Below are 40,636 nucleotides of genomic sequence, written 5' to 3'. Positions count from 1 at the left end.
AACCTACAAACATCATCTTGAATAATACGAGTGGGTCGAGCGAAGGTCGACCATTATCTTCAGAGTAATATGAACGAACTTTTTCTGGAATGAAAGAAAAGTCTATGTATCGATCTATTTTTCTTAATAAATGTTCATCAGGGACAAGCTCATCAATTGTAACCATTTCTATTTCCATTTGACGCTCTTTATTACTATTAAACATGGGAACACCGCCTTTTATTAATCTAACTATATTATAACAAATTAACGCGGTGAATTGTTAAAGTTTAGGCAAAAAATATAGGCTGTCGAGACTTTCTCGACAGCCTGAAGTTGCCTTTTATAGGCAACTTTTTCTATGTGAACAACTTTTATATGGGAATAGCAACCCTGCTTTTGATCCCCCTCAACTGACAAATTCAGTATTGAAATTATCCAAATTTTACAATATTATAGTTTATAAGTCTTAGGTGAAAATGAGGGGAGTATGTCGAAACGTAAAAAACTGTTGATTATTGTTGGATCCATTACGTTAGTGCTTCTATTGTCCGTTGGGAGTTATGCGCTCTATATGTACAATCAAGTGTCAGATACCGTTGCGAAGATGTATGAACCGCTTGAAACGGATGTACTACGTAAAGAATTGGTACAAGAAACAATGGAAAATAAAGAGCCAATCAATGTTCTACTTCTGGGAGTAGATGAACGGCCAAATGATAAAGGTCGTTCAGATACTATGATTTTTGCTTCACTTAATCCGAATACAAATAGAGTTTTAATGTTCAGTATTCCGCGTGATACATATGTAGAAATTCCTGGGAGAGGGAACGATAAGATCAATCATGCATATGCATTTGGTGGTACCGAATTAGCAGTCGAAACCGTTGAAAACCTCCTAGATACGACAGTACACTTCTACACTCGGGTCAACATGGAAGGATTTCGAGATGGGGTAGATGCTGTAGGAGGAGTCACGGTAAATAATGATTTTGAATTCAGTTCAGGCGGGCATATATTTCCAGCTGGTGAGGTTCATTTAAATGGGGAAGAAGCACTTCATTACACTAGAATGCGTAAACAAGACCCTGATAACGATTTTGGACGAACGGAACGTCAACGTGAAGTGTTACAAGCTGCTACGATATAAACAGCGAAATAGTTTTTATACCGAATTTTCTTGCATTATCTACAAAATTACAGTAGGCCAATTATAAAGTTTCAGCAAGATAAAGGTTAAAAAAAGCTGAGTTGTATTTGAAAACGTTTTATCGAAACGACATGGTTATTATTTAGAAGATTTATATTCTATTAAATTAGAAGGAATGGATGGCTCTAAACAGATTAACTCGATTATGGAGAGTTTCCGTATAAGGTCCATTGATCGAGTAGGGGAACTAACCGTTCAAGCTGTGGAAGACTATCAAATTGGTAAACGTACGATTATGGAAACAGGAAAGACGGAATCGATTGATTTACCAACTTCAAACGTTGTGAAGTTTATCTTAAGTGATGATTCTTGGTGTTGCTTACGTCCATCTGGAACGGAGCCAAAGATTAAATTTTATTTTGGGGTAAAGGGTGAGACGAGAGAAGAATCGGAAAAACGGTTAGATCAATTAAAGGAAGCGGTGTTAGACCGAATAAGTGTGATAAGTTAATCATTAACCTATCTTATTCGTGGGATCTTTATTTAAATTTGTAAATAAGAGTAATTTACTTTTTAGCAAAAAGGGAGAGCGTAAAGCTCTCCCAATATATTTATCATTTGGTTCTCAGTAAATGTTTTTGAATCTTACCAATTGACGTCCTTGGGAAATCCTCTACAAAATGAATTTTTTCTGGAATTTTAAATTCTGATAGTCTTTCTTTACAGAATTCAATAATATCATTTTCTGAAAGGTGGTCATTTTCCGTTTGTATATAAGCTACTACTTTTTCCTCTCTAATTTCATCTGGTTCACCTATAACAGCACAATGTAGAATGTCTGGATGGTCGTATAATTGGTTTTCAATTTCAACTGATGAAATGTTTTCTCCAGCCCTCTTAATTAAATCTTTGTTTCGGTCGACAAACCAAATGAATCCTTCTTCATTCATGTATCCGTAATCACCGGTATAAAGCCAACCGTTTTTGAGTGTTTTATCAGTTTCTAATTTGTTTTTATAGTACCCTTTCATTAATGAAGGGCTTTTGATTACTATTTCTCCCACTTGATTAAAGTCGCATTGATCCCCGTTTTCATCAATAATTTTAACCTCTTGACCGAGACCAGGTTTTCCAATTGATAATATGCCTGTGTTAGGGTCTACTGGCATTTCTTCATATAAAGGGGTTGTAATATTGGTTGTTATGGATTCTGTCATGCCATACCATTGAAATAGTTTGATATCAAATCTTTCTTGAAATTCTTCAATATCATTTTTATTAACGAATAGTCCATAACCAATCTGTCTAATATTATGTTGATTTTCATAAGGATGCTTTGGTAATCTTAATAAAATTTTTATGATGGTAGCGACGAAACTTGAGACAGTTGGATTATATTTCGATACAGTGTCCCAAAATGTATTGGCACTAAACCTCTCTAAAAGAATGATTGATCCGCCAACAGTTAACATGGCCATTGACGTGTAATATTGTGAATTAACATGAAATAATGGTAGAAAAATTAGGTAACGGTCTTCACTTGTTAATTGTTGATAAAGGACAGAAGAGTGTCCAGCGTATAAGTAGTTTTCATGTGTAATCAATACGCCTTTAGGTTTAGATGTTGTTCCTGAAGTATAGCATATAGAACAAACATCCATGCTATCCACTGGATCATTATGGTTTTCTTTACTATACAGGGATATTTCATTGCATAATTCTTTGTTATTTTCACGATAGTAACTTAAGTTTAACTTTTTCATAACTTCTTTATGATTAACATTGATTAAATCATTGTCATAAAAGACCCCTTTGCTCTCAGAGTGTTCTAAGAAATATTCCAATTCTCTAGGGGTGGATGCAGTATTTATGGGTAACATAATGGCTCCGATAGCAGCGCAACCAAACCATACGTCATAGAAAAACGGTTGGTTTTTGATCATAACAGCAATGACATCACCTTTATTAATCCCTTGTTGTTTTAACCAAGCTGCCATTTGATTCGCTCTTTCTAACATATTTGAGTATGATATGACTTGATCTTCATAATAAAGGAATGCTTTACCCCCGTATCGATTTACTTGTTTTTTTAAGTAATCATAGATTGATAAATTCCCATGTGTTAACATGATGAACTCCTCCTTAATCTTTTAGTAAAGAATGATTGGAAGAACAGTTACAATAATAGAAGTGACAATAAATAAAAGAATCATAGATACGAGACAATATCCCCATATATCTTTTAGTCCTAATTTGGCTAAACCTAAAGCTGGTAAGACAAAAAAAGGTTGTAATAAATTGGTCGTAACATCTCCAATAGAAACAGTATTTACAACTACTGTAGCGGGCAAGTTGAAAGATTCGAGTGCTTCTATTAATATGGGTCCTTGTATTTGCCATTGTCCTCCAGCAGATGGAACAAATATGTTTACAATGGCTGCGGACAAGAAGCTGAAAAATGGAAAGGTGATCTCATTTGCTATAGACGCAAAACTTTCAGCAATAACGGTAATTAATCCTGATCCTACCATCATCCCCATGATTCCAGCATAGAAAGGGAACTGTAATAAAATTCCTGAAGCTGAAGACATGCCATCAGTAATGGCATTCATGTAACTTGATGGGGTACCGTGTAAGGCTAACCCTAACATGATAAATGTAAAGTTCATGATATTGAGCTCTAAATTAAAACCATTGTTTGCGATGTATATACTTAGCCATAGTAAACCAAGTAAAACAATTGCGTAATTGATGATTCGACTGTTATTCATTTTTTCTGCAAATGTATGATTAGACATACTCGCTTTTTTAGTTGGTTCTTCTTGTTCCTCATCATGGTTATAAGGTATGACATCTTTTTTTTCTGGAGCCATTTTAATATAGGCGAATAATACAACAGCTAATCCTATAAAAGCCGTTAGTAACATGATGGGACTAAAAGTAGTTTGCGAGAGTGGGATTAGTCCGATTTTTTCTTCTAGTGAATGTTCTGGGGTGTTTACAAGTAATGGAGCCGTTAATGATATACTTGCTGGTAAAATGGCAATGGTACCTGTATAAGCTGCAGCAATCAGAATTCGAAAATCAGCTTCAGGCACACGCTTTGCCACTTCGATTGCAAATAATGTACCAAATACAAATCCTAAGCCCCAACTAAGATAACCTGTAGCTGCAGCACCTAGTATCACAGCTACAATTGCCGTTTTTTGAGATTTTGGTATGGAAGCTAATTTAATTAATAACCTGTGAACTAAAGGTGCCTTTACAAGAGCATAACCAGTTATTAAAATTAGAATCATCTGAGTAGTAAATGCTAAAAAGTCCCAAAAGCCACTATACCAGTGTGTTGTCATATTAAATAAGCTTTCATCAGTGATGGTCATGCCTAGTATTAATGTTAAAAATGTAAGTAGAATAGCAAATATAAATGCATTTGGTAAATAATTTTCAATCCCGACTTTAAATTTTTGTGAAACAGACCTTAACATAAAATTCTCCCCTTTCTTGTTAACGCTTACATTTTTGTTTATTAGTTTATATTTTACAGACCGTAGTCTCTTTGTCAATATTTAAATAATATTCTGAAAAAGGTGATATTATGAATAAACGTCAACATAAGGCCAGTTTAACTAAAAAGAAAATTTCTGATGCAGCTATCAAACTCTTTGAAGAAAAAGGCTTCCGTAATGTGACGGTAGATGAAATTGTCCAAATAACTGGAACATCTAAAGGTGCATTTTATACTCATTTTAAGAGCAAGCATGAGGTTTTCCTTAATAAGTTTAAGGAAATCGATCGGTATTATGAAGATGTTTTATTAGATATAATTGAACAAGAAGAAACGAGTTCAAATAAACTTAAAGTTTTCTTAAAACTACAAATGAAGTATATTCAGGAAGACTTAGGTTGGGACATTACTAGAACCATATATGAAAATGAGTTGGATCCATCTCGCGAAAGCTATTTTTTAATGGAAGATCGACCTTTGTATAGGATTTTGAACAATATTTTTGTAGAAGGGCAAAAGAATGGTGAATTCAGAAATGATATAACTGCTTCGGAAATGGTTACAGTGTGCTTAAGAGTTATGAGGGGACTTCTTTATGATTGGAGTATTAATGAGGGATCTTATTCTCTTGAGGAGGAACAAGAACTATTATTTTTTACTATGATTAGAGGGTTATCTTCTAATTAGTTATGATGGTTATATTAAAGGAGCATCTCTATGAAATCAATATCAATAGACAATATGATGAAACAAAAATGGATACAATGGGTGCTTATCCTACTCATAACCTTATTATGGGGTTACTCATGGGTCCTTATGAAAGATGCACTTCTTTATATGGGGCCGTTTACCTTTTCTGCTTTACGTTTTATGACGGGAGCGGCTGCAATGATGAGCATCGTTTGGCTTTTAAGAGTCGGGAGGCCACCTCGACATGCGATTCCACATTTAATTGTTGTGGGAATCTTACAAACTAGTATTGTGTTCATACTTGTTATGTACGCCTTAAAATTTATCGATGCTGGAAAATCATCGCTTTTATTATATTCCATGCCATTGTGGAGTGGATTACTAGCGGCTGTTTTTCTTAAAGAAAGAATATCTCCACTTCGGTGGGGAGGGGTTGGCCTTGGTGTAGCGGGTCTCTTGATTGTGATGGGATCGGATGCTCTTAGCCATCAATCTGCCGACGTGATTATTGGTGAGATACTCATTATCTTATCCGCCGTGTCATGGGGAGCTTCGAATGTGTATTACCGACTTAAATTAAGTGAGTTATCAAAACTTCAAGTTAATGCCTATCAGATGCTTTTCGGAACGGTTGGAATTGCTCTGGTCGCTTGGATGGCTGAAAATGGAGAGACAGTGGTTTGGACAGTTGAAAGTATTTACTATGTCTTGTTTACGGGCGTACTGGCGAGTGCTCTTTGTTTTACGATTTGGTTTATGTTGTTGGGTAATCTGGATATGATTGGGGCAACGATGCCATCGCTTTTAGTCCCTGTATTTGGGTTGTTCTTCGGGTGGTTATTACTCGGGGAAGTTTTGACTGTTAGTGTCATGATTGGCTCTGCATTAATTTTAAGTGGTGTGTTTTTATCTAGTATACGAAAGTAAGAAAGACTTCCAGCATTAATTGGAAGTCTTTCTTACTCTTAAAAGAATAGAGTTTTGAATCCTTTGCAAAAAAGTAATCTAGAATCCAATTACTTTTTGGGCTTCATCTTGTTGAGTTTTTTGAACGGTAAATACCATACTTCCGATAACGACAATAATAAGATTTATGGCTAGTCCCCAAAGCCCACTAATCACACCAAATGGGGTAAAGTTTGTAAATGTCATAGTCGCTGCAACAATGGTGCCTGCAAGCATTCCTACAAAAACGGAAGGTGTATGCAATTTATTGAAGTAAAGGCCTAGTATAAAAGCTGGTGCTATCTGAATGAGTAACTCAAATTTTAGTACAAAGATTTCGTATAACGTAGCTGGTGGGTACCATGCAATTATTAATAATAAAAAGACAGCTATAACACCTGTAACTTTACCAACTTTAATTTGTTTATGTTCAGATGCTTTAGAGTTGATAAATTTACCGTATAAATCTTTGGAAATAATAGAAGAAAAGGTCAACAACACTGAGTCTGCTGTGGATATGATTGCTGCTATAATCCCTCCAAAAAGTAATACCATAGCCCAATAGAAGAATAAATTTTGAGATGCTACCACATTTGCCATCATACCAACTAATTGTTCGGAACCCATTCGATCAAGGTCGGGGAAAGCATTAATCCCAATGATACCAATCAGTAGAACAACTCCCGTTGTTAAGAATGGCATCCATGACATTCCAATTAAAGAATTTTTTAATGTTTTTTCGTTTTTAGCAGAGAAAATTCTCTGAATGGCGTGAGGATAAACGGCGGCACCAACTGTAACAAGTGCTAGCATACTAAACCATCCTACAATTCCTCCGGTGTCTGGAACTCCTAACTTTTCTGGAGAGAATGCTTGCATATAATCCGCAGAAGTAGGGAGACCTCCGAAATATAAAATGGAACCAAGAATAAGTATGAACACACCAAACAATAAAGCAATACCTTGCATTGTATCAGTGTAAGCAACTGACCTCATACCGCCTAACCAGCTATAAGTTAGCATGATAAAAATGAAAAAGACAACAACTATTTGATAGGGGACAGCATTACCTGTTAATCCAGACACACCCTGTCCTACTGCTACTAATTGTTCTAATAAATAGTTCCCTAATCCATATAGCATTAAAATAGAACCAAGAATTGTGACACCTTTTGATTTAAACCTTTTATCTAACCAATCCGTAGGTGTTACAAATTTATGCTTCTTACTTAATGTATATAGTCTAGGTGCGAATAGTAAATAACCGACGATTACTAAAATCATAAACGTTACAGATTGTAACCATTCAAATCCAATTCTGTAACCTTGAGGGGCATAACCTATAATGGTATTACCACTATACTGAGTAGCGTAAAAGGTGAAGAAGAGAACCAATACACCAAGTCCTTTACCGCCTAAATAGTATTCCTCGTTACTTTCTCTCACATTTTTATTTTTCATATATGTGTAAAGGCCAATCCCTAACATGAGCAATCCATAAACGGCCATGATAAAAATTCCGGACCAGCCACCAAAAGCTAAATTTTCCTCCATTATTGATCCTCCTCTTCATTAAGTGTTTCATCAGAAATCCATAGATTTTTAATAGCGTAAGTAATAGTTACTGAAAAAGCCAATGAAACTAATATGATGATCCATGCCCAATAGGGAACGCCTAGAATAATAGGGTCATAACTTCCTGTAGGAAAGTACCATGGTACACTAAGGATGAATAGTATCCCAAATGTAATCCAAAGCTTCCTATTTTTAATCGGTTCTTTTTTAAGCATTTTTTTAACCTCCCCGAAAAGTTAGATTCATTAATTGTAAGGATCCATATAAAATGGTCTTTCTTGTTCAAAACGATTAATCGAACTTTCTGCGGTTAAAGTTATATCAATATCATCTAATCCATTGATAAACTTATATTTTGTATGTGGATCGATATCAAATGAGAAATTTAAGTCTTCGTGGTTAGTAATAACTTGATTTTCCAGATCTATCGTTAGTTTGAGAATGTCTAGAGTGGTAAAATGGAAAAGTTGTTGAATGTCTTGTTGTGGAAGTTCAATAGGTAGTAAACCATTTTTGGTGCAGTTGTTTTTAAAGATATCTGCGAATGAAGGGGCCAATATAACTCTAAATCCATAATCATACAAAGCCCAAACTGCATTTTCACGAGAAGATCCGCAACCAAAATTATCACCGGTCAATAAAATTGTTGTACCTTGATATTGAGGTTGATTTAAGGGGAAATCTTTTTTTATACGTCCTTGATCGTCGTACCGCCAATAGTACATTAAATGTTTGTCATATCCTGTTCTCTCAATTCTTTTTAAAAACTCTGTAGGAATTATAATATCCGTATCAATATCCGTTTTATCTATAGGTACTACCTTACCCAAATGATTACGAAATGGTTGCATCAGCCTCACCCCATTCGTTATAATGCCATTCTCTTATATCTGTAAAATGTCCCTTAATCGCAGCAGCTGCGGCCATTTCAGGGCTTACTAAATGAGTTCTAGCTCCTTTACCTTGCCGTCCTTCAAAGTTTCTATTGGAAGTTGAGGCAATACGTTCTCCCGGTTTAGCCATGTCGGAGTTCATACCTGGGCACATACTACAACCAGGATCACGCCATTCAAATCCAGCGTTAATAAATATTTGGTCTAATCCTTTTTCTTCGGCTTTTCGTTTTATGTGATAAGATCCTGGCACTACTAACGCTGTAACGTTCTCATTAACTTTATGTCCTTTTACAATTTCTGCAGCGAGTTCTAAATCCTCCAACCGTGAGTTAGTACAGGATCCTATAAAAGCTTTGTCGATACTAACATCTTTGATTGGTGTTAGAGCATTTAAATTCATATAATTTAAGGCTTGTTTCGCTGTAGAACGAGTTATATCATTGTTAAAACTAGTAGGTGATGGGATGTTTTCACTAATAGAGATGACTTGCCCAGGGTTTGTGCCCCAAGTAACTTGAGGTTCTAAATTAGAAATATCTATTTTAACAACTTGGTCATATGTAGCATCTTCATCTTTGTGTAGTTGTTTCCATTCGTCAACAGCACGGTCCCAGTCTTCACCTTTTGGTACAAAACGTTTATCTTTTAAATAATTAAAGGTCACTTCGTCAGGTGCGATCATACCTGAACGAGCACCTGCCTCTAAAATCATATTACAAATGGTCATTCTTTCATCCATTGACATCTCTTTAATGGTCTGACCAGTAAACTCAACAATATGTCCTGTACCACCATTAGTGCCAATCTCTCCAATAATTTTTAGGATAATATCCTTGGCTGAAACTCCTTTTGGTTTACTGCCTATTAAATGGATGTTCATCGTTTTAGGTTTATTTTGTGGCAAAGTTTGTGTGGCTAGAACGTGTGTAATCTCACTTGATCCTATACCAAAGGCTAATGAACCAAATGCCCCATGAGTAGAAGTGTGACTATCACCACAAACGATAGTCTTTCCTGGGGTTGTTAAACCGAGTTCAGGTCCAATAATATGAACGATTCCGTTATCAGGGTGATCTAAATCATAAACCGTAATTCCATGTTCATGACAGCTATTAACCAAGAATTCAACTTGTTTTTTTGCAAGAATATCTTTGATATCATCTCGATTTTTAGTGGGTACATTATGATCTGCTGTGGCAAATGTGAGGTCTGGTCTTCTGACATTTCTACCTTGTTCTTTTAAAAGTGAGAACGCTTGGGGTGAAGTGACTTCATGAATTAAATGTAAATCAATAAAGAGTAGAGGTTGGTCTAAGTTTGAATCAATGAGATGACGTTCCCAAACTTTATCAAATAATGTTTTACCAGACATAATTTTCCTCCTTTTAATTTGATATAGAAGAATTATGAAGATCTGTAATTTTACCAGCCTTTATGATTTGTCCAGGTAATTCATGTTGTAGTACATCTTGTAGTTGTTTTGAGATATTAATGATTAAATCTAAATCAACATTTGTTTGGTATCCCATGAAATGAAGCATGTGAACTAGATCTTCTGTGCATATGTTTCCGGATGCACCGGGAGCGAAAGGACATCCACCAACTCCACCTAAAGAGGAATCGAACTGTGTGATACCAGCACGAATACCTTCTAAAACATTGGCTAGTCCCATACCTCTCGTATTGTGGAAATGTAAGGTGAAATTAGCTTCAGGGTAACGATTGATTAGTTCTGAACATAGGTCATAGACTTGATTTGGAGTAGCCATTCCTGTTGTATCCGCAAGAGTTATACCTTTAACATTTAGTTTTAAGTAGGATTCAACCAATTCAAAAATACGGTCTTGAGGAATGTGACCTTCAAAGGGACAACCAAATGTAGTGCCTAATGAACCGTTAAGTATAACGTCATAATCTGAAAGGTAATCTATGAGTTTATTGAAGTTGTCGAAAGTTTCACTTGTTGTACGTCTGACATTTTCCAAATTGTGGGTATTACTAGCCGAAACTAATAGATTAATTTCGTCAACTTTGCATTGAACAGCTCGTTCTGCACCTTTAAGGTTCGGGACAAGAGTGCTATAAATGACATTCGGGTTTCGATCGATACGAGTCATGACATCTTCAGCATCTTTTAAATTTGGTATTGCTTTTGGGGAAACAAAAGATGTGACTTCAATCTTGCTTACGCCTGATTGACTTAGTCGGTTAATCAAATCAACCTTTTTCTCAGTTGGGACAAATAAAGGTTCGTTTTGTAATCCATCTCTCGGCATGACCTCTTGAATTTTAATTTCCTTCATAAATAAACCTCCTTTCTAGATAACACCTTTAGACTTTAATTCTTCTATTTGTTGTTGATCTAAACCTAATAGGTTTTTCAAAGTATCCTCAGTGTGTTCGCCTAATTCAGGGCCTAACCAATTAGTTCGTCCAGGTGTGCGGCTTAACTTAGGTATAATTCCTGGAATTTTTAAATTATCATTTTCACCTAATTCAAATTCTTGAATCATCTCTCTAGCGTTATATTGTGGATCTTTTATAATATCTTCAATGTTATAGATTGGGCCAGCAGGGACATGAGCTTGATCTAGTGTTTCTAATGCCGTATCTAAATCTACTGTATTAGTCCAGTTTTCAATTGCCTCATCTAAGAAATCAGCATTGGCGGCTCTACCTTTATTACTTTCAAAACTTGGGTCATCAGCTAAATCAGCGCGACCAATGGCATTCATAAATCTCTTAAATATGGCATCGCCATTACCACCAATGACAATATATTTGCCGTCTTTACATTGATAAGTGTTTGAAGGTGCTACTCCTGGTAAAGATGCTCCTGAACGCTCTCTGATAACTTTGAACTTGTCGTACTCTGGTAGCATACCTTCCATTAAACTAAAGACAGATTCATATAATGCAACATCAACAATTTGTCCTTCACCTGTTCCTTTTATATCGCGATGATAAAGGGCCATCATGGCTCCTATAACAGAGTACATAGCCGCTAACGAATCTCCTAAACTGATTCCAACCCGTGGGGGAGGGAGCTCTGGATGACCCGTAACATATCGAATTCCTCCCATTGATTCACCGATACTGCCGAATCCAGGTTTATCTTTATATGGACCTGTTTGACCGTAACCAGACACTCTCACCATAATGATTCCGGGATTAATTTTTGATAAATTTTCATAACCAAGGTTCCATTTTTCAAGAGTACCAGGTCGAAAGTTTTCTATTACAATGTCAGCATCTTTCACAAGGGAGCGAACGATATCTTGACCTTCTTCAGATTTCAAGTTAATAGTTACTGATTTTTTATTTCTAGATTGTAATCTCCACCATAGTGAATTCCCATCATAAACATGTCTCCATTCACGTAATGGATCACCTTTTTTGGGTGGCTCGACTTTTAAAACATCAGCACCGAACTCAGCAAACATTTTTCCAGCAAATGGGCCAGCTATTAAACTACCTAACTCGACAACTTTTAATCCTTCGAGTGTTTGACTCATAGTTTTTCATCTCCTTCTTGATCGTTAAAAATAATTTTCCAAGTATCTAAATCATTTTTTATGTGTTCTTTCATTAAGGTTTCAGCTGCATCTGGATTTCGATTAATAATGGCATCCGCTATATTCTTATGTTCATCTATGAAGTTTTCTTTTCTGGTAAAGTCCCCAAGGAGTACATTTCTCATATAAATATTCTTTGCTCGAATAAGATTCATGAATTGTATTAATTGCTGGTTTTGGGAGTATTTCGATATGAGGCTATGAAAATCTGTGTTGAGGGAAGCAATTTCTTTGTTATCAGATTTATTTGATAAAGCGCTTTCAGTTTTGGAAATAATGCTATTTAGCTCTTTAATACCGGGTTCATCAATATTTGATGCTGCAAGACGTGCTCCTAAAGGTTCTAAACGTTCTTTACATAAATAAAGGTCCAACACATCTTTTAACTGTGGATCAAATACATATACATGTACTCCTTTTTGTACAAGTAAGCCATCATGTAACAGCATTCTAATTGCTTCACGAACGGGACCTCGACTAATTCCAAGTTTTTTAGCGAGAGAAGTTTCGGTTAGTTGTTCTCCAGGGGAGAATTCCTTTTCGAGGAGTGTTCGTTGAATATTTTTGTAAGCTTGAATGTGAAATGGTTCGGATTTTACTATGCTATCCATAAAATTTCCCCCTTACAGGTTGTTTTTTGGAAGTGTAAACTGTATTTTGTATTTTGTCAACATTTACAAAATATAAAATTTTCATTATATTTGAATTAATTAAAAAATATGCGAAGAGTTGATTACTTATGAATCGTTTAATAAATCCTTGGAGAATGTTATTCGTTTTATTGCTACTTCAAATAGTTGTTGCTCTATTAGGGAGAAGTATATCTCCTTTAGGTGTCTTAATAGGAGAGGATTTAAATCTTACAAAAGCACAAATTGGAATGTTACCGGCTGCTTTTTTTGTTGGTCAGTCATTTAATTCTATACCGGCTGGTTTAATTACGGATCGTGTTGGTACTAGGAAAATGATTATTGGAATAACAATTCTAATTGGATCAAGTTTTATACTAGTATCAGTTACAAATATCTTTATCATTTTATTATTGCTTCTTTTTTTAGGAGGAGCGGGTTATGGGGCCATGCATCCCGCTTCTAATAGAGGCGTTTTATATTGGTTTAATAAAGAACAATTGGGGCTTGCTATGGGAATTAAGCAAACTGGAGTGACGGTAGGATCGGCTTTAAGTGCATTGATCTTGTTACCTTTATCGAATGAATTTGGCTGGAGAACTATTGTTTTAGTAACTAGTATTTTATTAATTGCTTATGGTGTTATGGCTTCACGACTTTATGTAGAACCTTCTAACTCTATAGGTAATACAAAAGATATTAAAAATTTTATGCAATCGCTTCTTTCAGTATTGAAACATAAAGCTTTAATATTAATTAGTTTTTGTGCGATGGGCTTAAGTGCAGGACAAATGATGTTAAATACATATATTGTTTTATTTGCTTATGAAAAACTTGGTTACACCTTGTTTTTAGCTGGGTTATTACTTGTTATTTCAGAAGTTTTTGGATCATTAGGGAGAATCTTATGGGGGATGATTAGTGACAAATATTTATATAGTAATAGAATAATAGTTTTAATTACCATATCAACTGTAGCGGGATGCTTAGCAATAATTTTATCATTATTAGGTGAAGGGTTCCCGTATGTATTAATTACTTTAATTGTCGGCGTTTTAGGATTTTGTATTTCTGGATTTAACGGAATTTGGATGAATGCAGCTACAGAATTAGTGCCAAAAGAACAATCGGGCGCTTCTAGTGGTATAAGTATCATGCTTGGTACGATGGGGGTATTAATTGGTCCTCCGATATTCGGGGTTATAACCGACTACTCTAGTTATTCACTTGGTTGGGTGTACTTTTCAGTCATTATGTTTTTGGTTACTATATTACTTCTATTTACACGGTATGGGGTAGAAGAGGAGGGGACTAGAACTTAAGCAGAGGAAAAACTAAACCAGGAGAAAGAGCGTCTAAAATCAATAAACGATTTTATAAATGGAAGTGTTTCAAGTTTAGACAAACCTTCATGGTTAGATGAAAAAATAAAACAATATCTATAATCAATATTGTTGAGTATACGGTAATAAGTAAGACTTCCGGTAAACCGGAAGTCTTTGTAGTTTAGAAGAATAATAGAGCTAGTGAAATTGGTATAAAGCTCCAAAGTAAAATGACCATACAGAAGCCCATAATATCTTTTACTTTCAGGCCAGCGATGGCAAGTAACGGTAGAGCCCAGAACGGCTGAATCATATTCGTCCATGCATCACCCCACGCAACGGCCATAGCAGTCTTTGCGGTATCAACACCTAAATCAAGTGCAGCAGGAATCATGATCGGTCCTTGTACAGCCCACTGACCGCCTCCTGAAGGGACAAAGAAGTTAACGATTCCCGCGCTTAAGAACGCAAATAATGGATAAGTGACCTCATTTGAGATGTTCACAAACCAAATGGACATTTGTTCTGATAAGCCTGAGGCAACCATCATGCCCATAATTCCAGCGTAGAACGGGAATTGAATAATGATTCCTCCAGCATTTTTCACAGCATCACTCAAGACATTCAAGAATCGACGAGGAGTTCTGTGTAATAGGATTCCTAGGAATAGTATGATGAAGTTGACAATATTGATATTAATGTCGAGTCCGTTTTGGACAAAGTGCAACGTAATAAACACTAATCCTAGTACTCCGATGATCAACGAAACGACTTGACTATTTTCTAGACGTTCCGCTGGTGTCATGTCCTCTTTAACGTCGCGATCTTCAACTTCAGTTGAAACCATTTGTGCATTTAAAAACTGTGGGTCAATCGTACCTGTATCATCACTCGAACGGTTCATTAACCAGTTCATGAGTGGAAGTGTCACAAGCAAGATTAATACGATAAATAAATTCATACCACTGAATAGGGTTTCCGTAATCGGAACATTTCCAAGGATATCTGCTAAAAAGTGATCATCAGTAGCAATCGTTAATGGGATTGACCCCGACATTCCTCCATGCCAAAGTAGGAATCCACTATAGGCCGAGGCAATCAGCAGTCGGTAATCCACAGATGGAATACGTTTGGCAACATGTAACGCTAACAATGCCCCAACCACTAATCCAAACCCATAGTTAATTAAACATGCAATCGATGCTACGATTGTCACGAGTAAGATGGCTTGACCAGGCGTATTAGCCAAAGTACTAATTCGTTGTAAAAACCCTTTAATGAGCGGGCTATTTGCTAATATGTAACCTGTCACGACGATTAGAGACATTTGCATGGCGAACGCCAGTAAGTCCCAAAATCCAGTCCCCCAATGCTCGACCATCTGCATAGGGCCACTGTCGGTGAAGAGGACACCAAGTACATATGCGATAAAAGTTAAAATAATGGCGAATAAAAAGGCATCCGGTAAATAACGTTGGACGATTCGATTGAAAAAGGACGTTAAGCCTCGTAACATAAATTTCCCTCCCTTAGATGTTAGAAAACGCTTTCAGAAGAAAGCCTGTTTCTCATTATATTTAATCTTAAGAGCTTGTTCAATTGATTATTCCTATTTTTCTAAATTATTTGATACTATAGAAGAGTGATATTTTTTAAGGTTGATGAAAAGGAGAGTAATAGAATGGCTAAAACACCAAACAATCTAGTGGCAACATTTTCAATAGTTGGGTTTGACCCAAATACAGGGGAACTGGGTGTGGCAACGCAATCCAAATTCCTAGGTGTCGGCGCTGTTGTACCGTGGGCTGAAGCGAATGTTGGAGCTGTCGCAACCCAATCACTGGCAAATACCGCATTTGGTCCTGATGGTCTAGCTTTATTACGTGAAGGTAAAACGGCTCAAGAGGCGTTAGATGTCCTTGTTAAGAACGATCCAGATGCAGCCATGCGTCAAGTTGGTATTGTGGACTTTAATGGAAACTCAGCTACCTATACAGGTGATAGCTGCTATGACTGGGCAGGAGGACGAGCAGGGAAGAACTATGCGGCTCAAGGAAATATTTTAGTCGGGGAAGACACCGTTACAGCGATGGCGGATACCTTTGAAGAGACAGAAGGACAGACATTAGCTGAACGACTATTAGCTTGTCTTCATGCAGCACAAAAAGCAGGTGGGGATAAGCGAGGCATGCAATCAGCTGCTATGTTTATTGTTAAAGAAAAAGGTGGTTACGGCGGGTACAATGATCGTTATTTAGACTTGCGTGTAGATGAACATGAGACGCCGATCGATGAACTTGAACGCATTTATCGTTTGCACCAGCTTTACTTTAATCGCACGAAGGAAGAAAACATAGTTGAAATTGATAACGAGAAGAAAGAAGCGTTGTCTGAGAAATTGGTAGAACTAGGGTTTTTAAAAAAAGGTGGAGATTTTGATGAGGCTTTCCGTAACTTTATTCATACGGAAAACTTTGAAGAGCGGGAGCAAGAAGAAGGAAAAATTGATTTAGAACTCTACTCCTATATAGTAGGTAAATAAACTCCTTAAAGTTGGCCCTGTATCCTTAAGTCAGGGTCATTTTTTTAATTTGTCTTAATTAATCAAACGTTTGATTAAAAGAATCATTTCGTAAAACGATTCGCATAACTACTCGCCACAAAGGCATCCGGTTTTATCTTAGGTTGAGCGCCCATCGATTCAATTCGAGCGATCATTTCGTTTATAAAGACTCTAGTTTTGTTTCGTTCGCCTGCGCCTATGTCAATATGCCCTTCAATCGTAAAACTAGCGCCACGATCGACATAGGGTAAGACGATTTCATACATGGCATCTTTTCTTTCTTGGGTAAACATTGAAAAAACGGATTCTGATAATGATGTCTCATATGAGATTTTCTCATGCAAATTGGTGATTTTCCTCGGCACTTTATTCTTCTGAAGACATGCCCACACACCTTTTCCTTCGCATTGAATGACAATACCTGTGATAAATAGTGTGTGGTCATGTTGAACCTGTGAGTCCGTACCAATCATGAGTTTATAGTTCCCGTTCGGGTTTAAGCGCATAAAATTTAGGATATGATCAAATACTTGTTCAAAGGTCATGTGCTTTTCTTTTAAATTTTCGAAAGTGTAATTCAACACCCGATAATTTAACATGACGGAAAACAACCTTCCTTGATGATCAAGATTATGAACCATATTATTTGGTTGTTACTTTATTTTATTAATAAATAAGTAAAAAACTGATCAACGATGTCTCATAAACGGTGGTTTTCATACCAATATTTCGTGAAAACGTTCCATAAATCCATGAGAAAGTTCCATAAATTCGTAAAAACATTCCATAAATCCGTGAAAACGTTCCATAAAGTTGTGAAAAAGTCCCATAAATTCACATAAACGTCTCATAAACCATAAAAAGCGTCTCAAAAAAGCTTTAATATGAATGATTACCTAGATGACAGTCCCATCACCAAATACTTCTTCCATTCAATATTCTCGGGCTTAATCATGAACCAAGTCAAAGCTTCTAAATCTAAAGCTGTAATAAAGGTTGTCTCATCACGAAGCCGCTCAACTGGATCATAGGCAACGGGCTCATTAGCTTCTGCACCTTCGATGATTTCAACCAGTTGATCCTTTTCGATGCCAGGGGTTATATTAGTTCGTTCAAGTGTTCCATCATCGGTCATTTTCCAAATTTCTTGATCGAAGATATGGTCTTGATTGATGACGACAGCTGCTAATGATTCATTGAGAGTAATATCGAGACCAACGTGAAAACCAGGTTTTAGGAGTTCGTCCTCATACTCTTCATCAAAAGTGACGGTGATTGGATAAGAGCTGTCTTCATTTAAATCACCTTCTTCTGGTACGTCACTTATATCGGAAATAGCACCTGGTAACGTATCTAATTCTGTTTCTGTTATAATTCCTACTTCCATTGATTCTTCAACCATTGAGCGTTGTTCCTCAGTTAATTCTCCGTATACTTGAAGTTCTTGGCTACTGATTGTCATGAGTGGGTCGTCCAAAGAAACGGACAGTTGATTGATGATTCCTGCCATTGGACTTTCGACTGTAATGGTATCGCCAGTTTGTTCGAGGTCAGATAATTGGTTTTCTAAACTACTCAATTGAGCTTCTTTTTCTGCTAAATTAGCACTTTTTTCTAACAAAAATTGTTGTTTTTGAAATTCGGTTTCAAGCTGTCCTTCCACTGGAATCTCGAGCTCATGCTCTTCTTCGCCGTTGTTGATCGAGATTTGGATAGAATCATCTTGTATAGGGATATTATATGTTTCAATTTCTGTAATAATCATTTCTAACGAACTAACTTCATCTTGTAGTCTTTGGATATCATTCGTAAGGGCGCGATACGTTTGGTTGTAATCGGTGACTGAATAGGTATAAAGTGGATCGCCAACGTCAACCGTCTCACCTTTTTCAACCATGAAGGATTGGAAGTTACCTTGTTGTTGGTTGAAGTATATGTGTTCTTCTTCAATGGGTTTAAGAACACCGTTTTGTACAAGGTTTTCTCTCATGTCCATCGTTTGAGTTTGATCCCATTCATCGACGTATGAAATTCGGTCAACTTTTTGTTCGTCATCAATATAGATGAGTACAAAGTTTACAGCAATAAATAGTAGGGTTAGAAAAAGTGTTCGTTTATGTCTCATGATTCAAACCACCTAACGAGTAATTGTTCATCGAAATAGCCTAGGGTTGCAACAATGAGGTAGCTTATAAGGTGCCAAATGATGACCAACGTCCAGATTTTCCATATTTTCATCGGAGATAATCTAGATAGATATTTAGCCTGAAAAGCTATAATCCAAATTTGAATAATGGTAATGGATCCGAAAAAGTATAAAAACCATTCGTGCTGTGTGAAATATGATGTGATAATGCCAAGTGAGAAAGGGGAGACGTACCAGTCAAGCCCTAAATAGACGAATAACGGGATCCATAAAAGTCTTTCAAAAAGCATCATCATCAACACGACTTGTTGCATGATGACAAGCTTCTTGTATCGAATTTTAGTGAATAAATAGAAATAAAAACTGGTGAGGTAAAGAATGATGACGGCGAGCAAAATGGCAAATAGTGCTCGTCCCATGATGAACCATAATTTATAGGCGTTATAAACGTCTGGAGTGGTCGACGTGAATTCTTGAGAGATGAGATTTGTTCCCATACCGAGCCAGGCCATCCAAAAGTAAATGGCGATACTTGCTAGAAATAGTAATAGACTTGCTTTCCATACTTTCTGAATGTCTTCAGCTTTTTGGATTCGAAAGAGTTGGCCATCCATATCTGTGAATAAACGGTAGAGATAGTTTTGCATGATCGTCATCCTTTTTTATGTACTTATTCATATTGTAGATGAATTGACAAGATTTGACTATAATTTATAGATTATTTTTAATATTTTGGTAGAAAAGGATGAGTGGTGTGGAGAAGTGTGGAAAAATCATATTGGTTTAAGACAGCCACGGATACAAGTGGCTGCCTATCTTAATAGTCCTTCAAAATGATTCTTAGTTTTTTCTTCACCTCTTTACCTAAGTATTTGACCGCATTAATCGTAGTGTTTTCTTCAAGAGCTATGGTTTTAATGGTTTTATCTTCAATGTATCGCTTTTGGACATAGGTCCATTGTTTTGCTGTTAAGTGTTCTTTGATGGTTTTCCAAAGGTATGGGTCAATATGCCCATAAGATAAGGTTGTTAAAGTATAACCCTCAATTCGACCTACCAAGGTTTCTTTTTTGTTAACACGAGATTGTTTTCTTAATTCGTCGATCAAACGACTGTGAATGGTCATATAGGCGAGTTTTCCAAATATGTCGCGGCCTTTATATTTCCGATAAGTTTCATATAAAGCAATCAACCCTATTTGATAAAATTCGCCATCTCGATCTATGATGTTTAATTTGTAGATGAGGTGGTAAATCATACCTTCATATTGTTCAAGAACTTTAATGAAATGCGAATGTTTGGTTATCATTATCCTCCCCCTATATGCCATAGGGCCGGCCCCTAAAATGATATGAACGTTCATTCAATTACTATTATAAAATTTTTCTGAAAATTGTCACCTATTTTTTACAAAAATATAGGAAATTTTTACTCTTTTTTGGAGTGATATTTTTATTGACAGATATTTCAGATGAATTTATACTATTTGTAAGCGCTTTTACATAAGTTGATTAGAGTCGCTTTTTATTTTTGTTATAAAACTAAAACGTTTTCGAAGTTGCTTCAAATTTATTTTTTTATAATTATCTAAAACGTTTTCGGAAGTATTTGGATTGGAGTTTTTATATGATTGTTTATGATAGTGGTAAAGAGGAGTATCAAAATTGGATGGTTGTTGAGTCCGAGTTTTCGCCATATCATCTGGGGAAGTTTGAGTCGATCTTTTCACTCGGGAATGGATATATGGGACTACGTTCTGCCACTGAGGAGTTTTATTATGGGGAGACCCGGGATTGGTTGGTGAATGGGACTTTTAATAAAGCTGATCCGACTGAGGTCACGGAGCTTCCTAATTTGGCAGATGTTACTCAAGTTGACCTATACATAGATGGTGAACGTTTTTCACTAGAGAAAGGAAAAGTCTTTGGTTATCAACGTGAGTTAAATTTAAAGGATGCCGAGTTGATTCGATCGTTTCAGTGGGAGTCACCTCATGGTAAGCGATTCGAATTTAAATTCAGAAGGTTTGTATCATTAGCTCATCGTCATGTTGTTGGAATGAGAATAGAGGTTAAGAGTTTGACGCATGAGGCAGACTTGAGAATCGTCAGCTGTATCAATGGTCAGACAACGAATACAGGAGCTCAACATTTTTTAAATGGGGTTCCTCGGATTTACGATCAAGATTTGCTTGAATATGTTCAAACGACGAATGATTCAAATGTGGATGTGGTTATACATAGCCGACATGAATTATTAAAGAATGGGCAGCTTGGTGACGTCACGCGATCCATGTTAATGGCACGACGTAAGGTGGGGGTGGAGTTTTCACTTCATTTAATGCCGAATGATAACCTGACTTTAGAGAAAATGAATACGGTCTATACGAGTCGCGACCAGGATGTACCTAATTCAGAAGAACTAAAACGGTTTGGACTTAAACAAGTGAGAAATCTATCAAACTATGATTTGTTATTTGAAAAACATCGCCAAGCCTGGTTAGATCAAGTGTGGAACCGCTATCAAGTTGAAATTGACAGTGAGAATCCGTTCGATCAATTGGCGATGAGGTTTTCAATCTATCATATGACCGTGATGACGCCGGCACATGACGAGCGTATGGGAATCGGTGCCAAAGGGTTGAGTGGAGAAGGTTATAAGGGACATTCGTTTTGGGATACGGAGATTTTTATTCTACCGTTTTTCACCTATTCAAATCCGAAAGTTGCGCGTTCTCTATTAACCTATCGTTATTTAGGGCTTGAAAGTGCTAGACAGAAAGCGAAAGAAAACGGTTATGAGGGTGCAATGTACCCTTGGGAAATGGCGTTTCCTGATGATGGGGAAGCGACTCCGTTGTATGGAGATATCGATATTGTAACAGGTGAGAGAAGTAAGATCTGGTCTGGTATGATCGAGCAGCATATTACAGCGGATATTTCATTTGCTATCTATCAATACGTGCAAGTAACAGGTGATCAAGCCTTTTTAGATGAATATGGTTACGAAATTGTGTTGGATAGTGCGCGGTTTTGGGCGAGTCGGTTAGAGTGGCAAGCTGATCGTGGGCGTTATGAAATTCACGATGTGATAGGACCTGATGAGTATAAAGAGCATGTGAATAACAATGCGTATACGAATTATATGGCGTATTTTAATTTAAAGCTTGCGATTCGATATGTTGATGAACTTAAGAAATCCAATCAAGAGCTCTACGAAAAGTTGAATCAACTATTAAATATTGAAGATGCTTATCCAAACTGGTTGGAAAAGGTTGAGAAGATTTACTTACCTCAGCCGAATGAGGTTGGGATCATACCTCAAGATGATACGTATTTTAATTTAACTCAAATCGATTTATCGAAATATAAGCAACAAACTCAGGCTAGGACAATCTATAAAGATTACAATCAAGAGCAAATTAACGGTATTCAAGTGACGAAGCAAGCGGATGTACTGATATTACTATATTTATTGGAACAGACATTCTTAAAAGATGATGTTCATTTTAACCAGCAGTTAAAAAAGAATAATTTTGACTTTTACGAGCCGCGAACGCTTCATGATTCGTCACTCAGTTTATCGACACATGCGATTCTGGCCAGTGAGTTAGGGGACTTAGATTTAGCGTATGACTTGTTTAAACATGCATCCGACATTGATTTAGGTCCGAATATGACATCGTCTAATGATGGGATTCATGCAGCTTCGATTGCAGGAATATGGAGTATTGCGATTTTTGGTTTTGCGGGGGTTCGTTTGACGGACTCTGGCTTAACGGTTCAACCGAACTTACCAAAAGAATGGCGGAAGTTGTCATTTAACATCGAATGGCATAGTGAGACACTTCACATTGTGGTTACTCACGATGAGGTGTCCATCTCGAAATCTAGTGATCATTTACTGAAGTTATCTATTAACCAGGTGGAATATAAATTAGCGAATGATTTAACGGTTCCGCTTGTAAAAACTTCAGTGATCAATAATAAATTATAAGGGGGATGACCATGAAACTTAAAAGTTTTTGGGTCGCATTATTATTAGGATTAGTACTTGTATTAAGTGCTTGTTCAGGTGGGGATTCAGATGATGAAAGTGCTGAATCTAATGGTGAGAAGATTACAATTTTCCAAACAAAGGTTGAGATTTCAGAGCAGATGGAAGAGCTAGCTGAAATCTATGAAGAGGAGACAGGAGTTGAAGTCGAAGTATGGGGTACGACTGGTGATGATTACTTCCAGCAGTTACAAACGCGATTAAACAGTAATCAAGGTCCTTCGATTTTAAGCTTACAAGATTACAAAAAAGCAGAAAACATTAAGTCTTATCTACACGATTTAAGTGGTGAGGAGTTTATTGATAACATTGCACCGAATATGGCGGTAGAAATTGACGGTGAAGTCGTTGGAATTCCTTATGGTGTTGAAGGTTTCGGATTAGTTTACAACAAAGATTTAGTGAGTGAAGAGGACATTCAAGATTATGATTCTTTTGTAAATACATTGGAACGCTTAAGTAACGAAGGGGTTGACCCATTAACACTTTCTTCTGAAGCGTATTTCTTAATTGGTCATATGAGTAATTATCCATTCTCATTACAAGAGGATCATTTTGAATACATTGATCAGCTATCAGAAGGTGAAGTTACAATGACTGAAACGCCTGAATTCCAAGAGTTTGGTAAATTTTTAGAAGCGATTCGTGAATACTCACCAAACCCAATGGATTATACGTATGACGAGCAAATGGGTGACTTTGCTACTGGTAAAACAGCAATGGTCCACCAAGGTAACTGGGCAATGGGTATGTTAGCGGATTATGATTATGATTTTGAAGTGGGTATGATGCCATTCCCATTAGCAGGTAATGACAAGTTAGCCGTTGGTGTTGGGGCAAACTGGGCTGTAAATGGAACGAAAGATGAAGCTGAGATTGAAGCAGCTGTTGATTTCTTAGAGTGGTTACACACAAGTGAAACCGGTCAACGATTTGTCGTTGAGGAGTTCGGTTTCGTGCCTGCGATGACAAACATCGAAGCGAATGATTTAGATGTGTTATCTGACATTGTATTAGAGTATTCTAACAGCGGTGAGACAATTCCTTGGGCACAAAACTACTATCCTGCTAGTGTTGTCACAAATGACTTTATGCCTGCAGCTCAAGATTTCTTCCTAGATGAAAATATATCAGGTGAGGATTTCATTCAATTATTTGATGAAGCTTGGCAGAATGCAGTGAAATAATTGGAATGGAACTATAATGGGATTCGTCTAAGACGGGTCCTGTTATAGTTTTATAGGATATGAGAGATTAAGTTTAGAGAAGAGGGATTGACATGTCAAGATTGCACAATCGATTATGGTACCTCGTATTTACAGTCCCACTCATTATGATTTTTACAATCGTTGTATTAATTCCGTTTTTAATCGGTATATTTTATTCGTTTTTTGAGTGGGATGGTATTGCGGCAAATCCAATGATTTATGTCGGTTTTGATCATTACATAGAGCTACTAAGTGATGGACGATTTTTAAATTCTGCTTGGTTAACCGTTAAATTTACTTTCTTTAGTGTTATATTAGTCAACATACTCGGGTTAGGATTTGCCTTATTAGTTACAACGGCGCTTAAATCATCAAATTTTGCACGTACGATGTTTTTTATGCCGAATTTAATTGGTGGTTTAATTTTAGGTTATATTTGGCAGTTTATTTTTTCAGATGTTTTAAAAATGCTTGGAGAAGCAACGGGGTATGATCAAATTTTCTTTAACTGGTTGTTAGATAAAGATTTTGCGATGTATGCGTTAGTCATTGTATTCGCTTGGCAGATGGCGGGATATATGATGATTATTTATATCGCTGGGATTCAAAGTATTCCTAATGACGTTATTGAAGCAGCGAAAATTGACGGCGCAAGTTATTGGCAACGTCTAAAAAATATTATGTTCCCTTTACTCATGCCGTCGTTTACGATTAGTATGTTTTTAACGTTATCGTTTGGTTTTAAAATCTATGATACGAACCTTTCATTAACGAATGGTGGTCCTGTGAATCAAACAGAGCTATTCGCGATGCATATTTATAATGAGATTTTTGGTTATGGAAATTATGGTTATGGTCAGGCAAAGGCAATTATTTTCTTCATAGTCGTTGCTGCGATTACGCTGACGCAAGTTTATCTTACTAAAAAGAGAGAGGTTGAGATGTAATGAGATATATCAAAGAGATTTTATTGGTCGTCGGGTCTCTCTTATTCCTATCTCCGATTTACGTTATGTTTGTGAACTCCTTTAAGAGTCGTTCGGAGTTATACGAAAATGTGTTAGCTCTGCCTGAGACATTAACGTTTGAATATTATTCGGCAGCGATTACTAAAATGAATTTTTTAACGGCGTTTTTAAACTCGTTAGTGATTACGATTATTTCGGTGATTTTCATCGTGATCTTGGCCTCGATGACGGCATGGATGTTAGCTAGAACCGATAATGTCATAAGTAAAATCATTTTTATGGTGTTTATTTCAACGATGTTAATTCCGTTCCAAACGATTATGATGCCACTGATTCAGTTCATGGATCAATTGATGACGGTAACAGGAATTCCGTTTTTAAATACACGTGGCGGATTGATTTTTATGCATATCGGATTTAACGCGAGCTTAGCTGTTTTCTTATATCACGGATTTGTGAAGTCGATACCGATGTCGTTAGAAGAAGCGGCAACGATCGATGGTTGTTCTAAGTTCGGCCTGTTTTGGCGAATTATTTTTCCGATCTTAAAGCCGATTACGGTGACCGTCATTATTCTTAATGTAATTCAGATTTGGAATGACTACTTACTACCATCTCTAGTGTTGACGGATAAAGGATTGAGAACAATTCCACTTGCGACATTCTATTTCTTCGGTGAATTTACAATTCAATGGAACCAAGCCATGGCAGGTTTAGTCTTGACAATTATACCAGTTGTCATTTTCTACGCAGCAGCTCAAAAACATATCATCAAAGGGATTGGTGAAGGTGCTGTTAAGTAATAGTTAGAATGGAGGACTGATGATGAAATTATCTGATTGGCTCCAAGCCTTTGCGCGTTGGTTTATGCGCTTTTCAGTAGTCAATCTTATATGGTTTTTAATGAATATACCGTTTTGGTTTAGTATTTGGTCGTGGTCACTCAGCGATCAGAAGTTCTCCATTTATCATTATGTGTTGATCTTTGGAACGTTTATGTTGATTTTTGTTCCGACGACGGTAACTTTATTTATTGTTGTTAGGGATTGGATTCAGCAAGACAGTGATGATGCTGGGGTTTTATTGTACTTTAAAAGTTTTAAACAAGTGTATCGTGAAGGCATGAAGTACGGTGTTTTTCTTGGAATTGTATGGTTGATCTGGTTTATTGACCTGATGTTTATGTATCACAACAATGATGTTTTATTTATGGGTTTCCTCATGTTAGGCGTTTTTCTGTTTGTGTTTCAGGTTATCTTTTTCTGTATGCGAGCTCATTTTGACATGACATTTAAACAACTAGTGAAGTACTCTTTATCAGTGGTCGTGGGAAAACCTCTATTAGTGCTTTTGTTGTTTATGGTCAATGGATTAACAATTTATATCGTATTGTTCCACGTGCCGTTTTTAGTACCGTTTTTCTCGGGTATTATCGTCGTATACTTGTCATTTTTAATATTTAATCACTGGGTCAATGCAATTCGGATGAATGTCAATCAAACGTTTGATTAAGGACGTGATGTAGATGGTTTCAATTAAAGATGTAGCCAAACAAGCTGGGGTATCGGTCGGTGTTGTGTCTAAAGCGTTTAATGGGTATCCAGATGTCAATGTTAAAACACGGGAGCGGATTTTTGAAATTGCGAAAGAGATGAAATACTCGCCGAACCGTGTCGCAAAAAGTCTCTCGTCCAAGCAGCCTTCATCCGTTGGGTTAATCGCATCGGGCTTTAAGACGAACGATAAGAAAGATAATAACTCTTATATGTTGTTTAAAGGGGTTTATGCTGGAATAGAAGAGCTGAATCGTGATTTATCCATGTATTTTACGGATTCAAAGAAGCAAAAGCATAAAAGCTATATTCAATATTGTACAGAGCGAAATATCGGTGGTGCGATTTTGCAAGGGATGAGGGTGGATGATCCGTATTTTAAAGAATTGGTTGATACGGCTTTTCCTTGCGTTTTAATTGATGTCGTCCTACCAGAACATAACCCTTATATCGGGAGTATTTCGATCAATAACCGAAAAGCGACTGAGGACATGACGAATTATTTATTTGAGCGTGGTCATCGAGATATCGTAGTAATGGCAGGGACGAAAGAAGCGTATGTTAATGAACAGCGTTTACTCGGAGTAGAAGATGCCTATCGTGAACATGGGTTGTCGCTTGAGGTAGATAAGGTAATAGATGCGGATTTTTGCGATCAACAAGCATACGAAAAGGCAAAGGCAATTTTTGAGTCTGGAACATACCCATCAGCGTTTATTTGTTTTAGTGACATTATGGCATATGGCGTGATGAGAGCCGCTCATGACTGTGGACTCAGTGTTCCAGATGATGTCTCTATAACAGGATTTGATGATTCTATGATAAGTAGTTTAACTCAACCTGGAATTACGACAATTTTACAAGATTTCTTTGAGATGGGACGTCAGGCTGCTTTTCTATTAGATCGTATTATGAATAACCGCGTCGAGACGAATATATTAGAACTAGACTATCAGCTACTAGAACGAGGCAGTGTGAAAGATTTACGATGAGAGGGTTTTATTAATGATGAAACAGCCTAAAGCGTTTATTTTTGATTTAGATGGTGTGATTACAGATACAGCCGAATATCATTATCAGGCTTGGAAGCGACTGGCCGATGAGATTGGCATTTATATAGACCGACAGTTTAATGAAGAATTAAAGGGCATTGGTCGAATGGAGTCGCTTGAGAAAATTTTGGCTTTAAAGCCGGAATTAGAAAAACTATCAGTAGATAAAAAAGAAAATCTTGCAGCGAAGAAAAATAAGTATTACAAAGAGTTGCTGAAATCATTGGCTCCAGCGGATATCTTGCCTGGAATTCTACCATTAATTCAAGAGATTCGTCTGAGAGGGATGAAAATTGCACTTGGTTCGGCGAGTAAAAACGCTCAACGAGTATTAGAACAACTGGAGTTAACGAATTACTTTGATTACATAGTAGATGCCGCTAAAGTCTCGAAAGGAAAACCTCATCCAGAGACGTTTTTAACCGCAGCTGACGCGTTAGGCGTACCGTATGATTTTTGTATCGGAATTGAAGATGCACCATCAGGAGTAACGGCTGTGAATGAAGCAGGTATGTTCTCAGTTGGGGTTGGATCTAAGGAAGCTTTATCCCATTCGGATTACCGTGTAAATCAGACAGATGAGCTCAACTTTGATCGAATCATAGAAGCTTATGGGTTAGTAAGTGTAGGGAAGTAAAGCATGCATGGGTTAAAGGCCCATGCACATTTAATACATATTTAGGAGTGTCGACAAATTGACTTGGAAACTGGCTAAGAATGAACTTGATCAAGATCAATTACTCGTCAATGAAAGTTTGCTAGCTTTAGGTAATGGATACATTGGCGTTCGTGGTAATTTTGAAGAAGGTTATGGTGATGATTTAAAGTCTATTCGTGGAACTTATATCAATGCGTTTCACGATGAGACCAAGATTAAATATGGAGAGAAACTATATGCTTTTCCAGATCAGCAACAAAAGCTTGCGAATGTTATCGATGCTCAAGGGATTGATATTTTTCTTGATGATGAACATTTTAACCTTTTTGAAGGTAAAGTGGTTAACTTTAATCGGACGTTGCATATCGATGAAGGTTATACTAGCCGAGAGGTTCATTGGGTGTCTCCAAATGGCCGAGAGGTAAAAGTGAATTTTAACCGCTTAGTGTCGTTTAGTCGAAAGGAATTGTTTGCGATTCAAGTAACGGTGGAGCCAATCCGTAACGTACAGAAGGTGAAAATGGTTTCGACGGTAAACGGAAATGTGACCAATTATGTGGAGAAAGGTGATCCCCGCGTAAACTCTGAGCATGCGAAGTTAGTGGCTTTGGGCGACGCACGAGTGGTCGGCGATTACCGAATTGTTCAAGTTTCGACGATGAATACGAATTTATCTGCTGCATGTGTGACGAGCTATACAGCTAAGGCATCAGAGAGTATCGTTGATAGTGGAGTGATTCGTGATACATTTCAGTTTGAAGCTGGATCTGGGCCTATTGTGTTGACAAAGAAAAACGTATATACCGACACGCTTAGACATGGTGATGACGTTGTGTCGCGTGGCGTTGAGCTTCAACGTGAGTTAGCGTCATTTGATCATTTACTTGTTGAACAAAAGTATTATTTAGATGAATTTTGGAAGATTGCTGATATAGAGGTTCAAGGGGATCAGAGGCTTCAGCAAGGAATTCGTTTTAACCTTTTTCACTTGCTTCAATCGGTCGGTAAAGACTCTGTTAGTAATATTGCTGCAAAAGGTTTGTCTGGCGAAGGGTATGAAGGCCACTACTTTTGGGACACGGAAATTTATATATTCCCGTTCTTCTTAATGACAAACCCTGAGATGGCGAAAAGTTTATTAATGCATCGTTATTCGACATTAGATCATGCGAGAAACCGTGCGAAGGAAATGGGACATGAAAAAGGGGCACTGTTTCCATGGCGAACGATTACAGGTCCTGAGAGTTCAGCCTTCTTCCCAGCAGGAACCGCTCAATACCATATCAGTGCTGACATTGCTTATAGTTTTATTCAATATTATTTAGTAACAAAAGACGTCTCGTTCATGCAAGATTATCTTGCTGAGGTGTTATTTGAGACGGCTCGCTTATGGGTTGACACGGGTCATATGAAGGACGGTCATTTCAGAATAGATAATGTTACAGGGCCGGATGAGTACACGTGTATTGTAAATAACAATTTTTACACGAACTCTATGGCTAAGTACAACTTAGATTGGGCCTATAAAATCTATCAGGAGTTGGATGATAAGGCGAAGACCGACATTCAAGATAGAATAGGTCTTGAAGTGGGTGAAGTTTTGGCATGGAAGGAAGCAGCGGATTATATGTATCTGCCTTATAGTGAAAAGCTTGGCATTAATGAGCAGGACGATACGTTTTTAAGTAAAAAGGTATGGGATTTTGATAATACGAGCGAAGAGGATTATCCGTTACTATTAAATTACCATCCATTGACTTTGTATCGTCATCAAGTATGTAAGCAAGCAGATACGGTTTTGGCACACTTTTTAGTTGAAGATCATCAAGACGAGGAAACGATTCGTCGTTCTTATGATTATTATGAAAAAGTTACAACTCATGATTCGTCGCTTTCATATTGTGTATTCAGTATTATGGCAGCAAAGCTAGGATATAAAGAGAAGGCTTATCGTTACTTTAATGAAACTGCAAGGCTTGATTTAGATAACCTTCATAAAAACACGAAAGACGGCTTGCACATGGCAAACATGGGTGGGACATGGCTTGCGCTCGTATATGGTTTTGCTGGCCTTCGTTTGAAGGAAGATGGATTACATTTTTCCCCTGTAGTGGTTGAAGAATTCGGTCAGTTGAGCTTTCATATTAAGTTCCAAGGTCGAACGTTAAAAGTTGAACTGTCGGATAAATTCGTTCATTACACAGTGATGGAAGGGGAGTCGCTTAACATTCATCATATCGGAAAAGGTGTTCAGCTTGAGCCGGGTCAGAGGAAAAGTTTTACTTACTAATTGGGGGATGTAAACATGTCGAAACCAAATATCATTTTTATTAATTCTCATGATACAGGGCGTTATCTTGGGACATATGGAAAAAGTGTCGAAACACCAGAAATCGATGACCTGGCTTCAGATGGGATTCAGTTCAATCAATTTTTCTGTTCACAGCCTCAATGTAGTCCGAGTCGTGGGAGTGTGATGACAGGAATGTATGGACATAACCATGGAATGATGGGACTTGCTCATATGGGTCACTCGATTCATGAAGACTGTGCAACGCTTCCTAAAGAATTAAATAAAGTTGGATATCACACGGCGTTGTTTGGGATGTTCCACGAGTCGGTGAACGGTGAGCTTGATCCTGAAAAATTAGGGTATCAAGATTATACGGAAGTTCCAGGAAATTTTGCCCGTGATGTGACGGATCGTTTTGTCGATTTTCTAAAGATGTATGATGGTGAAAAGCCGTTTTATGCGTCGGTTGGCTTTGAAGAAACGCATCGACCGTTTGATCAGTACGAGCCTGTTGATCCAGACACCGTTGATATACCAGAATACTTACCAGATACCCCGGAAGTTCGAGAAGATTTTGCGAGGTTCTATCGTTCGGTGATGGATATGGATGAGGCGATTGGTCGGATCAAACGAGCGGTTGAAGAAAATGGGCTCCAGGAGAATACGATTATCATTTATACGACCGATCACGGCTTAGCTTTTCCAAGAGCGAAGGGAACACTTTATGATTCTGGACTTGAGACGGCATTTATTATCAAGTTTCCTGATGGCATGGTGACGCAAGGGTATCAGGCTGATCAGATGCTTTGTAATATTGATATTTTACCAACGATTCTTGAATTAGTTGGTGGCGACGTCCCAGAAGGTTTCGATGGTGTTAGCTTTTGGCCGTTGTTAAAAGGTGAAACGGAAGAGGGACGCGAGTCATTTTTTGCTGAAATGACGTGGCATGATCAGTATCACCCGATGCGAGGGATTCGGACTAATGATTATAAATATATCCGTAATTTCGGTGATGGTCCGAAAGTGTACATGCCTTATGATATTCATTCGAGTCCTTCTGGGCGTGTGGTTCGTGAGGATTACTACGTTCCAAATGTTAAAGAAGAGCTTTATGATTTACGAGAAGATCCGCATGAACTCCATAATGTCGCTGGTGATGGTGCGTATGCTGAGGTGTTAGTTGACCTGCGAGAGCGAGTGGAGCGTTGGATGAAAGAGACAGATGACCCGATTTTAGAAGGTCCAGTTCCGGGATACGAAGCGGACGAGTGGAAAGAGGCTGAAGACAATCCATTTATAAAGTAAGGTGAATGAGATGAAGAACTGTTGTAGTGCAACAAGAACAAGTTCGAAAAATTATGAGCAAGTGAGCGTTCAGAAGGGAACGGCTGATGTGTCTGATATGATTTATATCCCTGAAGGCACGTTTTGGATGGGGACGGATGATTCGGATGCTAACCCGCATGATGGCGAAGGGCCTGTCCGCGAAGAAAAAGTTGAATCGTTTTACATCGATCCATGTGCTGTAACGAATGCTGATTTCAAACGTTTTGTTGATGATACGGGGTATGTTACGGAAGCTGAGCGTTATGGTTGGTCATTCGTATTTTATCAATTTATAGATGGACGCAATAAATCTTATGCAAGGCAACGCGTTCCGAATACACCGTGGTGGATAGTTGTCGAAAAGGCCTACTGGTATCAACCAGAAGGCCCTTTTTCATCTATTGAAGATCGACTCAATCACCCCGTCATTCATATTTCTTGGCACGATGCGAAGGCTTATTGCAATTGGGCAGGAAAACGACTTCCGACCGAAATAGAATGGGAATACGCTGCTCGTGGTGGATTAGTGCAAAAACGTTACCCGTGGGGTGATGAATTGATTCCTAATGGAGAACATCGCTGTAACATTTGGCAAGGCGAGTTCCCCAAACACAATTCTTTAGATGACGGATACCACGGAACAGCACCCGTTGATACGTATAAACCGAATGATTACGGACTATATAACATGGTGGGTAACGTGTGGGAATGGTGCCAGGATTCATTTGAAGCGAAGTCGCGAGTGATGCGTGGTGGATCCTATTTGTGTCATGATTCCTACTGCAATCGATACCGAGTCGCCGCTAGGACCTCCAACACTCCTGATAGTTCGTCTGGCAATATTGGGTTCAGGTGTGTGGTGGATGGGTTAGGGTAGTACTCTATTTGCGAGTTCAGATTTTTTGTAAGAATGAGGCTCTTATTTGCAAGATTCGCCTGCTTATTTGTGAAAATCAGTTTATAAAATGCTAGAAATCTAGACTTACTTGTGAAAATGAGTATGTTACATGCGAGAATGTTAATTCTATTTGCAAAGACCACTCATTCAATCATGACACTCATGCATAAGTCACCAATTTCAACCATATTATGGTAAGATAGGTACAGAAGTACAATCAGTAGGGGGGTACAAGGTTGCTTAAGTCACTCATAAAATGGTTGATTGGAATAGTATTAGTGCTAGCAGTAGGAGTAGGAATTTTCTTCGGAGTCGGTGCTTATTTAGATGATCAGTTCGCGAAAGATGAACCTCGGACTGATGATGCTGAGGGTGAAGAGGAACAGCGGGTAAGAGAATTGTCTGAGGAAAAGTTTGAGAATAGTGAGAACGACGAAGATTTAAATCCTTTTGGTGATCGGTTCGGGTCTGAAAGTTTAACTGATGGACAAATTCAAGAATATCTTCATAAAATGGCACACCAGAAAGTTGAAGCTTCTGAAAAATGGGGTTTTTATCTAATCACGGATGAGCGAATTGAGTGGTTACAAGAGGGTATAAATGAGAGTGGTGATGAATTAGCTCATCGCGATCTCTATGAATCTATTTTGAGTCGATGGGCGGCTGGTGATTTTTCTCAAGCAGACCAAGATCATAACGCGATATGGGAACTTCAAGGAGGGACCATTGGACGCGCAACAGGTGTTTTAAGTCAACAGGAAGAAGAAGCATATATTAATAGTGCGTATGAGGATTAAGAAACTAACCTTGGAAATCCAAGGTTAGTTTTTTTGTAGTATGAAACGAAAAATATTCGTTATGACTCAAGTTTTCTTTAGTATGATCCTAAAAAAGTTTAGTATGAAATCGAAATTCTTTAGTATGATGCTAGATTTATTGTTTTAGATCATTAGTTAACTTAATTTTTCTAAAAAATCATCTTTACAATTTCATAGATTGTTTGTATGATATATGTAACGGGTTACACATTAGACGTAACCCTATAAAAATGATCAATGTGTAAACGGTTACATGTTCGAATATAGGTGATGACTTTGTCTACAATTAAAGATGTTGCCCAAGAGGCGGGTGTGTCTGTTGCTACCGTTTCAAGGGTAATTAACCAAAATGGATATGTTAATGAAGATACTAGAAAAAAAGTTGAAAACGCTATTATCAAGCTGAATTATCAACCGAATTCGATTGCGAGAAGTTTATATAAAAAAGAATCTAAAACGATTGGAATTATTGTGCCCGATATCACGAACCCATTCTTCCCTGAATTGGTAAGAGGGGTAGAGGATTATTTAATTAGAAATGGTTTCACGACCATTCTTTGTAATAGTGATGAGGATGCCGATAAGGAACGACTTTATTTAGAGGTTATGAAGCAAAAGTATGTCGATGGGTTGATCATCGTGTCTAATACGATTAATGAACAGCTTGTTCAACAGTTTGATCGACCGATTGTGGCGCTTGACCGCTCGATTCATAAAAATATCCCTACTTTCGCGATTGATAACCGTGAAGGTGGGAGAAGGGCGACGCAACATTTGTTGGATATAGGTTGTCAAAAAGTGGCACACATTAAAGGACCGGATCAAATTGAAAACTCAGAAGCACGTTACAAGGGCTATCTTGATGTCATTAATAATAACGAGCTAGTTGTTTCGGGTCATTATGATTTGAAAAAAACAGCACAAGCAACCATCGAGCTTTTGCAACATCATCCTGAGATTGATGGTGTTTTCGCAGGTAATGATATTATGGCGCTTGGTGTCGCGAAAGCTGCTGATTATTTAAATATTAAAGTACCAAATGAACTTGCGATTATTGGGTTTGATGGGATTAATTTATCCGAGATGACCTCTCCGGAATTATCAACGATTTCGCAACCTATTTATGAAATGAGTACGGAAGCAGCAAGGGCTTTAATTTCGTTGATTGAAGGAAAGGTCATAGAAAAAATAGATTACGAGTTTCCTTTTACACTCATCCAGCGTCAATCAACAAAAAGGTAAAGGAGAATGTAAATTGCCAGCTAAGATTGCAGTAATCGGTAGTATCAATATGGATTTAGTTTCGACCACTGACCGTTTTCCGAATAAAGGGGAGACGATCCTCGGAACGGATTTCAAAAATATTCCAGGTGGAAAAGGGGCCAATCAAGCCGTTGCAGCAGCGAAACTGGGAGCTGATGTCACGATGATTGGTTGTGTAGGGGACGATCCTTTTGGTCCACCTTTAATTGAGAACCTTAAGGCTAATGGAGTTAATACGGATAATGTGGAACCGGTTACAGGTGTTCCAACCGGAATTGCAGCAATTACAGTTGCGGATCAAGACAATACCATTATCGTGATCCCTGGTGCGAATCATCATGTAACGCCTGAGGTGGTTCAAAGTCATGAAGAGGTTATAAAAGAGAGCGATTTAATTCTTCTGCAGTTTGAGATTCCAATGGAAAGTGTGAAGCAGGCCGTGGAACTTGCCGCAAAACATGGAACGAAGGTCGTGTTAAACCCAGCACCTGCACAATCTGTGGAGCTTGATCTACTAGAAAAAGTCGATTTCCTAACTCCGAATGAACATGAACTTGAGATTTTGCTAGATACAGATGAGAAAAAAGAATTTTACCAACTAAACCGTGAAAAATTCTTTATAACTCAAGGGGAAAAAGGTGTACTTTATTATGATGGTGAAAAAGAAGTTCTTGTCCCAAGCTACAAGGTAGATGTGGTTGACACGACAGGAGCTGGAGATACCTTTAACGGTGGATTTAGCGTGGCTATCGCAGAAGGGAAATCGCTTAAGGAAGCTTGTTATGACGGGAATATAGTCGGTGCCATTTCGGTAAGTAAATTTGGAGCCCAAACGGGTATGCCGACAAAAGATGAAGTCGCTAACTTTTTAGCAAAGAGAGGGTGATCTTCCATGAAAAAGCAAGGAGTATTAAACAGTGAAATCGCGTCTGTTTTAGCAAAGCTTGGTCATACCGATACAATTGTGATCGCTGATTGTGGTTTGCCCATTCCAGACGGTGTGAAACGTATTGATTTAGCTCTTAAAAAAGGTCAGCCAAGTTTGATTGATACGTTAGAAACGGTGTTGGAAGATATGGAAGTTGAGCATATAACCTTAGCCGAAGAAATTAAATTACAAAACCAGCTTGTACAATCCAAAACCGTTCAACTATTTGATGGACCAACTTCTTATGTCCCGCATGAGGAGTTTAAACAACTAACAAAGAATGCGAAAGTCGTCATTCGTACAGGCGAGACGACACCTTATGCTAACGTCATTCTACGTTCCGGGGTGATTTTTTAAAATGTCTAAGCAGCCATTAATTGAAATGAAAGGAATCTCAAAATCATTTGTAGGGAATAAAGTCCTTCACGAAGTCGATTTTGAGGTGAAATCAGGGGAAGTTCATGCATTGCTAGGCGAAAATGGTGCGGGTAAATCGACGTTAATGAAAATATTAACGGGGATTTATGCTCGTGATGAAGGTGAAGTACTGGTCAAGGGTGAGCCTGTACACTTTCAAAACACGAAAGAATCAGAAGAAAAAGGGATCGCGGTCATTCACCAAGAGTTAAATATTATTCCATACCTTACCGTGATGGAAAATATGTTTCTAGGTCGTGAGATTAAATACGGCAAAACCGGATTTATTAATAAAAAGAAAATGATTGAGAAGTCCAAAGAATACCTAGGGCAGCTTGGTGTTGAGATTGATCCACTGACACCAGCAAAAGAGTTATCGGTTGGTCAACAACAAATGGTCGAAATTGCGAAAGCGCTATCTTTAAATGCGGAACTAATTGTCATGGACGAGCCGACCGCTGCATTAACCGACCGTGAAATTGAACGATTATTCGAAGTCATTGATAGATTACGTAGCAAAGGCGTTGGAGTGGTTTATATTTCTCACCGAATGGAAGAAATCTTTAAAATATGCGATCGTATTTCCGTTCTGCGTGATGGTGAGTATATTGGAACAAGAGATGTTGAAGGTGCCGATTATGATGAGATTATTCGCATGTTAGTTGGACGCCAGTTAGGAACTCTTTTTCCGGAACGTGAGACAGTTGTCGGTTCGATCAGGATGAAAGTAGATAAATTATCTTCTGATATATTTCAGGATGTTAGCTTTGAATTAAAAGAAGGTGAAATCCTAGGTGTTGCAGGTTTGATGGGAGCCGGACGCTCCGAAATTATGGAAGCGCTTTTTGGCTACAGAGAGGTTCAATCAGGTAAAGTCTATATTAATGGTAAAGAAACGAAAATTAACAATCCACTCGATGCGATTAAGGCTGGAATTGGCTTTGTGACAGAAGACCGGAAAGAAGAAGGATTAGTCCTTTCGATGTCGGTGCGTGAAAATTTTACACTTACAAATCTAAAGGATCGGTCTAATTATTCTGTTATTTCCAACCAAAAAGAGCGTGATTTTGTTAATGGTATGATTGAACGATTTAATGTGAAGACGTCCGGTATGGAACAGGAAGTTAAATCACTGAGTGGTGGTAACCAGCAAAAAATTGTCATTGGTAAGTGGCTCGGGATTAACCCGAAAATATTAATCCTTGATGAACCAACTCGTGGTGTGGATATTGGAGCCAAAAAAGAAATCTATCAAATTATGAATGAGTTAACTCAACAAGGAGTTAGTATCATCATGATTTCATCTGAATTACCGGAAGTATTAGGGATGAGTGATCGAATTTTAGTCATTCATGAAGGTCAAATTAGTGCTGAACTCAATAGAGATGAAGCTGACCAAGAAAAAATTATGTATGCAGCGACTGGAGGGGAGTAACGTGAAAGGTAAATCTCTAGGGTATATTTTACAACGTTTAGGACCGTTATTAGGATTAATGGCGATTGTGATTGTACTAAGTATTATGAGTCCACAATTTTTAGATTTGGACAACCTATTTAATGTTCTAAGACAGATTTCAATCATTGCTTTATTAGCATTCGGAATGACCTTTGTTATTTTAACGGGTGGTATCGATTTATCCGTTGGTTCTACCTTGGCTCTTGCGGGAGCTTTAACAGCAGGATTTATGGCAAGTGGAATAGATCCGATCTTAGCTGTCTTATTAGGTGTTATAGCAGGTGCTGTGATGGGGGCCTTTAATGGTGTCATTATTGCTAAAGGGAATGTAGCCCCATTTATTGCGACATTAGCTACGATGACCATTTTTAGAGGTCTGACACTCGTTTATACAGATGGACGACCGATTACCGGTTTTACCGATAGTGTTGCGTTTGACATGATTGGTAAAGGTTATTTCTTTGGAATTCCTGTACCTGTCATTATGATGTTTGTCATTTTTGCCATACTATTGTTTGTTCTAAAGAAGACCGTATTTGGTCGCCACGTTTATGCGCTTGGTGGTAATGAAGAAGCATCAATTTTATCAGGAGTAAAGGTGAATCGAGTTAAGATTTGGGTGTATTCTTTAACAGGTGCATTATCAGCGCTGGCAGGGATTATCCTAACGTCACGCTTAGGTTCAGCTGCTCCAAATGCTGGTTTCACCTATGAACTAGATGCCATTGCTGCCGTCGTTCTTGGTGGGACAAGTTTATCAGGTGGACGAGGTTGGATATTTGGAACCTTAATTGGTGCCTTGATTATTGGTGTGCTAAATAATGGTTTAAATTTACTTGGTGTGTCTTCTAACTATCAACAAATCGTCAAAGGTGGTGTTATTTTACTAGCCGTTTTACTTGATCGCCAAAAGTCGTCGTAGGTTAAGGGTAAAGTTATTAAACAATTAGGGAGGAAAATAAAATGCTTTCAAAATTTAAATTAGGTTTAATCGCGTTTTTAACAGTAGGTTTATTAGTGGCTTGTTCGACTGAATCACCTACATCAGGTGGTGGGGATGATAGTGAAGACGATGGTGAAATTCATATTGGTTTAGCCGTTTCTACTCAAAACAACCCATTCTTTGTCACATTAAAAGAAGGGGCTGAAGCAAAGGCTGATGAATTAGGTGTTGAGTTAACTGTTGTAGATGCACAAGATGATGCGGCTACTCAGTTAAGCAGTATTGAAGATTTAATTCAGCAAGATATAGATGTCCTTGTTGTGAACCCAACTGACTCTGAAGCGGTTGTTTCAGCAATTGAAACAGCTAATGATGCGGGTATTCCAGTTGTTACAGTAGACCGTAGCGCAGATGGTGGCGAAGTAGTTGCCCATGTTGCTTCAGACAACGTTGATGGTGGTGAAATGGCAGGTAACTTTATCGTAGAACAACTAGGCGGTGAAGGAAATGTCGTTGAATTAGAAGGGATTCCTGGATCATCAGCAGCACGTGAGCGTGGTGAAGGTTTCCACAACATCGTTGATGAAGAAAGTGGAATTGAAGTCGTTGCTCAACAACCTGCAGACTTCGAACGTTCTGAAGGATTAACTGTAATGGAAAACATCATTCAGAGTAACTCTGATTTCGATGCTGTATTTGCGCATAATGATGAAATGGCATTAGGTGCATTAGAAGCATTAGAAGCTGCTGGTATGGAAGATGTTATTGTAGTAGGATTTGATGCCACTGATGATGCGGTTGCAGCTGTTGAAGCAGGTACTTTAGACGCAACAGTAGCCCAGCAGCCAGCTATTATTGGTGAGCAAGGTATTGAAGCAGCAGTTTCAATTGCCAATGGTGAAGAAGTAGAAGAATTTCTACCAGTTGAACTGGATTTAATAACAGAATAATTATAGATGGGGGAGCCAACGATTGTTGGTTCCTTTTTTCATGAATGGCTTTACTCATCCTTCTTTGAATTGTATAGTCGAGGAAAGCTCTTCTTTGGAGGAATTCATAATGAATAAAAATGAAGTTAAAAATATGGACGAGCAAGACATTCAAAAACATCAGAAACATTATTCAGATAATAAATTATGGGAAAAAATACGTCGAGTGGCAAAGAAAGCGGGAGTCTCCGTGATCTATGCGGCGCTTTTATTATATTATACATTGCAAAAACCAGAGGTCCCTAATAAAGTAAGAGCAACAATTATTGGTGCCTTAGGTTATTTCATTTTACCTATCGATCTTATTCCAGACGCTTTTGTAGGTATTGGTTATGTAGATGACATTGCGATCTTAGTCACAGCGATTTATCAAGCGACTGGATATATTGATGAAGGAGTTAAATCGAAGGCTCGAAAGAAAGTCGAAATATGGTTCGGAGAAGACGTAGACACCTCTGAGATTGATGCAAAAATTAAATAAAAAAGACAGAAAAACGAGGCTGGGACAAAACCCAGTAAAATAAAAAATCGTGGAAGACATCAAAATTGATGTTCTCCACGATTTTTTTATACTCTTTTTTAATTTTAGATAAACAAAAAGGATCCCCTTTGATAGAATTAAAGTAACTACACCATAACCCCAAAGGAGGATCCTTATGTTTAAACATTATAACATGAATCAAGTGGTTTTGCCTTTAGATTTAGAAATAAAATTAGACAAAGATGATATGGCTTTTGTTGTGAATGATTTAGTCGAACAAATTCCGGAAGAAGCTTTCGCAAGCTTTTCACGCGACACCGGCTGCCCTGCTTATCACCCTAAAAT

At 37.8% G+C, this 40,636-nt stretch carries 39 protein-coding genes and 1 pseudogene; 25 read left to right on the top strand and 15 right to left on the bottom strand.

Going from position 1 to position 40,636, the window contains the following annotated elements; all coding sequences use genetic code 11:
* The coding region (locus tag BMY57_RS10510) for a transposase (RefSeq protein WP_501037449.1) at positions 1 to 205 on the bottom strand (205 nt) is incomplete at its 3' end.
* 264 nt (positions 206 to 469) lie between these two features.
* On the opposite strand from BMY57_RS10510, the gene BMY57_RS10505 reads away from it, so the two are divergent.
* Entirely contained in the window at positions 470 to 1,129 is a 660-nt protein-coding gene (locus tag BMY57_RS10505; RefSeq protein WP_256205295.1) for an LCP family glycopolymer transferase, read from the top strand.
* A gap of 175 nt (positions 1,130 to 1,304) precedes the next feature.
* Complete coding sequence (locus tag BMY57_RS10500) at positions 1,305 to 1,640, top strand: hypothetical protein (RefSeq protein ID WP_091774080.1); 336 nt, start codon at positions 1,305 to 1,307, stop codon at positions 1,638 to 1,640.
* A 103-nt stretch (positions 1,641 to 1,743) separates the two neighbouring features.
* On the opposite strand, the gene BMY57_RS10495 is transcribed toward BMY57_RS10500, so the two are convergent.
* Positions 1,744 to 3,258, bottom strand: a complete 1,515-nt coding sequence (locus BMY57_RS10495) for a class I adenylate-forming enzyme family protein (protein WP_091774078.1) — start codon at positions 3,256 to 3,258, stop codon at positions 1,744 to 1,746.
* Between the two features lie 21 nt (positions 3,259 to 3,279).
* Positions 3,280 to 4,617 (bottom strand): short-chain fatty acid transporter, encoded by a 1,338-nt coding sequence (locus tag BMY57_RS10490; RefSeq protein ID WP_091774076.1) that lies wholly within the window; start codon positions 4,615 to 4,617, stop codon positions 3,280 to 3,282.
* 110 nt (positions 4,618 to 4,727) lie between these two features.
* On the opposite strand from BMY57_RS10490, the gene BMY57_RS10485 reads away from it, so the two are divergent.
* Together BMY57_RS10485 and BMY57_RS10480 are read left to right on the top strand one after the other, a co-directional pair.
* The gene (locus BMY57_RS10485) at positions 4,728 to 5,324 is read left to right on the top strand and encodes a TetR/AcrR family transcriptional regulator (RefSeq protein ID WP_091774075.1); all 597 of its coding nucleotides are present in this window, start codon (positions 4,728 to 4,730) and stop codon (positions 5,322 to 5,324) included.
* A 30-nt stretch (positions 5,325 to 5,354) separates the two neighbouring features.
* Positions 5,355 to 6,254 (top strand): DMT family transporter, encoded by a 900-nt coding sequence (locus BMY57_RS10480; RefSeq protein WP_256205294.1) that lies wholly within the window; start codon positions 5,355 to 5,357, stop codon positions 6,252 to 6,254.
* A gap of 78 nt (positions 6,255 to 6,332) precedes the next feature.
* Here BMY57_RS10480 and BMY57_RS10475 read toward each other — a convergent pair whose 3' ends face one another.
* From BMY57_RS10475 to BMY57_RS10445, 7 genes are read right to left on the bottom strand one after another with little or no spacing between them, the layout of a single operon-like run.
* Positions 6,333 to 7,826: a sodium:solute symporter family protein gene (locus BMY57_RS10475; RefSeq protein WP_091774073.1), complete on the bottom strand. Its 1,494-nt coding sequence runs from the start codon at positions 7,824 to 7,826 to the stop codon at positions 6,333 to 6,335.
* On the bottom strand, positions 7,826 to 8,062 hold the full coding sequence (locus BMY57_RS10470) for a hypothetical protein (RefSeq protein ID WP_091774071.1): 237 nt from the start codon (positions 8,060 to 8,062) through the stop codon (positions 7,826 to 7,828). Before BMY57_RS10470 ends, BMY57_RS10475 begins: the two co-directional genes overlap by 1 nt.
* A 30-nt stretch (positions 8,063 to 8,092) precedes the next feature.
* Positions 8,093 to 8,698: a 3-isopropylmalate dehydratase small subunit gene (gene leuD / locus BMY57_RS10465; protein ID WP_091774069.1), complete on the bottom strand. Its 606-nt coding sequence runs from the start codon at positions 8,696 to 8,698 to the stop codon at positions 8,093 to 8,095.
* Positions 8,682 to 10,115 (bottom strand): 3-isopropylmalate dehydratase large subunit, encoded by a 1,434-nt coding sequence (gene leuC / locus BMY57_RS10460; RefSeq protein WP_091774067.1) that lies wholly within the window; start codon positions 10,113 to 10,115, stop codon positions 8,682 to 8,684. The genes leuD and leuC overlap by 17 nt, the downstream gene beginning before the upstream one ends.
* A gap of 13 nt (positions 10,116 to 10,128) precedes the next feature.
* Complete coding sequence (locus BMY57_RS10455; protein WP_091774065.1) at positions 10,129 to 11,046, bottom strand: hydroxymethylglutaryl-CoA lyase; 918 nt, start codon at positions 11,044 to 11,046, stop codon at positions 10,129 to 10,131.
* Positions 11,047 to 11,061: 15 nt separating this feature from the next.
* On the bottom strand, positions 11,062 to 12,258 hold the full coding sequence (locus BMY57_RS10450) for a CaiB/BaiF CoA transferase family protein (RefSeq protein ID WP_091774063.1): 1,197 nt from the start codon (positions 12,256 to 12,258) through the stop codon (positions 11,062 to 11,064).
* Positions 12,255 to 12,929, bottom strand: coding sequence for a GntR family transcriptional regulator (locus BMY57_RS10445; RefSeq protein ID WP_091774061.1), 675 nt, complete (start codon positions 12,927 to 12,929; stop codon positions 12,255 to 12,257). Before BMY57_RS10445 ends, BMY57_RS10450 begins: the two co-directional genes overlap by 4 nt.
* A 128-nt stretch (positions 12,930 to 13,057) precedes the next feature.
* Between BMY57_RS10445 and BMY57_RS10440 the strand changes: the two genes are divergently transcribed.
* A complete protein-coding gene (locus BMY57_RS10440; RefSeq protein ID WP_091774059.1) occupies positions 13,058 to 14,269 on the top strand; it encodes an MFS transporter in 1,212 nt (403 codons plus the stop codon).
* Between the two features lie 184 nt (positions 14,270 to 14,453).
* Here BMY57_RS10440 and BMY57_RS10435 read toward each other — a convergent pair whose 3' ends face one another.
* On the bottom strand, positions 14,454 to 15,788 hold the full coding sequence (locus BMY57_RS10435) for a short-chain fatty acid transporter (protein ID WP_091774057.1): 1,335 nt from the start codon (positions 15,786 to 15,788) through the stop codon (positions 14,454 to 14,456).
* A 165-nt stretch (positions 15,789 to 15,953) separates the two neighbouring features.
* Between BMY57_RS10435 and BMY57_RS10430 the strand changes: the two genes are divergently transcribed.
* Complete coding sequence (locus tag BMY57_RS10430) at positions 15,954 to 16,814, top strand: DUF1028 domain-containing protein (protein ID WP_091774055.1); 861 nt, start codon at positions 15,954 to 15,956, stop codon at positions 16,812 to 16,814.
* A gap of 83 nt (positions 16,815 to 16,897) precedes the next feature.
* Here BMY57_RS10430 and BMY57_RS10425 read toward each other — a convergent pair whose 3' ends face one another.
* From BMY57_RS10425 to BMY57_RS10410, 4 genes are all read right to left on the bottom strand, one after another.
* Positions 16,898 to 17,434 (bottom strand): ribonuclease H-like YkuK family protein, encoded by a 537-nt coding sequence (locus BMY57_RS10425; RefSeq protein WP_091774053.1) that lies wholly within the window; start codon positions 17,432 to 17,434, stop codon positions 16,898 to 16,900.
* Positions 17,435 to 17,727: 293 nt separating this feature from the next.
* Complete coding sequence (locus BMY57_RS10420; RefSeq protein WP_091774051.1) at positions 17,728 to 18,960, bottom strand: efflux RND transporter periplasmic adaptor subunit; 1,233 nt, start codon at positions 18,958 to 18,960, stop codon at positions 17,728 to 17,730.
* On the bottom strand, positions 18,957 to 19,628 hold the full coding sequence (locus BMY57_RS10415; protein WP_246247666.1) for a hypothetical protein: 672 nt from the start codon (positions 19,626 to 19,628) through the stop codon (positions 18,957 to 18,959). The genes BMY57_RS10420 and BMY57_RS10415 overlap by 4 nt, the downstream gene beginning before the upstream one ends.
* Before the next feature lie 170 nt (positions 19,629 to 19,798).
* Positions 19,799 to 20,290 carry a sigma-70 family RNA polymerase sigma factor gene (locus tag BMY57_RS10410; protein WP_177176368.1) on the bottom strand — a complete coding sequence of 164 codons (492 nt, stop codon included), beginning with the start codon at positions 20,288 to 20,290 and terminating at the stop codon, positions 19,799 to 19,801.
* Positions 20,291 to 20,607: 317 nt separating this feature from the next.
* On the opposite strand from BMY57_RS10410, the gene BMY57_RS10405 reads away from it, so the two are divergent.
* From BMY57_RS10405 to BMY57_RS15910, 19 genes and pseudogenes are all read left to right on the top strand, one after another.
* Positions 20,608 to 22,977: a glycoside hydrolase family 65 protein gene (locus BMY57_RS10405; protein WP_091774045.1), complete on the top strand. Its 2,370-nt coding sequence runs from the start codon at positions 20,608 to 20,610 to the stop codon at positions 22,975 to 22,977.
* An 11-nt stretch (positions 22,978 to 22,988) separates the two neighbouring features.
* On the top strand, positions 22,989 to 24,224 hold the full coding sequence (locus BMY57_RS10400; protein WP_091774043.1) for an ABC transporter substrate-binding protein: 1,236 nt from the start codon (positions 22,989 to 22,991) through the stop codon (positions 24,222 to 24,224).
* Between the two features lie 92 nt (positions 24,225 to 24,316).
* Positions 24,317 to 25,192, top strand: a complete 876-nt coding sequence (locus BMY57_RS10395; protein ID WP_091774041.1) for a carbohydrate ABC transporter permease — start codon at positions 24,317 to 24,319, stop codon at positions 25,190 to 25,192.
* Positions 25,192 to 26,016, top strand: coding sequence for a carbohydrate ABC transporter permease (locus BMY57_RS10390; RefSeq protein ID WP_091774039.1), 825 nt, complete (start codon positions 25,192 to 25,194; stop codon positions 26,014 to 26,016). Before BMY57_RS10395 ends, BMY57_RS10390 begins: the two co-directional genes overlap by 1 nt.
* Positions 26,017 to 26,038: 22 nt before the next feature.
* Positions 26,039 to 26,725 carry a DUF624 domain-containing protein gene (locus BMY57_RS10385; protein WP_177176367.1) on the top strand — a complete coding sequence of 229 codons (687 nt, stop codon included), beginning with the start codon at positions 26,039 to 26,041 and terminating at the stop codon, positions 26,723 to 26,725.
* A 13-nt stretch (positions 26,726 to 26,738) separates the two neighbouring features.
* A complete protein-coding gene (locus BMY57_RS10380) occupies positions 26,739 to 27,758 on the top strand; it encodes a LacI family DNA-binding transcriptional regulator (RefSeq protein WP_091774035.1) in 1,020 nt (339 codons plus the stop codon).
* A 13-nt stretch (positions 27,759 to 27,771) separates the two neighbouring features.
* A complete protein-coding gene (gene pgmB / locus BMY57_RS10375; protein WP_256205293.1) occupies positions 27,772 to 28,455 on the top strand; it encodes a beta-phosphoglucomutase in 684 nt (227 codons plus the stop codon).
* Positions 28,456 to 28,513: 58 nt separating this feature from the next.
* Positions 28,514 to 30,766: a glycoside hydrolase family 65 protein gene (locus BMY57_RS10370; RefSeq protein WP_091774033.1), complete on the top strand. Its 2,253-nt coding sequence runs from the start codon at positions 28,514 to 28,516 to the stop codon at positions 30,764 to 30,766.
* A 15-nt stretch (positions 30,767 to 30,781) separates the two neighbouring features.
* On the top strand, positions 30,782 to 32,077 hold the full coding sequence (locus BMY57_RS10365) for a sulfatase family protein (protein WP_091774032.1): 1,296 nt from the start codon (positions 30,782 to 30,784) through the stop codon (positions 32,075 to 32,077).
* Positions 32,078 to 32,087: 10 nt separating this feature from the next.
* Positions 32,088 to 32,975, top strand: coding sequence for a formylglycine-generating enzyme family protein (locus BMY57_RS10360; RefSeq protein WP_091774030.1), 888 nt, complete (start codon positions 32,088 to 32,090; stop codon positions 32,973 to 32,975).
* A 257-nt stretch (positions 32,976 to 33,232) separates the two neighbouring features.
* Positions 33,233 to 33,793 carry a DUF6241 domain-containing protein gene (locus tag BMY57_RS10355; RefSeq protein ID WP_091774028.1) on the top strand — a complete coding sequence of 187 codons (561 nt, stop codon included), beginning with the start codon at positions 33,233 to 33,235 and terminating at the stop codon, positions 33,791 to 33,793.
* Between the two features lie 297 nt (positions 33,794 to 34,090).
* Positions 34,091 to 35,056, top strand: coding sequence for a LacI family DNA-binding transcriptional regulator (locus BMY57_RS10350; RefSeq protein WP_091774026.1), 966 nt, complete (start codon positions 34,091 to 34,093; stop codon positions 35,054 to 35,056).
* 13 nt (positions 35,057 to 35,069) lie between these two features.
* Positions 35,070 to 35,963: a ribokinase gene (gene rbsK / locus BMY57_RS10345; RefSeq protein WP_091774024.1), complete on the top strand. Its 894-nt coding sequence runs from the start codon at positions 35,070 to 35,072 to the stop codon at positions 35,961 to 35,963.
* A gap of 6 nt (positions 35,964 to 35,969) precedes the next feature.
* Positions 35,970 to 36,362, top strand: a complete 393-nt coding sequence (gene rbsD / locus BMY57_RS10340) for a D-ribose pyranase (protein WP_091774022.1) — start codon at positions 35,970 to 35,972, stop codon at positions 36,360 to 36,362.
* Position 36,363: 1 nt separating this feature from the next.
* Positions 36,364 to 37,857 (top strand): sugar ABC transporter ATP-binding protein, encoded by a 1,494-nt coding sequence (locus BMY57_RS10335; protein WP_091774020.1) that lies wholly within the window; start codon positions 36,364 to 36,366, stop codon positions 37,855 to 37,857.
* 58 nt (positions 37,858 to 37,915) lie between these two features.
* Complete coding sequence (locus BMY57_RS10330) at positions 37,916 to 38,800, top strand: ABC transporter permease subunit (protein WP_246247443.1); 885 nt, start codon at positions 37,916 to 37,918, stop codon at positions 38,798 to 38,800.
* Positions 38,801 to 38,841: 41 nt separating this feature from the next.
* Positions 38,842 to 39,771 (top strand): ribose ABC transporter substrate-binding protein RbsB, encoded by a 930-nt coding sequence (gene rbsB, locus BMY57_RS10325; RefSeq protein WP_091774016.1) that lies wholly within the window; start codon positions 38,842 to 38,844, stop codon positions 39,769 to 39,771.
* Positions 39,772 to 39,880: 109 nt separating this feature from the next.
* Positions 39,881 to 40,291 (top strand): YkvA family protein, encoded by a 411-nt coding sequence (locus BMY57_RS10320; protein ID WP_091774014.1) that lies wholly within the window; start codon positions 39,881 to 39,883, stop codon positions 40,289 to 40,291.
* Between the two features lie 175 nt (positions 40,292 to 40,466).
* Positions 40,467 to 40,636, top strand: a pseudogene (locus BMY57_RS15910) (IS5/IS1182 family transposase); the annotation flags it as partial.

The sequence above is a fragment of the Piscibacillus halophilus genome, from assembly GCF_900110685.1.
GTDB classification, from domain to species: domain Bacteria; phylum Bacillota; class Bacilli; order Bacillales; family Alkalibacillaceae; genus Piscibacillus; species Piscibacillus halophilus.
Note: the sequence above shows the minus strand (reverse complement) of the source record. Positions and strands in the feature narration are given on the sequence as shown.

What these genes read in the sequence shown, in the direction of transcription:
- BMY57_RS10505 (WP_256205295.1), top strand. Translation starts at nt 470, where the DNA reads ATGTCGAAACGTAAAAAACTGTTGATTATTGTTGGATCCATTACGTTA.
- BMY57_RS10500 (WP_091774080.1), top strand. Translation starts at nt 1,305, where the DNA reads ATGGATGGCTCTAAACAGATTAACTCGATTATGGAGAGTTTCCGTATA.
- BMY57_RS10495 (WP_091774078.1), bottom strand. Translation starts at nt 3,258, where the DNA reads ATGTTAACACATGGGAATTTATCAATCTATGATTACTTAAAAAAACAA.
- BMY57_RS10490 (WP_091774076.1), bottom strand. Translation starts at nt 4,617, where the DNA reads ATGTTAAGGTCTGTTTCACAAAAATTTAAAGTCGGGATTGAAAATTAT.
- BMY57_RS10485 (WP_091774075.1), top strand. Translation starts at nt 4,728, where the DNA reads ATGAATAAACGTCAACATAAGGCCAGTTTAACTAAAAAGAAAATTTCT.
- BMY57_RS10480 (WP_256205294.1), top strand. Translation starts at nt 5,355, where the DNA reads ATGAAATCAATATCAATAGACAATATGATGAAACAAAAATGGATACAA.
- BMY57_RS10475 (WP_091774073.1), bottom strand. Translation starts at nt 7,826, where the DNA reads ATGGAGGAAAATTTAGCTTTTGGTGGCTGGTCCGGAATTTTTATCATG.
- BMY57_RS10470 (WP_091774071.1), bottom strand. Translation starts at nt 8,062, where the DNA reads ATGCTTAAAAAAGAACCGATTAAAAATAGGAAGCTTTGGATTACATTT.
- leuD (WP_091774069.1), bottom strand. Translation starts at nt 8,698, where the DNA reads ATGCAACCATTTCGTAATCATTTGGGTAAGGTAGTACCTATAGATAAA.
- leuC (WP_091774067.1), bottom strand. Translation starts at nt 10,115, where the DNA reads ATGTCTGGTAAAACATTATTTGATAAAGTTTGGGAACGTCATCTCATT.
- BMY57_RS10455 (WP_091774065.1), bottom strand. Translation starts at nt 11,046, where the DNA reads ATGAAGGAAATTAAAATTCAAGAGGTCATGCCGAGAGATGGATTACAA.
- BMY57_RS10450 (WP_091774063.1), bottom strand. Translation starts at nt 12,258, where the DNA reads ATGAGTCAAACACTCGAAGGATTAAAAGTTGTCGAGTTAGGTAGTTTA.
- BMY57_RS10445 (WP_091774061.1), bottom strand. Translation starts at nt 12,929, where the DNA reads ATGGATAGCATAGTAAAATCCGAACCATTTCACATTCAAGCTTACAAA.
- BMY57_RS10440 (WP_091774059.1), top strand. Translation starts at nt 13,058, where the DNA reads ATGAATCGTTTAATAAATCCTTGGAGAATGTTATTCGTTTTATTGCTA.
- BMY57_RS10435 (WP_091774057.1), bottom strand. Translation starts at nt 15,788, where the DNA reads ATGTTACGAGGCTTAACGTCCTTTTTCAATCGAATCGTCCAACGTTAT.
- BMY57_RS10430 (WP_091774055.1), top strand. Translation starts at nt 15,954, where the DNA reads ATGGCTAAAACACCAAACAATCTAGTGGCAACATTTTCAATAGTTGGG.
- BMY57_RS10425 (WP_091774053.1), bottom strand. Translation starts at nt 17,434, where the DNA reads ATGTTAAATTATCGGGTGTTGAATTACACTTTCGAAAATTTAAAAGAA.
- BMY57_RS10420 (WP_091774051.1), bottom strand. Translation starts at nt 18,960, where the DNA reads ATGAGACATAAACGAACACTTTTTCTAACCCTACTATTTATTGCTGTA.
- BMY57_RS10415 (WP_246247666.1), bottom strand. Translation starts at nt 19,628, where the DNA reads ATGCAAAACTATCTCTACCGTTTATTCACAGATATGGATGGCCAACTC.
- BMY57_RS10410 (WP_177176368.1), bottom strand. Translation starts at nt 20,290, where the DNA reads ATGATAACCAAACATTCGCATTTCATTAAAGTTCTTGAACAATATGAA.
- BMY57_RS10405 (WP_091774045.1), top strand. Translation starts at nt 20,608, where the DNA reads ATGATTGTTTATGATAGTGGTAAAGAGGAGTATCAAAATTGGATGGTT.
- BMY57_RS10400 (WP_091774043.1), top strand. Translation starts at nt 22,989, where the DNA reads ATGAAACTTAAAAGTTTTTGGGTCGCATTATTATTAGGATTAGTACTT.
- BMY57_RS10395 (WP_091774041.1), top strand. Translation starts at nt 24,317, where the DNA reads ATGTCAAGATTGCACAATCGATTATGGTACCTCGTATTTACAGTCCCA.
- BMY57_RS10390 (WP_091774039.1), top strand. Translation starts at nt 25,192, where the DNA reads ATGAGATATATCAAAGAGATTTTATTGGTCGTCGGGTCTCTCTTATTC.
- BMY57_RS10385 (WP_177176367.1), top strand. Translation starts at nt 26,039, where the DNA reads ATGAAATTATCTGATTGGCTCCAAGCCTTTGCGCGTTGGTTTATGCGC.
- BMY57_RS10380 (WP_091774035.1), top strand. Translation starts at nt 26,739, where the DNA reads ATGGTTTCAATTAAAGATGTAGCCAAACAAGCTGGGGTATCGGTCGGT.
- pgmB (WP_256205293.1), top strand. Translation starts at nt 27,772, where the DNA reads ATGATGAAACAGCCTAAAGCGTTTATTTTTGATTTAGATGGTGTGATT.
- BMY57_RS10365 (WP_091774032.1), top strand. Translation starts at nt 30,782, where the DNA reads ATGTCGAAACCAAATATCATTTTTATTAATTCTCATGATACAGGGCGT.
- BMY57_RS10360 (WP_091774030.1), top strand. Translation starts at nt 32,088, where the DNA reads ATGAAGAACTGTTGTAGTGCAACAAGAACAAGTTCGAAAAATTATGAG.
- rbsD (WP_091774022.1), top strand. Translation starts at nt 35,970, where the DNA reads ATGAAAAAGCAAGGAGTATTAAACAGTGAAATCGCGTCTGTTTTAGCA.
- BMY57_RS10335 (WP_091774020.1), top strand. Translation starts at nt 36,364, where the DNA reads ATGTCTAAGCAGCCATTAATTGAAATGAAAGGAATCTCAAAATCATTT.
- BMY57_RS10330 (WP_246247443.1), top strand. Translation starts at nt 37,916, where the DNA reads ATGGCGATTGTGATTGTACTAAGTATTATGAGTCCACAATTTTTAGAT.
- rbsB (WP_091774016.1), top strand. Translation starts at nt 38,842, where the DNA reads ATGCTTTCAAAATTTAAATTAGGTTTAATCGCGTTTTTAACAGTAGGT.
- BMY57_RS10320 (WP_091774014.1), top strand. Translation starts at nt 39,881, where the DNA reads ATGAATAAAAATGAAGTTAAAAATATGGACGAGCAAGACATTCAAAAA.